The organism is Adonisia turfae CCMR0081, assembly GCF_011009555.1.
Taxonomy (GTDB): Bacteria; Cyanobacteriota; Cyanobacteriia; order Phormidesmidales; family Phormidesmidaceae; genus Leptothoe; species Leptothoe turfae.
Window position 1 is genome coordinate 573,226 of record NZ_QXHD01000004.1, and the last position, 51,381, is coordinate 624,606.

32 protein-coding genes are annotated in these 51,381 nt (G+C 47.9%); 21 read left to right on the forward strand and 11 right to left on the reverse strand.

From position 1 onward, the window contains the following. A partial coding sequence (locus tag DXZ20_RS06730; protein ID WP_250565653.1) for a hypothetical protein occupies positions 1 to 1,727 on the forward strand: 1,727 nt, incomplete at its 5' end. Between the two features lie 23 nt (positions 1,728 to 1,750). On the opposite strand, the gene DXZ20_RS06735 is transcribed toward DXZ20_RS06730, so the two are convergent. Next, positions 1,751 to 2,983, reverse strand: a complete 1,233-nt coding sequence (locus tag DXZ20_RS06735; RefSeq protein ID WP_163697192.1) for an IS256 family transposase — start codon at positions 2,981 to 2,983, stop codon at positions 1,751 to 1,753. A 20-nt stretch (positions 2,984 to 3,003) separates the two neighbouring features. Between DXZ20_RS06735 and DXZ20_RS06740 the strand changes: the two genes are divergently transcribed. After that, entirely contained in the window at positions 3,004 to 4,581 is a 1,578-nt protein-coding gene (locus DXZ20_RS06740) for a putative Ig domain-containing protein (protein ID WP_163697194.1), read from the forward strand. 537 nt (positions 4,582 to 5,118) lie between these two features. On the opposite strand, the gene DXZ20_RS06745 is transcribed toward DXZ20_RS06740, so the two are convergent. Both DXZ20_RS06745 and DXZ20_RS06750 read right to left on the reverse strand, forming a co-directional pair. Further along, the gene (locus tag DXZ20_RS06745) at positions 5,119 to 5,481 is read right to left on the reverse strand and encodes a hypothetical protein (RefSeq protein WP_163697196.1); all 363 of its coding nucleotides are present in this window, start codon (positions 5,479 to 5,481) and stop codon (positions 5,119 to 5,121) included. Further along, a complete protein-coding gene (locus DXZ20_RS06750) occupies positions 5,472 to 5,822 on the reverse strand; it encodes a DUF5674 family protein (RefSeq protein ID WP_006519075.1) in 351 nt (116 codons plus the stop codon). The genes DXZ20_RS06745 and DXZ20_RS06750 overlap by 10 nt, the downstream gene beginning before the upstream one ends. Before the next feature lie 291 nt (positions 5,823 to 6,113). On the opposite strand from DXZ20_RS06750, the gene DXZ20_RS06755 reads away from it, so the two are divergent. The 4 genes from DXZ20_RS06755 to DXZ20_RS06770 all read left to right on the forward strand — a co-directional run bounded on the left by DXZ20_RS06755 (position 6,114) and on the right by DXZ20_RS06770 (position 11,461). Beyond that, positions 6,114 to 6,527 carry a hypothetical protein gene (locus DXZ20_RS06755; RefSeq protein ID WP_163697198.1) on the forward strand — a complete coding sequence of 138 codons (414 nt, stop codon included), beginning with the start codon at positions 6,114 to 6,116 and terminating at the stop codon, positions 6,525 to 6,527. A gap of 9 nt (positions 6,528 to 6,536) precedes the next feature. Beyond that, on the forward strand, positions 6,537 to 7,265 hold the full coding sequence (locus tag DXZ20_RS06760) for a hypothetical protein (RefSeq protein ID WP_163697200.1): 729 nt from the start codon (positions 6,537 to 6,539) through the stop codon (positions 7,263 to 7,265). Between the two features lie 199 nt (positions 7,266 to 7,464). Then, the gene (locus tag DXZ20_RS06765) at positions 7,465 to 11,223 is read left to right on the forward strand and encodes a WD40 domain-containing protein (protein ID WP_163697201.1); all 3,759 of its coding nucleotides are present in this window, start codon (positions 7,465 to 7,467) and stop codon (positions 11,221 to 11,223) included. Positions 11,224 to 11,239: 16 nt separating this feature from the next. Then, positions 11,240 to 11,461, forward strand: coding sequence for a hypothetical protein (locus DXZ20_RS06770; protein WP_163697203.1), 222 nt, complete (start codon positions 11,240 to 11,242; stop codon positions 11,459 to 11,461). On the opposite strand, the gene DXZ20_RS06775 is transcribed toward DXZ20_RS06770, so the two are convergent. From DXZ20_RS06775 to DXZ20_RS06810, 8 genes are all read right to left on the reverse strand, one after another. Further along, positions 11,449 to 16,170 (reverse strand): nSTAND1 domain-containing NTPase, encoded by a 4,722-nt coding sequence (locus DXZ20_RS06775; RefSeq protein ID WP_163697206.1) that lies wholly within the window; start codon positions 16,168 to 16,170, stop codon positions 11,449 to 11,451. The two genes, DXZ20_RS06770 and DXZ20_RS06775, sit on opposite strands and share 13 nt — an antisense overlap. A gap of 399 nt (positions 16,171 to 16,569) precedes the next feature. Then, positions 16,570 to 21,003 (reverse strand): nSTAND1 domain-containing NTPase, encoded by a 4,434-nt coding sequence (locus DXZ20_RS06780; protein WP_163697208.1) that lies wholly within the window; start codon positions 21,001 to 21,003, stop codon positions 16,570 to 16,572. A 141-nt stretch (positions 21,004 to 21,144) separates the two neighbouring features. Further along, complete coding sequence (locus tag DXZ20_RS06785; RefSeq protein WP_163697210.1) at positions 21,145 to 21,465, reverse strand: hypothetical protein; 321 nt, start codon at positions 21,463 to 21,465, stop codon at positions 21,145 to 21,147. 515 nt (positions 21,466 to 21,980) lie between these two features. Continuing rightward, positions 21,981 to 25,397: a caspase family protein gene (locus tag DXZ20_RS06790; protein ID WP_163697212.1), complete on the reverse strand. Its 3,417-nt coding sequence runs from the start codon at positions 25,395 to 25,397 to the stop codon at positions 21,981 to 21,983. A gap of 38 nt (positions 25,398 to 25,435) precedes the next feature. Next, positions 25,436 to 26,035, reverse strand: a complete 600-nt coding sequence (locus DXZ20_RS06795; RefSeq protein ID WP_163697214.1) for a helix-turn-helix transcriptional regulator — start codon at positions 26,033 to 26,035, stop codon at positions 25,436 to 25,438. A gap of 767 nt (positions 26,036 to 26,802) precedes the next feature. After that, a complete protein-coding gene (locus DXZ20_RS06800) occupies positions 26,803 to 27,402 on the reverse strand; it encodes a Uma2 family endonuclease (protein WP_163697216.1) in 600 nt (199 codons plus the stop codon). Between the two features lie 65 nt (positions 27,403 to 27,467). Further along, positions 27,468 to 27,962, reverse strand: a complete 495-nt coding sequence (locus DXZ20_RS06805) for a hypothetical protein (protein ID WP_163697219.1) — start codon at positions 27,960 to 27,962, stop codon at positions 27,468 to 27,470. Positions 27,963 to 28,247: 285 nt separating this feature from the next. Then, positions 28,248 to 28,682, reverse strand: a complete 435-nt coding sequence (locus DXZ20_RS06810; protein ID WP_163697220.1) for a hypothetical protein — start codon at positions 28,680 to 28,682, stop codon at positions 28,248 to 28,250. A 436-nt stretch (positions 28,683 to 29,118) separates the two neighbouring features. Here DXZ20_RS06810 and DXZ20_RS06815 point away from each other — a divergent pair, with 436 nt between their 5' ends. Genes DXZ20_RS06815 through DXZ20_RS06885 form a run of 15 tightly spaced genes read left to right on the forward strand, consistent with a single transcriptional unit; the run spans position 29,119 to position 51,077 of the window. Next, positions 29,119 to 29,532 carry a hypothetical protein gene (locus DXZ20_RS06815; RefSeq protein WP_163697222.1) on the forward strand — a complete coding sequence of 138 codons (414 nt, stop codon included), beginning with the start codon at positions 29,119 to 29,121 and terminating at the stop codon, positions 29,530 to 29,532. Between the two features lie 3 nt (positions 29,533 to 29,535). Further along, on the forward strand, positions 29,536 to 29,886 hold the full coding sequence (locus DXZ20_RS06820) for a hypothetical protein (protein WP_163697224.1): 351 nt from the start codon (positions 29,536 to 29,538) through the stop codon (positions 29,884 to 29,886). Continuing rightward, the gene (locus tag DXZ20_RS06825) at positions 29,831 to 32,557 is read left to right on the forward strand and encodes a hypothetical protein (protein WP_163697226.1); all 2,727 of its coding nucleotides are present in this window, start codon (positions 29,831 to 29,833) and stop codon (positions 32,555 to 32,557) included. The genes DXZ20_RS06820 and DXZ20_RS06825 overlap by 56 nt, the downstream gene beginning before the upstream one ends. Before the next feature lie 16 nt (positions 32,558 to 32,573). Beyond that, positions 32,574 to 33,377 carry a hypothetical protein gene (locus tag DXZ20_RS06830; protein WP_163697228.1) on the forward strand — a complete coding sequence of 268 codons (804 nt, stop codon included), beginning with the start codon at positions 32,574 to 32,576 and terminating at the stop codon, positions 33,375 to 33,377. A 5-nt stretch (positions 33,378 to 33,382) separates the two neighbouring features. Beyond that, positions 33,383 to 34,477, forward strand: coding sequence for a hypothetical protein (locus DXZ20_RS06835; RefSeq protein ID WP_163697231.1), 1,095 nt, complete (start codon positions 33,383 to 33,385; stop codon positions 34,475 to 34,477). 8 nt (positions 34,478 to 34,485) lie between these two features. Then, positions 34,486 to 35,235: a hypothetical protein gene (locus DXZ20_RS06840; RefSeq protein WP_163697233.1), complete on the forward strand. Its 750-nt coding sequence runs from the start codon at positions 34,486 to 34,488 to the stop codon at positions 35,233 to 35,235. Then, positions 35,232 to 36,815: a TrbI/VirB10 family protein gene (locus DXZ20_RS06845; RefSeq protein ID WP_163697235.1), complete on the forward strand. Its 1,584-nt coding sequence runs from the start codon at positions 35,232 to 35,234 to the stop codon at positions 36,813 to 36,815. Before DXZ20_RS06840 ends, DXZ20_RS06845 begins: the two co-directional genes overlap by 4 nt. Before the next feature lie 13 nt (positions 36,816 to 36,828). After that, on the forward strand, positions 36,829 to 37,488 hold the full coding sequence (locus DXZ20_RS06850; protein ID WP_163697237.1) for a hypothetical protein: 660 nt from the start codon (positions 36,829 to 36,831) through the stop codon (positions 37,486 to 37,488). Between the two features lie 3 nt (positions 37,489 to 37,491). After that, the gene (locus tag DXZ20_RS06855) at positions 37,492 to 39,723 is read left to right on the forward strand and encodes a hypothetical protein (protein ID WP_163697239.1); all 2,232 of its coding nucleotides are present in this window, start codon (positions 37,492 to 37,494) and stop codon (positions 39,721 to 39,723) included. A gap of 12 nt (positions 39,724 to 39,735) precedes the next feature. Beyond that, the gene (locus tag DXZ20_RS06860; RefSeq protein ID WP_163697240.1) at positions 39,736 to 40,152 is read left to right on the forward strand and encodes a hypothetical protein; all 417 of its coding nucleotides are present in this window, start codon (positions 39,736 to 39,738) and stop codon (positions 40,150 to 40,152) included. Between the two features lie 2 nt (positions 40,153 to 40,154). Further along, positions 40,155 to 40,688 carry a hypothetical protein gene (locus DXZ20_RS06865; protein ID WP_163697242.1) on the forward strand — a complete coding sequence of 178 codons (534 nt, stop codon included), beginning with the start codon at positions 40,155 to 40,157 and terminating at the stop codon, positions 40,686 to 40,688. Beyond that, positions 40,681 to 42,372, forward strand: a complete 1,692-nt coding sequence (locus tag DXZ20_RS06870; protein ID WP_163697244.1) for a type IV secretory system conjugative DNA transfer family protein — start codon at positions 40,681 to 40,683, stop codon at positions 42,370 to 42,372. The genes DXZ20_RS06865 and DXZ20_RS06870 overlap by 8 nt, the downstream gene beginning before the upstream one ends. After that, positions 42,372 to 42,680 carry a hypothetical protein gene (locus tag DXZ20_RS06875; protein WP_163697246.1) on the forward strand — a complete coding sequence of 103 codons (309 nt, stop codon included), beginning with the start codon at positions 42,372 to 42,374 and terminating at the stop codon, positions 42,678 to 42,680. Before DXZ20_RS06870 ends, DXZ20_RS06875 begins: the two co-directional genes overlap by 1 nt. A 13-nt stretch (positions 42,681 to 42,693) precedes the next feature. Beyond that, positions 42,694 to 44,244, forward strand: coding sequence for a hypothetical protein (locus DXZ20_RS06880; protein WP_163697248.1), 1,551 nt, complete (start codon positions 42,694 to 42,696; stop codon positions 44,242 to 44,244). After that, positions 44,244 to 51,077 (forward strand): strawberry notch C-terminal domain-containing protein, encoded by a 6,834-nt coding sequence (locus DXZ20_RS06885; protein WP_163697250.1) that lies wholly within the window; start codon positions 44,244 to 44,246, stop codon positions 51,075 to 51,077. The genes DXZ20_RS06880 and DXZ20_RS06885 overlap by 1 nt, the downstream gene beginning before the upstream one ends. The last annotated feature ends 304 nt before the right edge of the window (positions 51,078 to 51,381 follow it).

Here is a 51,381-nt window from a genome sequence, read left to right on the forward strand (position 1 = left end):
AACTAATAGGAACAACTCAAACCACGGAGAGACTTGACATCGGGGCATTTGAAGATGTCAGTGTGAATACCACCCAAGCGACACAAGTTTTCAGTGATGAAGTCTCAAACCAAGATGCATTTTCCGGTTCGACTTGGAGGGTCGATGGCTTAACCGCTGCTTCCATATTTGATATTAAAGCAACTGGATTCTTCGATTTAATTAATAACTCGAATCGATTCCCAACCAATGCGGCTGGTGTACTTACCCAACCCACACCCTACTTTGGTGGAACGTCAACTGGAGAAATCGTTGCAGCTTCTGGAGCAACCCTTGGGAACGGAGTTCCCTTTGGAGCTCTATTGCTGGGTAACCGAGACATTGGCTTTGTTCCAATATTTGCACCCACATCTGAAAATGGGTTTGGTAGTTCCGAGCCCCCGACAACACTTGCTACCCAGGTAACTTGGGGAGAGCTTTTCCCAGATTTAGCCACTCCATTTACAGGAGAACTAGAATGGCGCGTAAACGATACATCTCCTGGTGATAATCCCAATGCAGCAACGATGCTGGTTGAGGTGTCTATGCCCACTGAAACTTTAGTTTTAGATGACATCTGGGTTGTTGCTGATGACGATGGCACAGGACGCGGCTTTGTTAACGAGTGTGATGAAGAAAATAATATCTATCATGCGAACTTGGTAGAACCTAGTGAAATTCGAGGCACTAAGTTCCTTGATCTAGATGCAGACGGCGATCGAAATCTAGATCAACGGCAAGAACTAATCAATCTTTCTTCCAGAGCCTTTTATAACTCAAGCCTGGGGGATCTTTATCCAGGAGATCCAAACGATCCTTTAGCTACATATTTTCCTGGTCCCAATCGTTCAACAGACGATCCAACAGCTAGTTTTTTACAAGCTCCTGATTTGAGCGACATTTCTAATTTAGGCAATTGGCTAGATAATCCAGAGGCGACTATCGAAAACAGTGAATTCTGGGCAGAAGTTCAACCTGTTCCAGATACATGGAACGTCAATGACGAGACAGCCATTATTTATGAAATTGATGCTGGTGAAAGAAGCATCACCAACTTAATAGGTGATTTTGGTGTCGATAATGGCATTCATGTCTGGCTTGATGGTAACTACTTATTTGGTGCAATGAGAGGAGGACCTGCAGCACCTGGAGAATATCAGATTGGTCCAATCGATCTATCGCCTGGCAAGCATTATCTCCAAGTTTTACGTGAGGATCACGACGGTGATACAGGATACGAAGTTAGTATCACTGGGGATGACCTTGTTGAACCTGGTTTAGAAGACTGGGTTATCTACATTGACGCGAATGACAACGGGCAACGAGATACCAACGAACTCTTTACTGCGACCAATAAGGAAGGTAATTACGCATTTACAGGCTTAGAGTCTGGCACTTACATCATTAGAGAAGAAAATCAAACGGGCTATGTTCAAACTTCTCCTAATGATTTTAAGCACGTTGTCACTGTCGTAGATGGAGATATTATTCAAGGCATTGATTTTGGCGATTTCAAGGGAGTGATTCCCAACGCTGAGCCCGAATTCATTAGCACGCCAAGCACAATTGGCGCTGTCAATCAACTCTTCCGCTATGATGCTGATGCCCAAGATGCCAATAGAGACCTGCTTACTTACGATCTCTCATTAGCTCCAGAAGGTATGGGAGTTGATCCCACCAGAGGTATCGTCATTTGGAGAGTGATCTGAATTTTGTGTAAACGCTTGTTGACTTAAAGAGAAAATCGTTCTGGAAACAGAATAGCAAAATGAGACAAGGCAGCACGCCAATTTTTAATCGGTCGATTCCATTTTTTCGCAATATTATTCATCGCCAGATACATGAGCCTGCAAACAGCGGCTTCATCTGGAAAGACCGCCTTGGTCTTAATCACCTTACGCAAGGAGCGGTTGAGGGATTCGATAGCATTGGTGGTGTAAATCACTCGACGAATCTCCATCGGGTAGTCGAATATCGGAATGACATTTTCCCAGTGACGAATCCAGATCTGACTGATGGCTGGATATGCCTCGTCCCATTTATCACTAAAGGCATCAAGGGCTACTTCTGACTCCGCCAGGGTAGCAGCTTGGTAAATGGGTTTGAGGTCTTTAGCAACGGCCTTCCGGTCTTTCCAGGGGACATATTTCATACAGTTACGCATCAGGTGAACAATGCACAGCTGTACCTGAGTTTTGGGATACACTGTTTCAATGGCGTTAGGAAACCCCTTGAGCCCATCGCAACAGGCAATCAGAATATCGGTCAATCCCCTATTTTTAAGGTCCGTGAGGACTTTCAACCAGAATTTGGCTCCTTCAGTTTCGGCCTCACCGATCCATAGACCCAGAAGTTGTTTCTCACCCTCGCGGTCAATGCCCAGGACCACGTAGACCGCACGCTTGCTTACCCGGCCTGAGACCTTGATATTTACGTACAGGGCATCGAGATAGACAATCGGGTAAAGCGCGTCGAGCGGGCGAGACTGCCAGGCTTTGACATCTTCACTGACGGTATCGATGACCTCACTAATCACTGACGCTGATATCGTCGCGCCTCCGTACAATTCTTTGAGCTGGGCACTGATGTCTCGCGTGCTCATGCCCCGAGCATACAGGGCCAGTATCTTTTCATCGAGTCCCGCTAATCGACGCTGATGTTTGGGCACCAGTATCGGTTCAAAGCTGCTGTTGCGGTCACGAGGAATGGACAGTTCCAGTTCTCCGTCCTCCGATTGCACCGTTTTCTTCGAGCTGCCGTTGCGACTATTTTTTGGCTGCTCATCGGCTGGACTCGATTCAAGATGGTGATTGAGTTCTCCCGCTAATGCTCGTTCCACTAGGCGCTTTTTGATTTGCTTTATCAAGCCAGACTCGCCCAAGATATCCTCAGGGCTAGCACAATCTTCCAGTAGTTCGTCTAGTAATTCATCAACGCGATTCGGTTCTTTTTTCTTGCGGGCCATGGGGCGATCTCCTGATGTACATGGATGATAGATCGCTTACACAAAATCCTGTACAGTCCCTCATTTGGGAACCCGCCATCGACCAAATTGGCATCCACGATGTAATACTTCGAGTCCAGGATGGCAACGGTGGCGTTGACTTGCAAGCTTTCCAGGTAACCGTCAGCAACAACAGCGCTCCAGTCATCACCTCTCACCCCCTTGGTCCCACCATCGCTAATACCCTATATCAATACGATGTGGATGCTGAAGATGCGGATGGCGATACTCTCACCTACAGTCTGCTGGCCAATCCCGATGGTACCACTATTGACGAAACCTCGGGATTGCTTAGCTGGACGCCCAACGATAACAATTTTGGCGACAACTTTATTCGTATTCAAGTGACCGATGGACAAGGCGGCATCGACACCCAGTCCTTCACCCTGCCCGTAATTGCCTCTGCTGCAGTAAACAATTCGCCAAGTATCGCCAATGCGCCACGGGAGTTCATAAGCTTGGGCAATGACTTTGCTTTCCAAATTGAAGCCACTGACCCCGATAACGATCCACTAACCTATCGCCTTACGGAAGCGCCTGAGGGCATGATCATTGACGAGAATGGACTCATAACCTGGCCAGCAACAGCTACCCAACTGGGAGACTACAGCTTCACCGTCGAAGTTGAAGACGGACGAGGACTTGGAGTTCGAGTCTCCTACGACCTCAGTGTGGTGAAGCAAACGGTCAACAATACCCCTGAAATTACCTCCACCCCAAGTTTTGTAGCCACCATCGGCGACCAGTATCTCTACGAACCCGAGGCCACTGACTCCGACAACGACCCCATTGTGTGGGCACTGGTCTCCGGCCCCGCAGGGTTAACGCTAAACGAAACCTCCAGACGGGTAAGCTGGACGCCCACTACCGATCAGTTTGGTTTCCACGAAGTAATTATCGAAGCCATTGATGCCCAGGGTGCTGCCTTCCGTCAGGGCTTTGGCATCAATGTCAACTCCACCAATACACCACCTACAATCACCTCAGCCCCACCTACCCTAGCCTTTAGCGATACGCCCTATACTTATACCATTGAGGCCAGCGACTCCAACAGCGATGCTCTGACCTATAGCCTTAATGTTGCCCCCGATAGTATGACCATTGATGAGAGCAGCGGACTGATCGAATGGACACCGACCGCTGCTCAGCTGGGTACCCAGACAGTTACGGTTAGCGTGGCTGATGGTCGTGGTGGCTTTGCCGAACAGACTTATACCATTGAGGTGGCCAGTGATGTTCCTAATCAGCCACCAAAGTTCACCTCTCTGCCCAGCTTTGAGGCAATAGTGAACCAAGCCTACTTTTATCAACTCGAAGCGACAGACCCGGAAAACCTTAACATCCGCTATGAGCTATTGGCAGGGCCAGATGGAATGCTCTTGAACGAAACCACCGGAGTGCTAACGTGGGTACCGACACCGAAGCAGGTAGGCCCCCACGTTGTGAAGGTGGCAGCTTTTGACTCACTTAATCTGGGAGCATCTCAAACCTTTAATATCAAGGTCAGTGAGAGTAATTTCCCTCCTGTATTAACAACACTTCTGATACCAAGATTCTGATTCGTGAAACCTACGCCTTGATCTGAATATGACTGACTCGAATAGGGATGTAGTGCCCTATGGGTAAAGGTAAGTAGCGACCGACGGCATGGAGCAGGGAATAACCCAGGACTGAATTGCAGCCAGGATTGCTCCAGAACAAATTGCCTTAGCTTTTTTAGCTGACCCTCAACTTTAGCTGACCCTCAACCAGTGACACAAGAGTCTTAAGCCATCCGCTCGGAATTCAAGTGTATGATAGTGGTAGAACGTCATCAAGTGCATAAAACCTTTGTTTCAAAAGGATTTCAGGTTTCTAAAAATTTACTGGCCTAAATTTGGACTATTCGGTCTGACGCCACAAATCTTCTTGATCGGCATAGGCATTTTTGCTGTGGGTAACCAAGCACCATCTTCACCATGAGTAGCAATTCCGTAGGCTAAATTTGCCGCTACAGCTTCTTCCACTCCAGCTATAAAAGTGGAATTGGGAGTATCTATAAAATTCACCTAAAACGACGAGCACAACACTATTAGTTGCGGAGAGAGTCAGCTCTGTTAAGCCGATAATGTGTGTTGCTTGAGAATACGATCGCACCACTCCTGAGAAAGTCGTGCCACCTCCTGCCGTTTTTGCTCATCCCCCCACCAATCCGAGCAATTTGATTTCCACCGACTCAGTAACCGTTGCAGGTCAGCCAACTCAACAGCCTGGTCCAGGCTAGTCTCTAAATCAATACCTGGCACTATCCACTCAATAAAAAACTGACTTTCCCTAATAAGGTGTTCAACAACTGATTCACCTGTAACGCTGTCAGCAAAAAACTGAATGCGAGTTAAATTCAACGCAAGACTTTCCAACTGAGCTGTTTGGTCAGCCTGAAGGAATCGTTTTTTGAGAATGTCCCAATTCACTCCCATTGAATTTCAACTCCTTCTAGAAAAGACCTGATAATTTTCTCTATCTTTTGACGTAACTCAAGATCTTGAATTTGCATCGAACGATTGTTTGCACTCGGGCGAATATTAATGATCGATTCAAAGCCCACAGACTGATTAGTGGGATACCAGTCCGCCCCCCAAACATTTTTCTGCTCGCTACCATCATCCAGCAAAACCAGCTCACAATCAGCGTGCAATTCCCCGCCCCCCGCTAAAACTTCACGCTCAACGTCCACCGCCATCTTAATGTAAATTCCCAGAGCCTTTAACATTTGGTCAACCTGCTCAGGGGTAGCACGGCCTCTAACGATCACAATCATGGTTCATCTATTCGTGCTTGGCATCCTCTAATCTATGTATCGTCAGTTTTAGCCCAAGTAGTATTGAGCGATACGATGACATCTCCATGGCAAAAACGCAGAGTACCATAGCCCTATCTAAATACCGTATTTCAAGGATGAGTCTGTCGTACAGCTCGTCGCTAGATCAGCATGACATCCGCAAGTTCTGTGGGAGTACGGTCAAAATGTTAAGTTGTCTAGCATAGTATCAGCATTATTAAGCATGAACGTTAAGCTATGGGCAAATGAGCGTTGCCATCGAATCAGCCCATGCCCCGCAAACCCAGCAATGATGATCCAGATAAGCCCACTAAGTCACGGGTGCGCTTTATTTTTGAGCCGGATCGTAGTTCTCCTAATGGTGTCACTTATAGCTGGCTGATTCATCGTACCTACAAAGGCAAAGAAAAGGCGGCCACTGCGGCTCGTGCCTTCTGGTTACCCTTTGCTTACAAGGATACTGGGAAGCATTCGGAGGCAGAGTTAAAAGACTTGGCCCGTCAGTCTATTATTCGGATGGAAGAGCAAATTCAGCATTTGCGGGAAACGTTTGGAATTGAACCCCCTCCAAGTGAATCTGATCAGCCTGAATTTCCGGCAATTAGCCCTATGGCAGTACCAACAGGAGAGATTTCTCTGTTGGCTCAAGATGATCTACTCAACGACTTTTCGGATGTGTTGTAGGGAGTGATCATGGCAAAGTCTCCTAACGCTGATAAAGAAACGACTTCAGAAGAGGCCCCATTGCTGCCTCGGGAGCCTGATACGGAAAAGGGACAACAGGCACGAGAACAGTATTTAGTTCTAGCAAAGGCGGCTCTACGAGTAAACTTTGAAGATTATCAAACCTTATTTCAGGCTTACGCGAGTGAGGAGCCTGAGGAGCAACAAACTGCTCAACAGTTGGATCGCACGGTTGCTCAAGTGGCGTTACAAGCGGGACATTCTCCCCGGCAGGTGATTCAGTTTGTTGCTCAGGGACCCTATGTACAGTGTGAGACGAAGGCGCAATCGCCAGAAGAGAAGAAGGCGGCTCTGCCCAAGCTACTGCACTATGCTAAGACGCAGGTGGATACGGCTCAAAAGCAGCGGTATACGGAATATGCGAATGCGGTGACTGGTAAGATTCAGAGCTACGCTGATCTGTATCGGGAGCATGTGAGTAGTGACCTGGCGGCGATTCAGTTAGACCAACAGGTGGTGGCTGCTGCATTGAGGGCTGGGGAGTCGGCAGAGGCGGTGACGCATTTGTTGTATCAGGGACCCTACGCTCAGTTTCAGCAGGGGGTTAAGGGGATGGATGCTGGGTCGTTGGATCAGTATGCGAAGGGTACTGTGGCTCAGGTGCAGTCGATTCAGTCGTTGCAGATATCCGGACATAGTGGTGGAAGGCGTAAGCGATCGCAAAACCTAGATCGTTAAAACTGGAATTAAGTGCTATCCGTGACAACCGAAAATCCTGAACGTTTTTTTAATAAGCTTTATAAGCAGCAGGCCCTTAGCAACCTCTCACACAGAGCATACCTACAAAGCATCACAATTAAGCTTACGCCTTCTTAAACCACGCTATCCTGACAAAAACTGCTTAACTCCAGCATATCTGAGTGCTCTACCGGTTACTATGCCTAGACGTAACGATGGTCCCAAGGCCTATGAGAAGGCCCGACGCCTCTTGGAGGTGATGTTGGCCTATGTTAATGATGAAATCGAGGATTGCGAACATATCCGTCCCCATATTGAAATCCACTGGAAAACGGATAAATGCTTAGTTATCAAAACTAAGACCAGATACTTGGAAGCACTAACCAGTTTAGAAAGTTCAGGGCCAGCGCTTAAGCGAAGCGATGTCAGTGAAGCTATTAATCGGCTTAAGGATCATGTTGGTATTCTGGATGACTATCGTACCGTTACCAAAGGGTCTGAACTGCGGCACTTTGCCTTAAACCTCTGGTACGGCAAATCGCAATTCATGAAAAGCGATAATCTCCAGAGAATCCATGAGGTATGGGAGGCAAACCGTTCTAAGAAATCGAAGGAAGTAGGAGGTGATATTACTCCAGTTAATTTAGTCGAGTCGGCTTCGCTAATAGAGACTGTAAAAGATAATAGACCTTGGCAAGGCGCATCCAATAAACATAGCTGGGGCGAGGCTCCTGATGTCTCAAAGTTTTATGGACGTCAAGCTGAGTTAGCAACGTTGCAGACTTGGATTGTAGATGATGGCTGTCGTTTGATTACCGTATTAGGTATGGGGGGTATGGGTAAAAGTGCCCTCTCAGTTAAGTTGGCTCAGCAATTAGAATCTGAGTTTGAAAAAATCATTTGGCGATCACTATGGAACGCACCACCTTTACAAACGCTATTACAAGATTTGTTGCTAATTCTATCAGGGCAACAAGTAGTTGATATTAATCAGAGTGTTGATGCTGGTATTGTTGCTGTCCTAAAAGAGTTACGAAACTGTCGTTGTTTAGTCATACTCGATAATTTTGAATCTTTATTGCAAGCAGAGCGTATGCAAGGATCTTATTGTCCAGGATATGAAGATTATGGTCATTTATTGCAAAGTTTGGCGGACAGTCCACATAAAAGCTGTCTACTACTAACAAGTCGAGAAAAGCCTATTGGCCTAAGTGCTAAAGAAGGGTTACAAGAACCTGTTCGAGCTTTTCAATTAACAGGACTGCAAGTTGTTACTGCAAACTCGATTTTACAAGATCAACAACTAGATACAACAATAGGTAGACAGCTTGTTGACCAATATAATGGTAATCCGTTGGCTCTTAAAATTGCGATCGCAACTATTCAATCTCTTTTTGACGGAAATGTTACTGCGTTTTTAGCAGCTGAAACCGTTGTCTTTGGTGATATCGCCGATTTGCTTGCCCAACAAATTAAGCGTCTCTCCTTTTTGGAACGACAAATTATGGAATGGTTAGCGATCTGTCGAGAACCAGTTTCTATTGCCGTATTAAGCTCTAAACTCATACCCACAGTCAAGTCTCAAGCATTACTAGATGCTCTCACTGCATTACAACGGCGCTCACTAATTGAGCGTGACTCACAAAGCCAGGGGTTCACACAGCAGCCTGTGGTTATGGAATATATGACTGAACAAATAATTGATCAATGTTGTGAACTGATTTGGGAAAATACAGTTGAACTGCCAGGACTGCTAAGTACTTTGGCTTTAATGGAGGCAGATGCAAAGGACTATATTCGACAAACTCAGCAGCGTGTTATTGTTGCACTGATTGCTCGACAGTTAAAAGACCGGTTGGGTAGTGGCAAGGTTTTGCGGACAAGATGCGAGCACATCCTCCAACAGCTCCATGAAGATTCTCGGCCAGGCTATGCAGCAGGAAATCTGATTAATCTTATGCAGGCACTGCAATTAGACCTGAGTGGCTATGACTTTTCAGGTCTTTGTGTTTGGCAGGTATATCTTTCAGACTTGGCATTACCGGAGACTAACTTTAGTAAAGCAGATCTGAGTCGTTCTGTGTTTACCCAAACCCTGGGGGGCTTTCTAGCAGTGGCCTATCATCCTGGAGGGCAACAGCTGGCTACAGCCATCAGCAATGAGGTGGTGGTTTGGGATATTGGTCAGGGTAAGCAACTGCTTGCTGGGCAAGGGCATACGGCTTGGGTGATGTGTGTGGCCTATAGTCTTGATGGCAAGCTGATTGCTACTGGTAGTCGAGATGAAACTATCCGGTTGTGGGATGCTGAGACGGGTCAGTGTATGAAGACATTACCTTGTCCGGGTAGCTGGGTACAGACTGTAGTATTTAGCCCTGATGGTCAATACCTGGTTAGTGGTGGAAGTGATGGTGCTATACGAGTGTGGGAGGTAGCAACATCTTGTTGCCAGTGGATATGGGAGGGGCATTGCGATCGCATCCTGGCCCTAAAGTTTTCTGCTGATGGCCAAACGCTGGTCAGCAGTAGTATGGATCAGGCTACACGGGTATGGGATTTTGCTAGCGGAGATTGTCTACATACTTGGGAAATTTCGATTAACTGGACTTTGGCAATGGATTTGAGTTCAGACGGCAGCACCCTTGTCACGGGTAGTGATGGTAATCTGGTCAAGCTATGGGATTTAGCCACTGGCAAGTGTCGGTTCACGTTGCCTGATTATCGGAGTTATGTTTGGTCGGTGGCATTTGCCCAAGATGGGCAGACATTTCTCACGTCTAGTGATGATAAAACGATTAAACTATGGGATTTGGCGACTGGAGATTGCTTACAAACTTGGTTGGGCCACAGTCATTTTGTCTGGTTGACTCGCTTTAGCCCGGATGGGCAATCGGTGGTGAGTGCTAGTAATGATCAGACGGTTAAGGTTTGGGATGTGACTTCTGGGCAGTGCCTGCAAACACTAATAACTTACAGCAATTGGCTACAGTCGGTCGCCTTTAGCCCGGATGGTGAGTATTTAGTCAGTGGTGGAGAGGATCAGCAGGTGCGACTCTGGCAGACTGTGACTGGTGACTGTATCCGCAGGTTATCGGGACATACCAACCAAGTATCTTCCGTAGTGTTTAGTTCAGATGGTCGTTACATTGCTAGTGGCAGCGATGATGCAACGATTCGTTTGTGGAATGCTACGTCGGGAGAGTATCTACGCACATTGCGAGGGCATACAGACGGTGTTCAGTCTGTGGTGTTTAGCTCTGTCGGTAACATTCTAGCCAGCGGCAGCTATGACAAAACTGTAAGGCTTTGGGATGTTACTTCTGGGGAATGTTTACAGATTTTAGCAGGTCATTTGCAGCGGATAAAAGCGGTGGCGTTTTCAATTGATGGGGCGATGGTTGCTAGTGGCAGTGATGACCATACGCTAAAGCTATGGGCGGTGGGCTCTGGTGCTTGTTTACATACTCTAGAAGGGCATGGGGATTGGGTTTTGGCGGTGGCATTTCATCCGCAACAGTCCTGGGTTGCTAGTGGTAGTGGTGACCATACGATTAAAATTTGGGATATAGTCACTGGGGAATGTTTGCAGACATTGGAGAAGGATAGTCAGCGGGTTAGATCTGTGGCATTTAGTTTGGACGGTCGATATCTGGCTAGCTGTGGTGATGATGCTACAGTATATCTTTGGGATGTGGAAACGGGTGAATGTCAGCGGAGTTTGACTGAGCATAGTAGTGCTGTTTGGTCGGTTGAGTTTAGTCCAGATGGGCGATATTTGGTTAGCTGTAGTGAGGATGAGACGATTCGGTTATGGGACCTGAAAACTGGGATTTGCACTAAGGTATTGAGGCCGCAAAGACCCTATGAGAATATGAATATTACTAATGTAGTGGGGTTAACTGTTGCTCAGCGTAATACATTAAAGGCGTTGGGTGCAGTGGAAAATGCTTCTAGATAATTGATGGATGAAATAGATGATGAGTGATCCGAAGGAACAGAAATCAGACGAGAAGATTACAGATGATCAGGTTACTTCTGAAACAGAGGCTGAGATTTCAGAGGCTGCGGATAATCCAGTTGCTGAAGTGAGCAATGAGGCTATAGATGAGTCTGCACCTGAAGAACCATTACAGGATGACTTTACTGATCGAAACCCAAACTGGACTGAGAAAGACCTTCCAACTCAAGATGCCTGATTGTTGTTGTCCCAAACTCTCTTTTTACAGGTTTTCCTAGCTACTAAAGCAATTTCGAGCATATCAGGTTCTTGCTCAAATACTGTTTTAGGAGTATGAAGCATGGGGTGATACCGCATTCGATCACAGGCTACTGCCAACCAACTCTGTAGAGAGCCAGGCAATAAATTTATGGTTTTATCAATACTGCCACCAAGAATATATTGACCATCAGAACTAAAGGCTATGGTCCTGATAATATCCGAGCCGTGAAAAACATTACCAACGGCTCTACCTTGTAGGTCCCATAGTCGCACAGTTTTATCTACACCACTACTGACAATATGCTGACCATTTGGGCTAAAAGCTACTTTTAATACTTGTCCCACATGTCCCCGAAAAGGATTACCAATAGGGTTACCTTGTAGGTCCCATAAGCGTAATGTTGAATCAGCACTCCCACTGATAATGTATTTTCCATTAGGACTAAAAGCAACAGAAAACACAACACTAGTATGACCTTGGAAGGGAATGCTGATGGAATTGTCCTGTAAGTCCCATAATCGTAAGGTTTTATCTCTAATCCCACTTCCACTGACAATGTATTTTCCATTAGGACTAAAAGCGACAGATTCAACAGTATCAGTATGACCTTGGAAAGGCTCACGCACGGCATTACCTTGCAAATCCCATAAGTGCACAGTTTTATCAAAACTTCCACCGACAATGTATTGCCCATCAGGGCTAAATGCTAAAGACCTAATCTTGCTAGTATGGCCTCGGAAGGGCTCACTCATAGCATTACCCTTCAAATCCCATAAGCGCACAGTTTTATCAAAACTTCCACCGACAATGTATTGCCCATCAGGGCTAAATGCCACAGAAATAATTGGAGATTCCCTGTCTTGAAAGAGTTCTCCAATAAGATTACCCTGTAAGTCCCATAGATGAGCATTTCTAGTAGCTAGAATCTGACCATCAGGGCTAAATGCCATAGGAGCTTGTGGGAGAAGAGCAGTGGCATGAGTTGGTAAATCCCATAAACGCACAGTATTGTCTCCATTGTTAGTACCATCCCCACTACCACTAACAATTTGTTGTCCATCAGGGCTAAAAGCTACAGAATAAACACCAGAGGTATGACCTTGCAATGGGTTGCCGATCAGATTTCCAGTTAAATCCCATAGCCGAATTGTTCCGTCTGTACTGCCACTAGCAATAAACTGGCCATTAGGGCTAAAAGCTATAGAGGAAACATTAAAAATATGCCCTTGGAAAGGATTACCTATGGGATCACCCTGTAAGTTCCATAATCGTATAGTGGTGTCCCCTTTATTACCTCCATTACCGCTGCCACTGGCAATAATTCGACCATAAGGGCTGAAGGCCACCGACCAAATCGCGGAAGTATGCCCTCGTAATGTACGTAGACGCTCTCCTGATGCTACATCCCACAATCGTATAGTCTTATCCCTACTGCCACTGGCAATATACTGACTATCGGGACTGAAAACTACCGAATAAACATCAGACTCATGGCCTTGAAGGGGCTTAACAACAGGATTACCCTGTAAATCCCATAGCCGTACAGTCTTATCCCTACTGCCACTAGCAATGTACTGGCTATCAGGGCTAAATGCTATAGATTCGACACGACCAGTGTGCCCTTGCAAGGGCTTGCCAATGGGATTTCCTTTCAAATCCCATAGCTGTATTCCATATGTACCACCACCACTAGCGATGTACTTACCATCAGGACTGAATGCTATGGCATAAGCACTAGATTCTGTTTGAAAGGGTTGACCAATAAGATTACCTTGCAAATCCCATAGCCGTAAAGTTTTATCCTCGCTGCCACTGACAATATATTTACCATCAGGACTAAAGGTTACGGAGTGAACTCTGTCAGTATGACCGAACAAGACATTTCTCTCCCTCATTCTTTGAACAGCGCTCAACAAACTAGACTGCGCTAAGCTCAAAACCGGTTCACCTACAGCCTCACTTTGATCAAACGTCTGAAGTGCCAGTAACATTGCTTTTGGTGCATCCAGTGTAGGTAGCCAGTTTAAGACTCTTGCAGCCTGTTCTCGTAACTGAGCCACAGTTGCTTGATACTCAGCGTCTTTCTGGCGTTGAATTGCCAAATCCTTCTGTACATCGGCAACCCTTCGCTGTTCTGCTTCAGCTTTACGTGCTTCTTCTGTTTCTCTCCTGCGAGTTTCTGCGATGATTGCATTATCTTGAGCTATTTTGGTCTGCTCATTTGCCCTCTTTTCGTTCGCCTTAGCAGTCTCTGCGTTATGCTTAGCGATCCAGGTCTGAATAAGTGCATCTGTCTGATTGATAGTAGCTTCCCAAGCATTTATATCGGATTCAGTTGCTTTAAATTCAGCATCCAATGCATTCTTATCTGCTTTAAGTCGTTCAGCATTAGCAAATAACCCCAAACTACTAACCACAGCTATAAATGTTATGACGCTGCCTAAACGGATTAATTGGTTAGTTCGTTTTGTTTGTAAACTTCGCCTAATAAACTCTGTTTCTATCCCATTCAACCATGTTTGTTCAAGCCTGAGCATAGGCTTGAACAAAGCCAGGCGAGGGTCAGCATTCCACAATGTCCCTTTTCTCTCCGACCATGCCTTGGCAGCGGGTGCAACCTGTCGCTGCAAAAATAAATTATTTTGTGCCTCATTTTTCCATCGCAATAGCTGGCTCCATCCCTGTACCAAAGCATCATGGGCTGGTTCCACATAGGGTTCTCCACCTGGGTCTTGTCCCTCCACTACCAGTCTTGCTGCCGTTAACCGTCGAATGACTTCCCCAATGCGATCATTCTCCGCTTCGCTGGAATACACTAACTCGGATCGCGACACTCGCCTCCGCGCCAACTCTCCTCCTTCAATCGCCACCATTCGCAACATCACTCGCTTCATGGTGTGCTCATAGGCTGGGTCTTGTTGCATCAAAGCCTCATATTCTTGGGTTGCCCGTTGGGTTAACGAGCCCGCCACCCCTCCCAAGGCTTCATAGTCAGCCTGGGTCATGGCCCGATTGCCATCCTCCCGCTGTAAATATCTCAAATACAGCTCACTCAAGGTAAATGACAGCAGTGGCAACGCCCCTGGCATCTGCACCACTTCGTTGATCAGTTGCTCCACTAAGCCATAGGGTTCAAACACCATCACCCGTTCAGCCGCAGGAGCTTCGATAGCTTGGCGCAGCTCGTCCTGGGTCATGGGCTTCACCAAAAAGCGGCTCTGCATCCATATCTCCTTTAGAGGCGATTGCACAAACTGTGGTTCAAAGTCAGACCGTAATGTCAGCACTATTCGTCCTCGGTCTTTCGCCAGCCTGATCGCTTTTTTGATCAATTCTAAAAATTGTTGCCGCTCGTGTTCATTACGGCACTGGGTCACCAATTCCTCAAATTGATCAATCACCAGTAATAGATACTTATGGGGATGACGTTTGCCCCAGTCCAACACTTGTCGGGTTAATGCCTTTGGTTCTTGAGCCAGCTCCACCGCCAATGCATCGATATTTTCTGTGTCAGTGATTTGGTCAGGGTTCAATGCCAAAATGGCACGAGCCAAAGATCTTAATGGGGAATCCCCTGGCCTTACTGGTGACAGAATCTGCCAGTCTATATCATCAGACTCTCGCAAAGCGGGGATCAGTCCTGCCTTTACCAGGCTAGACTTGCCTGTGCCTGACGGACCAAGCACCACAGTCAAAGGATGCTCGCAGACAAATACTTGCAGATCTGTAATTAGCTGGTTACGACCAAAAAATAAATGGGCTTGATCTTCGTCAAAGGCGGCTAACCCTCGATAGGGATTATTTGCCGTATTCAGCTCAGGTGCAGGGGGCAGATTGAGTTCATGCCCTGGCACCAGGAAAATATATTCCCCTTTGTCGTGCTTGCGCAGAGGCCATAGCCCTGGGGTTTGCTGCTGATGCTCAATATCAAACTGCAGCTCGACACGATCCCTCAAATATAGATATAGCTCAGTAGCAGTAATCACCCCATCCCCATGGGGCTCACTATTACTAGCGATAGGAAAACAATCTGCAGCACCACCCAGAGCCTCAAAAAGGGCTTCTGCAAACGGGGAATGATGAGAGCTATGCCCCTGCCCGCGGTGGTCTTCTAAATTACTCTGTGAGACATCATGGGCAAGCTGATCATAAGCCGCAGAGGTAATCACCTGCCAGGCCGGATCTTGAACAAAACGATCAAAACGCTCTTTGTAGATAATCTCTGGATGAGTACTCACATCCCGCGTACTTGACCAGCGAAAAGCTCCTGAGAAGCAGCAGTCCAGAATAATAAGAGAATGACGACAAGATAAAGCTGTCAATGACTGATGCAAATCGTGCATAGGCAGGAATGATTCATGCTGCCCCAGCCTGGCATCCTGAGGGATCAAATATCCCGCCGGACCATCATCTCCATCCATCGCCAGACCATGACCCGCAAAGTAAAACAGCAGCCGGTCATTTTCTGTAATAGTTTTCGACAGTTCTTTGAGTAGATGTAGTATGGCTTCTTTGGTTGCCGCTTTATCCACCAAGAGGTCGACAGCATATCCATGCTCATACTTCAGCTGCTGAGCTAAAACGCGAGCATCATGGGTGGCAGTTTTAAGTTGGGAAATGCCATTGGCGTAATGATTAATACCAATGATGACTGCCAGGCTACGGGAAAACGCTGCTATTGGCATAGAAGACACCTGCCCAAAAAATCATGGGTGTTAATGATTTCAACTTTTCTAAGTACGTTTCCGGAAAGTCCGCTGATGATCCCATGAAATGAATAAAAGTTTACAGACTCGTACCTACTTTCAAGTTGATAAGGTCAATATAACTAAAGCAACTTCCCCTAGGTGACACCCTGACCCAGAAGGCTATAAAGCCTATCCAAGATAGGTTTTATGGTTTATTACAACATCTAACTATGGGGTATTTTCAACTTCTTGAGAAGAACGATCAGACTCTGTAGTATCTCCACATCTCCAACTAAAAAAGAATCCAAAGAAGGTCAAATTGCTAACATTCCTTGGATTATTCAAAGTTATACAGAGTTATCTTCAGGTTACGCCTTACAGTATCTCTTATAGCCTTTAACGACAATCTACGAGGTCCATCTGCTTTAGTTTTTCATCACTATCTAACGTAAACTGTTCAAGTTTATTACAAGCATCTTCTAATAAACCCTCAAGTTGTAAGTCTTTTGTCTCAAAGGCTTCGTCTGGGACTCTCCAAAGCTTGACAGTGGCATCGGCACTTGCTGAAACAAGTTTTTTACCATCTTTACTGAACTGGACACTAAAAACTTCTCCAACAAGATGGCCAGACAAAATGTCAACTAAAGCACCATCACGAGATCGCCACAGCCTAATAGTTCCATCGGCACTGCTTGACACAAGCTTTTGGCCTTTGGGACTGAAACTGACACTACCAACACCAGAATCATGACCTTTAAGCGTATTTAATAATGTCCCATCGGCAGTTCTCCATAGTTTGATATTTCCATCAGCAGTATCACCACTACTAGATGCAATCATTTGCCCATCAGGGCTAAAGCTTACACTATGAACATCGTTGTCTTCGCGAAAAGTTTTAACAAGTTTTCCATTACCAACATTCCAAAGCTTAACAGTATCGTCTAAGCTTGCTGATACTAAGCTTTTACTATCTGGGCTAAAATCCACATCCATAACTATATCCTGATGCCCAGTCAAAGTATTGATCAAGTCTCCATCAATAATATTCCAAAGATTAATGGTTGCATCATCGCTTGCAGAAGCCAATATTTTCCCATTTGGACTAAAGCGAAGGCTATTGACATCACTTTTATGTTTTTCAAGATTTTTAATTAATGTTCCATTATGGACATTCCAAAGTCTAATTGTTTTGTCTACACTAGCAGATGCTAAAGTCTTACCATCTGGGCTAAATCGGACATGAGTCACGTCCGATGCATGTCCAGTGAGAGTATTGATAAGTGAACCATCATTTGCGTCCCACAGCTTTATCGTTCCATCGCGACTGGCTGAAGCAACAATTTGGTTATCTGGGCTGAAAGTTGCGCTGTAAACTCCTGCTTCGTGACCGACTAGGGTTAAAAAATCACCATCATTACTTTTCCAAAGTCTAATGCTTCCGTCGTCACCTAAAGAAACAAGTGTTTGGCCATCCGAATTGAAATCAAGACTAAAAACACCTTTACTATGCCCTAGGGTATTTACTAAAGATGATTTAAATCCAGACTGACCATTCATTCTCCATAAGCTAATAGTATTATCCCAGCTAGCTGAGGCTAGAATCTTACCGTCTGGACTAAAGCTAATATCCCAAACACCAGCACTATGCCCTAGCAAAGTGTCAAAGTTTTCGCCACTTTTGATATCCCAAAGTTGAATAGTTTTATCGGCACTAGCTGAGGCCAAGGTTTGACCATCAGGGCTAAAACTGACAGCAGTCACCCAGTCTTCATGTCCTTCAAGAGTCTTAGTTACAGTATTTTCTGTTATATCCCAGAGTTTTACAGTGTTGTCTAGACTAGCTGAAGCTATTATTTGATTGTTGGGGCTAAAGCTCACACTATGAACATCGTTTTGATGACCTTCAAAGGTACTAATTAATGAGTAATTACTTGTATTCCAAAGCTTAACAGTATCATCAAAACTCCCAGACACTAGCATCTGTCCATCAGAACTAAAACTTATACTGACCACTGGTTCTGAATGAGCTTCAATTACATGGCTGAGAGAGCCATCATTTGTCTTCCAGAGTTTTATAGTGCCGTCATCATATCCTGAAGCAAACATCTGCCCATCCGGGCTAAACTTTACATAATTAACCCTGAGTTCAGAATCTTCAATTATTCTGATGACAGTTCCATTAATTGACCAAAGTGTAATGGTGCCATCATTATTACCTGAGACAAATATTTGACCATCTGGACTAAAGCTAACACTATTAGCAGGAACCTCAGGTAATATTCGATTTTGTTCCTGCATTGTAAATGTAATATCTTGTAATTGTTTAATAGTCTTTTTCTTAAGGTCTGACTGTACACGAGTTTTTAATAAATATTGGCCTGCTTGAATACTGCTGGCTAATGCTCCGTAATACTCATGAGACAGAAATTGATTCTGAGATGCTGAGTTAGAGGCTTCAATAATAGCAATTTGCTCTCTATGTCTAGCAGATTCTGAGCGCAACCATAAGAATAAAGCACTAGCCAAACCGGTTGCTAAGGTACCAATGATGAATCCAATGACTTGATTTCGTTTTTTGCGTTCCTTATTGGCTAAGAGCAAGCTTTCTTTAATAAAACTTCTTTCTGCTTTATTGATGTCTACATTTGACTGTGTTATCCAGTATTTTGCCTCTTCTAGTACACTACCTCTTAGAAGACTACTAATATCTTTCGCATTATTTTGCCACTCAAAGCGTCTGGCTTGCAGTCTCTGTCGCCAAAGTAAAAAGGCTGACTTCTCGATGTCGCTTCGAGATTGCTTTGCCCAAGCATGCAGCTTATCCCATCCTCGGATCAATGCATCATGCGCAGGTTCAATATAGGCATCCCCATCTAATTCTTGTCCCTCAACAATTAGACGCGCAGTTGTTAGTTGTTGAATAACAGCTGCCACTCGATTATTTTCTTCTGCTTCCTCATAAATCAACTCAGAACGCAAAACTCTCCTACGAACAAGTTCTCCTCCCTCAATGGCAACCATTCGCAGCATTACATTGGGCATTGTTTGCTCATAATCTGAATTTTGTTTTAGAAGACATTCATATTCTTGAGCCGCCCGCTGGGTTAATGCTCCAGCTACACCACCAATTGATTCATAGTCATCTTGAGTTAAGGCTCGATTGTCGTCATAACGTTGCAGATATTTCAAATATAGTTCACTTAACGTAAATGATAGTAAAGGTAGTGCTCCCGGCATTTGTACAACTTCATTGATCAGTTGGTCTACTAAGCTGGGAGGTTCAAAGTAAAGCACACGTTCTTGTGCCGGTCCTTCAATAGCCTGCCGCAACTCATCTTGAGTCATTGGAGTCATTAGAAAACGAGACTTCATCCAGACCGATTTAAGTGGTGAGTTTAAAAACTGAGGTTCGAAATCATTACGTAGGGTAATAACCACACGCCCACGATTACGTTCTATTGTTAAAGCGAATCGAATTAACGTAAGAAATTTCTCTCTTTCTTGATTGCTTTGGCAGAGAGTGATCAATTCTTCGAACTGGTCAATTACTAATAATAGTCTCTTGTTAGGATTCCGTTTTCCCCAGGCAGCTACAATATTTACTAACTTTTTAGGACATTGAGCTAACGTTTCACTTAATGTTTCTATACTAGTTACAACCGCATCTGCTTCAATAGTTAAATCTAAAACAGCTCTAGCCAATGCTCTTAAAGGAGAATTCCCAGGACGAACAGGTGGTAATACTTTCCAATCTTCATCAATATTTTCTCGTAGCTTAGGGATCAATCCAGCTTTTACTAAGCTGGATTTACCGGTTCCTGAAGCACCTAAGACAACCGTTAGCGGATTTTCTAATACAAATATTTCAAGTTTCTCAACTAGCTGCTGCCGTCCAAAAAATAAATAATTATGTTCTTCTTCAAAAGATTGTAAACCCCGATAGGGATTGTTATCTAGGTTAAGCTCTGGTGCATGAGTCAGATTTAACTGATGCCCTGGAACCAAAAAAATATATTCTCCACGGCCATGCTTCTTCAGAGGCCACAACCCTGGTGTTTGTCGTTTTACCTGATTCTTCTCAGTAGTAAGTTCTACACGATCTCGTAAGTAAAGATAAAGTTCTGTAGCTGTGATGACTCCATCTCCAGGCAGTTTACCATTCTGACCAGCAGGAAAGATATCAGCTTTTCCTTGCAAAGCTTCTAAAAAAGCCTCAGCAAACGGCGAATGTTGTCGTTGTTCATTGCTAAGATCTCGATTATTATTCAAGACATCTAGGGCAGCTTGATCATAACCAGCAGATGTTAAAACCTGCCAGGCTGGATCTTGAATAAAACGGTCATACCTTTCTTGATAAAGAATTTCTGGGTAAGACAAAATGTTTCGCAGGCTTGACCAGCGAAAAGCACCTGAAAAACAACAGTCGAGAATAGTGAGTAAATGACGACAGGGCAAAGCCGCCAAGGCATCATGCAGTAATTGCATTGGCAAGTATGTCTCGTGTAGACCTTGCTTAGCATCCTGTGGAATAAGATATCCAGCAGGGCCATCATCACTATTGACAGCAACACCATGACCAGCAAAGTAAAAGAGAACCCGGTCATCCGAACTTATCTCACTGGGCAATATTTCCTTGAGTAGACAAATCAATTTGTTTAGACTGGCCGCTTGATCAAGCAGTAGTCTTATCTCATACCCGTGATTCAACTTGAGATGCTGAGCCACCATCTCAGCATCGTTGACTGCTGTCTGTAAAGTAGATATGTTATTGGCGTATTGATTAATACCAATAATTACAGCCAAATTACGGGTAAAACTCTGGACTGCCATAATACTGAAGAAAAATGCTAAACACTCTTTGACGTGGATGATTTAGACCAAATCGAGAGTTTCCTTCTCGATTTGGTCCAATTGACACACTAGAGAATTGAAGGGACGCAGGATTTTAACTAGCTATTTCAAACACACTAGTTACTGAGAAATACCCTGAATACCCTCATTTAGGTGCTGGTTGTTATATGGATCTTCCTCAATTGGCAATGGTCTAGGGCCAACCGTAGGTCGAATGCCGGGACGGTCATTCGTACCAGGTCGAATTTGAAGCGTATTGTCTTGAATCTGTGGGTTCATAGAATCCTCATAAATTACAGAACCATTAATTCCAGTTGGCACTTCAATTGATGAAGGTGATTCTATTGTTGTTGAATTATTTAACTCTTCACTGGCAAGAACTTCATTACAACTCAACAGCAACGCTGGAATAATTGTTGTTGCTAGCACGATTTTTTTCATGGCAATGCTCCTTGAATTACGATACTTTGCACGAGCGAAAAACATATTTAGAACACTGATTAATGAGCTGAGGCAACTACATCAATTGCATTTGAATCGTTGCCTATAAACAATCTATGAGAGAAGTATTAGAGTGTAGTATTACTCAGGACGATAATCTGATTGGCACACAATTTTTCCCGATTAAAGTCATATACACGTCTATTCTGGTTAATACCCTTGAAATAACACAGCTAAAGATTCATCTTACTCACCTCCTAGCGAAATACTCGATGTAAGCAGCAGAAAATTAATCTCAGCTATTCTAAGCATAGCTAGAGCAACTACCCTCAAGCTAATTAAACTTCAATAGGCTATAACTTAATATTCCCAGCACTTTCAAGTTCAGGGTGGTTGCCGAAGTTGAGGGTTTCCCTAAACTTTCCACCACTGCTTATTCAGCAAATGCATTGACTTATTCTCCATGCTACAAATTAAACTTTCTTAAGCTCAATTTTTCTGATACTTAGACATTTCTAAGAGTTGATTCGATTTAGCAACTCAACTAAGCCCTTTTGCCCACTGTCTGATTGAAAGTAAGTGAAATGGTCACAAGGTACTTCAACACACACTACAGAGGAAGAAAATGCTTGGTTAATATGTTTCAAGCTGTGAGCGCTTGCGAAAAGATCGTTTGGTTGTCCGAGGAATGTGAGATCTGCTGCCCCACCAATCAATTTATTAACCAAACGCTGTAAAGTGCTTACTTGGCCTTGAGTTGCTGATTGTACTGCTGGTTTAACTGAAGCAGTACCTACCATAAGCGAGTAAGGAACCTCAGGATTAGTACTTGCCTCAAGGGATTTCAACAATTCAGAACCTGGTTGTATCTGATCTAAAGTCACATCAAATACCTCAATAGCCGCAACTAAACTACCAATAGCTCTAATGGGCCATGCCACTGGCATCAGCATATTTAACCCGATACCTAATGCTGTTGTAGCCCATGCTTGTATTGTTACCCAAGGTGTTCCGCCATTTGGCGTACCAACTAGTACTAAATGGCTGACAATTGTGTTGCCATTTTCCCGCTCAATCAGCCAACGGCCAATTAAACCACCCAGTTCATAGCCCACTACATCGAGTTTCTTTTGGTGATTTTCCCCTAATCCAACCCAATTGAGGCATTGCTTAAGCTGCCGTGTTGTTTCTTCTACAGAGGTATTAAAGCTTTCGTAGTCAAATCCTAAGACCAAATCATACTGCGCCCGAATAAACTTGGCTGCCGATTTACCAGCCTGCAAACCAGCAATCAGATTAGACGTATCTCCCAATAAGCCATGGATCACTAGTAATATCTGTTTGGCTTCAGCTACTTGAGCTTGAATCACTGACTGTTCTTTTTCATATACCACTTCATTGTTGGGGCGTAGATAGACAGCGGCTAGCTGAGGATAGTCAAATTCCAGCCCCAACTTGTTACTGAGAATTTTCTGGAAAAAGATCCGAATCGAACCACCTAAGCTACGTTCTCCCTGTCCGATGGGGGTAGGCAGCCTTTCAATCAAAATCTCCATACCATCTGGTCTACGGGACGAATGTCCTAAGGGAATAAAAAATTCACCGTCATACGCAACTGGTAGAATATGCTCTCCAGACTCCAATGGTAATTTGACCGTCAATTGTAAAGGCGTTTCAGGAGTCACGGTATGAATTGTCTCAGGAACAATTTGGTTTAACTCCAAAACACTTAATCCAGGATCACTACCTCGACTACGGGTAAAGTACACCCGTTCGCTATCATCACTATCCTGGTTAAAGATGGCCGGTAGTGTCGGCTGTTCCAAGTCGCGAGTAATCTGAGGTAAAGACGTCAACTGAGCCTTTGCCTGCAGAGATGGATGAGGATGAATGGCAACATCAGCGCCTATCTCCAAGGGAATTCCAGTGTTCGGAATCGATTTTTTGTCTGAAGGCCGTACTACAGTGAGCGTCGTTTGGCTAGTAATCCAATCATCAAAAGACTCCTCTTCTGGCTTTGTACTAACGGCACGTGTTTGCACACGCTGCATAAGACGATTGAGTAAGCCACGTTGAGAGGCTAAATTGCGAGTTGTTTCCCTTACCCGAGATGCATCTAAGTCACCCTGTTCTAATAAGCGAGGATCAAAAGCAGCCGTGCTGACAATTAACTTAAGGATGTCGCGTGTTTCAGTAACTCCCTGTCGCCAAAGTTCTTTAGGAACTGAGGCATATAGAGCCTGCCCCCCCAGTGCCCAAGCTTCTTCACCGGGCCTTAGACACACACTACCAGCTTCAAAAAAGGCTGCGCTAATAGCATACTGTTCGGTTAGGTCCAGGACAGCACAGTAAAGTACCTGTTCACTCGTATTAGTTAGCTTTAGTTTAAATTTGGGTTGTTGCCATCGGCCATTTTGGTATTTATAGGCAAGCACCACCTGTGATGTCTGAACTTCTTTTTCATTTTCATAGATTTGCAATTGGATTGCATCTGCTGGAATTTGGCTGGTGGCTGGGCTACTCAGTTTTGATACAGTAATCCACCGAGCTATATGCTCTAGTCGCTGAACTACCTGATCCGCTACGGTACGATTAAATCCAGTGAGTTCTCTAACAAGAGGATGGGTACTAGCAGGTTCTGTAATCCAATATTGATTATTCTTTGCCAGAACTTGAAGCTGGGCTTCGGAAGCGTCTAATGCTGCCCTAACATACAGCGATGACTGGCCAGCGTTTGCCTCTGACAAAGCAGCCTGTAGTAATGCTATGCCTATTTCATCCCCTACAAGTCTGATATCTAGAGGAACCAGGGGTAAATGAGTAATTACCGCCTTAAATACTTTATTAGTTTGCGTAGCATCGATTCCTTCAATACTGAGAAAACTAAGTTGTGGTAAAACCTGAGTGACCTGGGCTACACCAATGGCTTCAGCAGGTTGAGATAACTTATGATCAGGACTATCAAAACGAAACAAAGCCAGGCAAACTGTTTCACTGTTCTCAGGTGCAGGAATACCATGAACTTCACCAGCATCCATAATCCAACCGTAGGTTGAGTGATGAGAAACCGTTAAGAAAGTCCGCTTGTGGCTAACAGAATTAGCTAGGAAAATACGATCTAAATCCTCGGAGTGTGTTGCTTCCAGTTGAGGGGACTGCTCAGGTACCTGACCTCGAATTAAAGCATCAGTGCGCTTAAAAACCTCTCGGTAGGTGAGTGATGAGTTAGCGTGCTGTAACGTTTCCAATAGAAAATACGAAAAGGCTCCACGCTTTTTAGAGGTATATTCTTTGGCAGTCTCAAAATCCCGACAGGCTGATAACAATATGTGCCTTCCTTGAAAAGGAAAACTTGTTTTGGATCTTTCTAGGTCTTGACTTTGGGTTAAAGGAATTAGTTCCTGTGGGGAATATAAGTAGCTATCTAGTGCCCGTGGACGCTGGTCGGGCTCAATACGACGGACATTAAGAGGACGACTACCTGAACCAGAATGGCAACAATCTAAGATGATTGTAATCTGGGGATCATTGTAGGCAACTTCTGAGATTAGTTTTCCCAACTCTTTATCTGTAAGATCTCGGGCTCCGTCAAGACGGCTATCCCAACAAACTAGCGTCTCATTCATGCGATCGGGTTCTATAGTCCAAAAAGCTTCATGAGTGACTTCTTGAGCTCCATGACCACTAAAAGCAAATAATACAATGTCGTTCTGAGTTGCCTGGACTAGATGCTGACGAAAGGCCTGAATAAGCGATTCTCGGGTGGCCTCTTGATCCTTAAGGGTGAGTAAATGTAGTTCAGTACCTTCTTGAGCTGCTTTGTCCTCAAGATAAGTGGCCATTGCCTCTACATCCTGGACTGCACCGCTCAAACGAGGGATTGGAGCAGGATAGTCGTTAATCCCTACCAATAATGCATAGAGGCTAGCCATAATTTTTTACTGGTTACTCGACATTTTTCTAATCAGTTTTAAGCACACAGCTGTACAACTTCTCGTTTCGCAAAAATGCTTTTGAGGTGCCTTTTTACAGTGTTGTGACTGATATATAGCCTTTGAGCGATTTGCTCATATCTATACCCCTTACTCCGTAAGAGCCAAACCTCAGTTTCACGTTGAGTGAGTTGGTAATGCTTGGCTTCAAATAATGCGGTTTGGTGTGTTACACGGCTTTGATCCTCCAAATTTATGAGTAGTAAAGGTTCTGAAAATGTTTTTGTAGATATCCAAGATACTCGGATTCTTATACTGGGGAATAGTGATGTTTGACAAATAAAATCACTGATATGGGTTAGGTCTTCAGTGCGGTAGCATACGTTCATAAAAGTCTGGCATACTTCCCATATTACAGATGCAATTTCCTTCGATTGTGGCTCCAAAGTCATAAGTTGACTGTTAATCCAATGGGCATACGGATTGCTATAGAAACAATTACCTTCACAGGTTGTCACTAATATGCCTTGGGCAATATTTCCCAAAATATCTGCTACGTGAATTTCAGATGGGTTGTTTGCTCCTCCTTGAGCGAGATTTGTAGGTGCAGAGTGAAGAGATAAGGGTTCAGTTACCATGCTTAACCTCCTAATCAAAGCTTTTGATTGCAAGAACCCTTACAACCTAATTAGATAAACGTCCCCTAACCAACGCTGCTACTAAGATTGCTAAAAGATTTATTCTATATATGTTTCAGACCTTATCCCCCAACTATAACCTCATAGTTTCCCCAAACTTTTAATCAACTGTCTAGCAAACTGTTTAAGTTCTCATAACGTCTACACATTAGTTCCACTATAAGGAAAGCATTGAAAACTTTAAATTACCCTAAAGGGTACTTATCTTTAAGTCCATGAAGGAGCTAGACAGTCTTATGCCAGTGGTCGTATTGTCGCTACTGACAACTCGATAATTTGCTAAAGAAAAATAGCACCGTGATAGTAGAATCTAAAGGGCTTACAAAAATTTACTTAAAGATAAACTCTCTACTATTAGTAAAAGCCCTTCTAAACTAATTAGAAGAAATTTTCTTACTCAAATCTGCTGTTGAAGCTTTTTAAAGCTTCAACAGCAGATTTGAGCTGTTTCCCTACCCATGACTTGATAGTCACCTCGAACTTTTATCTTTTATCTTTTATCTTGCTATACGATAGGCATCTTATCCTCTTACACGAGAAAAGCTCCAACCTGTTAGTAATGTAATCTCAGTATTAACTATAGCGATATCATTGCAAATGAGTGTTCTTCTGTTACCTGTTATTTTGTCGTTCAATCTTCGCCATTCTTACGTTTCAGGTTAGTGATATTTTCACTGCTCACCCCAATGTACGGTTCAAACTTTGATTTATTCCTCTGATGCTAGGATTTGGTCAACAGTCAGTGCAAATTCTGGAAATGTTATACAAGGAACAACTTTTCCCTGCAAATACTCAGTCTTCTGATAAATCCCATCTGTGAGCTTAAGAACAATAATTTTTGGTCCCTTGCCCCGTAAACAATATTTAGCTGGAATTTGTCCTCGATAATCGACAATCCAATATTCCTCAACCTTTAGAGCCTCATACTCTTCTTGTTTATCAACCAAATCCGTACTCCAGTTTCCAGAAGCAATCTCCACAACAAATTTAGGAACAGTCCGAATTCCTGGTTTACGATCTTCTCGTCGAGTAGGGGACCGATCAATCACCGCCACATCAGGCCGTCGCCCTCGCACATTATCAATCATCAGCGCATTACGCTTACGCACCGAGTAGCTCAGCTTATTTCGCCGATACTGGAGTTCAAACATAAACGACAAGAACTCAAGAATTTCCTCATGCCAATCATCCGGTTCAGGCATTAGCAGTAACCTACCACCGACTAACTCATACTCATGGAGTTCGTTGCCATCTTCAAAATCAACAAACTCCATAAACGATAAGGGACGCGTAATGGCTTGGGTCATAGCAATCAAAGCCTCTAGCAATAGCCATGCGATAGCCCTATCTTAGCCTTTAGAGCCAGCAGAAATCATCTACCCAGATCGGTCAAGCCAGACGGTAGATCGCGGGTTACGTCACAGTAGTAGCCGTCTTCATAACCCTGCCCAACCCGATAGAGTATGGCTTCCCTATCAGCCTCAAGTACAACCCTCAATCGCTCCCAGGTTTCAGGCTGATACTGCCCCCGTTGGTCAGCCCGCCAGATCACTGTCCGATTCAAAATTTGCCTGACTTCAGCCAGCAGTGGCCAGCCACATTCCGGCTCAATCACATCACTTTCCCACACCTCAGACATTAGCTGTGCGGCGTCCGATGCTAAGCCTTGTGGCTGTGGTGCTTGAGGTAATCCAATGGCTGTCGTCATTTTCAGGTCAGACCACCATGCCCACCATTCGGTACGGTGGGTTAGTGCTACATCAGACGCATATAAGATCTTCTCAGCAGGTGTTCCATCCAACACTGCCAGTCGTAACGCATCAGCCCAAGTAAGCGCGACATACCGTCGCGTCCGATACCGCTCCATAAGCACTCCAATCCCCTATCCAGCGATTGGAGTGCTCCATCTACACGGGCAAACGCCTATGGCTGGCCGAAATCGAGACCCATGAATCAGATAAGCACTGACCATTTCAACGTGACTCTTCAGGACAATCAGCTAACAAAAACGTCCGTAACCTAGTCCCCCGATTCCGTCAAAATGCTTGTCTAATATCAATCGTAGCTGACAAACAAACTGTTACGGCTATTTCTTACTGCTTGCCGAAAGACCCATATCCGGATTTATCCTTATTTGAAGGTTAATAAATAACTAGGTCAAACCACTGCTGGCATCAATTTCCGCTTCCATCCGTGCAATGGAGCGCTCATAAACCCTGAGCCCCAGTAAAACCAACCGCACTAGCATCTGGTCCGGGTTCCGCTGACTGGCGGCTGCTAACTCCTCAATCCGTTCCGTTGGAATGTGTTCATTAAAGAGCAGCAGATTTGCTTCCAACTCATGCACCAGTCCGCGCCGATTCTGCTGAGCATTTTCCCGAAGCTGCTGCCCCATAGGCGATGTCAGCACTAGCTCCAGCAATTCCACCAAAAACGGAGACCGCTTCTTATTCCCCTCCGCCTCACACTGAGCATTGATCTCAGCCAGTAGCTCAGTACTCATGTAGAACGTCGGTCGGCACCCTGCCTCTTGAGCGTCATCATCGCTCGCTTTTGCACGTTTCCCAGACGAGGCAGACTCTACCATCAGATATTTGTTTCCAAAGATTTACCTTTATCCTACCCCTTAGGACTTTGAGAGCATCATTACCCATATCAGCTTTATAGAAGCACTAAGGTCTTTACAAAGAACCATAAAGCCGATATAGATTTCCTTAATCCCTAAAACGTAGTACTTTACCTGTCTAGATTCCTACAATATCTGAACCTGAACAACTGCAGGTGATTGGGAGCAATCATCACACATTGCTTCGTAACCTTTGATAAACAATCCTTAAGTAAAGCCAAAGAATAGGTTCTATTCTGTAGACTTCGATCAGTATTACTAAGTAGTACTTTTTATGATTTAGTGCTACTCACCCATGTCCTGAAGTGATCACTTGTCATCTCACGGACACACCACCACACCGTGTCAAGGTTCTATCTACCGACTTCCAGGCAATTCCATTTACAGGAGTCGGACCATGATTCAACGTTCATTACGATTCAATGTCCCAGCCTTAGGGCATTTTCCATTCGCTCATTTGAATGCTCGCTTTAGTCGCCTGAGTCGCTGGCGCATGATGGGCATTCTCGGCGGTATTCTGTTGTTCGCATTTATCATTTTCCAGGCCAATCCCGCCTTTGCTCAACTATTTGGCACCGCAGAAGATCAGGCCCAAACCATCTTTGGTCAATACATTGACCAGGGCATCATTGATTTCCTATTCGGCATGTTGCGCATTGTCGTCTGGATTTCGGCAGTGGGCTTTGTCTTCTTCGCCATCTACCAGGCCCAGCGGGGAGAACAATGGCAACCCCTCCTCCAAAATGCCTTCATTATTATCGCTGCGGTGGTTGTGGTCGAAGGCTTAAGTCAATTGTTCTTTGGCGTATAGCCCATGGTCGAGGACTCTAACCTGTTCTGTCCCATTAACCAAAGTATTGGACAGACTCCCAGCCTCGGCCCCATTCCCTCCAATCTCCTTGCCCCCAGTGGTGCCATACTTGTTGGCTCCTATGTGCTGATCCAGGTGGTTCTGCAGCTCGGCTTTAGCCTCTTTCTTTTGGCCAGCGCCTGGGGCATGAGTACCTGGTGGATAGTAGTGGGCGAGAAGACCTGGAAATTCACCCATACGTTCGTGCCGGTTCCCGACTGGAATCGGGGACATGTGGTCTATCAACCGCACTTACACCATGAGCACAACCAAACAACGCATCGGGGCTCAACGCTACCGATTCAAACCCTTTGAAGATGAATCTCACCTGGAGTGTATCTGTCGCCTCCAGGTGAGAGACCGGGATGTGGGAGCCTATCTGCTGAACTATCGCAATCAGCTCAGTTTTGTCTTTGGCTTTCAAGCAGTAGGTATTCACACCCTGCTAGCAGACGGCCAAGCAGAGACTGTTTTGGCGCGTTTAGAATCGGGGCTTCAAGGCTTTCGACCGGGAGATCGGCTACGGATTCATTTACGATCAATCGGTATCGATCACCAACGACAGCAAGAACTCTCAGATCGCATAGAGTCCACCTCAACGTTGGAATCTCAGTTTCTATTGCTGGCTCAACAGCGGGCAACTCGTGACCGTACAGCCACAGGACAACGGCAACCCAAACATCTTTACCTGTTTGCCACCTATGTTTTAGAACCGGGCAAAGAAGCCCGCTCAGATCGACTGGAGCAGGCCCTTGCCTGGATTATCAGTCGGTACGACACCTTTAAAGGGCTTAAGCAAGAAAAAGAATCTCAGCACTATCAGCAACTATTGAATCAAGCCTTTACCGATGGGTATCTCCATTGGAAACAACAGCTTAATAGTCGCATGGGCTTACAGGCTTCACCCATGGATGCCGATGCTCTCTGGAGCTATCTCTGGACTCAGTTCAACCAGTCTGCTGCTCCGCCTGTCCCCCAGTGCCTCACCCTGAGCGATCAGACGGGGCAATTATCCCTTCAAGAAACCGTCACCGTTCCCCTCCATGCCAGTTCTGTCTTGATTCGGGGAGAACATGGCCATCCCACTCACCCAAAAGCAGATCGGCAGTGGGTGCGCGTCAAAGGTAAATGTATCGGTGCTGTTGTCCTGGAATCGAAACCCGCAGGTTTTACCTCCCCTGAGCATCAGCTCTACTACCTGTGGCAGGCACTCTCTCAATTTGCCGATTACGACTGTGTTTGCGAGCTAGCGGCAGCCGACCGGACCATGACCCGCATGAGTCTCCAGCGACTTACCCGACAGAATATGACCGCCACGTTCCGAGCCAATTTACTCAAAGATGTGGATGTGGCCTCCCAAATGCGGCTGAAGCAGGGGGTGGCTGCCCAAGAAAAAATCTACGAAGGAGCCTTACCCATCTGGGTCAGTGTCGTCGTCTTTCTCCATCGCAATAACCCCACTGAACTGAGTGAAGCTAGCCAGCAGTTGACCAATGCCTTCCACCAGGGAGATTTCATTCGAGAAACTGAAGTCGCCTGGCAGCTGTGGCTCAGGTCGCTTCCCATTGTCTCTGGCTGGTTACTGGAAGATGGTCGTAGACAGCTCTATCTTACCCATGAAGCCCCCGGACTGATGCCCGTGGCCTTTCCTCGTGCGGTAGATAGTCGAGGGATTGAACTGATCACCCATCAGGGTCGGATGCCCATTCAAATCGACTTTGCTCAAAAGCATCGTGGCATCCTGATCTTTGGTGAAACCCGCAGTGGTAAATCAGTTCTGGCCGCTGAAATCTTTGTCTGGGCCATTGCCTGTGGCATGAACGTGATTTCCCTGGACTATCCCAAACCGGATGGCACCACCACCTATACCGACCTGGTGAAGTTCTTTGGTGACCAGGGAGCCTACTTTGATATCGGCTCTGAATCCAACAACCTGTTTCAAATTCCAGATCTGCGCCACCTGGATGAAAAACAACACCAGGAACGGTTAGACGACTACAAAGAATTTCTCGTCAAAGCTCTGGACACCATGGTGATGGGGACCGAAACCGAGAATCAGCTCGGCAAACGAGTCCATACATTGCTATGGCAGGGGCTGGCAGAGTTCTTTACCGATAACGCTATTCTCAGCCGGTATGATGCCGCTTTTGACGACGGCTTTGGCAGTAACGCCTGGCAACAAATGCCCACCCTGGCTGACTTTGTTGAAACCATCGCCGGTCTGAAACTGGAGGTAAATTCTCCCTTAATCCAGGAAGCTTTAGCCACCATTTTGTTGGAATTGCGGGGTTGGTTATCCAGTCGGGTGGGTCGAGCCATTTCGAAACCCTCCACTATCCGTACCGATGCTCAGCTCACCGTCTTTGCCCTACGCAATGTGGGCGACAACATTGAAGCGGCTGTACTGGCCCTATCGGCTCAGTCCATGGCTTTTCGACGAGCCCTGGAAGTGTCTGACTCACTACTGGCCATTGATGAAAGTCCGATTCTGTTCAAGTACAACGGCATCGCCCAGATTATTGGCCAGGTCTGCGCCAATGGAGCCAAGTCCGGCATTCGTCCCCTGATCATCGGCCAGGACCCGGACACCATTGCCAATTCAGTTGCCGGGTCTCAAATTCTCCAAAACCTCAATACCCGCTTTATCGGGGCCATCCAGCCCAACGCCCTACCTTCCTACGAAACCCTGTTTGGCTACTCACCCCAGGTGCTGATGCCCAATACCGATGAAGCGTTTCGTATTGATCCAGTGCAAATCTGTTCTCACTGGCTAGTCGATGCGGATGCTCGACTCACACCCTGCTCTCACTATCCTTCTCCTGAACTACTCGCCGCTGTTGCCAACAACCAAAAAGAACAAAGGGCTCGACAGCGAGTACTGGCCCAACATGACAACAAGTTCGCAGGCTATGCGGCCTTTGCTCAAGCCTATGTCCAAACCGTGCGAGCAGGCCAGTCCATGGATCAAATTTCTCCCAATCCTTAACCCCTAGGAGGTTCCCATGACACCCAAAAAACGACGCTGGCGATGGTTACTGATTGGCACTGGCACCCTGGTGCCGGTAATTACCATTGGCACCGCTGCCGCATCCTTGTTGCCCGGTGGATTACCCGATGGCTGGCATCAAGGTGTATTGGATACCTATCTCAATCCGTTGGAACAACTTGTCGGCCAATGGCAGCGAGCAGATCCCATCCGAGAAACCATTATGGAAACTGCCTTGGGTGTGTTGTGGGAAGATCTCAAAGGCAGTACCCAAACAGAGATTCCAGATCCCTACAAAGTACGTACGGCTGAGGGTGTGACGGGAGCTGGAGTACTCACCACCAGTCCTGTCGTTCAACAGCGTGATCTGGGCAATCTGGTAGACCAGGAAATGGCCAGATCGTTAGCGGCTCCGGTTATCGGCGAAGAAGGTAACACCTGGCTAGAAGAATCGGCCCAGCGTACAACAGATCTGGTCAATCAGAGCATACAACAAACAGAAGAAGTGGTCTCACTGGCAGACAGTGCTCAGGGCATGAGCGTCACCCAGGATGTGATGAAACAAAGTGCCCAGATTGATGCCGAAATTGCCAAGCTGCTGACTCAACAAACTCAGCTGACGGCTGATAATCACACCACACTGTTACAGCTCCAACAGCTGCAGGGCATTGTGGCCCAACTTGCTGCTGACACCAGTGAGGGTATTGACGAATCCAATCGACGGGAGCGACTGGAACGTCAGGTATCCATCTCCGGTTCTGCCCAGTCACCTATCTATCTGCCTGGTGTGCTGGGCACCCAGACTTCATCAGAGGAGTAATGCCCATGACTGCCCATGTCCTGGCCCAGGTAACCGGGGGCCTTAGCATTATCGAAGATAGTATCCAGCAGCTTGAGGCCGTTCAGCAAGCATGGGATGATCGCTGGCAAGAGATTTTTACTCAGTCCAATGGTCTCTATCTCGGCATCAACCAGTTTGCAGCAATCATTCTGGTGGGCACCTTTATCTTCTTTGCCGTAGGCTGGGTTAAGGATGCCATGGAGCGAGGCATTTTTCCGGCACTCCCCCATGTGCTCTGGATGCTGCTGATCGCAGTGCTGTTGTTTGATAATGGCTCCCTGCTTGGGTCAGTCACTCTGGGATTGCGAGATGTGATCAATGCCCAAACTCAGGTAGTGCTATCGGTGCAGATTGGCGAAGTCTCCATGGTGGAGGCCCTCAACGATGTGATTGTTTCCCAGCAAGCCAAAGCATTGATTCAACGAGAATATGCCGACTGTGATGCTAAGGAAGGGCAGGCCCAGATTGATTGCTTTTTAGATGCCGGTGAACGGGCACAGCAAACCCTGGAGCAGGAGTATCGCCGTAACGGATTTTGGAGTGCCGGACTCCAGCGACTGTCCCAGCGGTTGCGACAAATTGGTGAGCAGATTCAACAGGACTACCAGGATGGCTCACCACCTGCTGGAGGAGATCCGTTGGGTGATTTTCTAGTTCATAGCCTGGTGCAAACCGGCAGTCATGCTCTAGCTGAACACATTCTCAAGGGTTGGCAGTGGGCCTTTGCCAACATTCTAGAGCTGGCCATGTTGTTGACAGGGCTGATGGGACCGATTGCCGTAGCAGGCTCAGCCGTTCCTCTACAAGGCCGACCGTTGTGGGCCTGGTTAACCGGTTTCTTCAGTTTGGGTATGGCCAAATTCTCCTACAGCGTCATTGTCGGTCTTGCTGCCACCGTTGTTGTTACCGCTGAGGTTCAGACCCAGAGTGATTTTGGTTTTCTTCTACTCATCAGTGTACTGGCTCCGGTATTGGCTCTATCCATTGCTGGGGGAGCCGGAATGGCCGTCTTTCGCGGCATCTCCGGTGGTGTTACCCGCATTATCGCCATTGGTTCATCGACTCTGCCGTTACCCTAAACCGCACCATGCAATTTAGCGATCTCACCCGTCGTGGGCGACTCCCTAGACTGGATTCCACCGATATTCTGCCACTGGCCTTTGCCGGACTGTCAGCAGGTGTTGTCGTTCTGACAATTGCGCTGCTCTGGCTGGCTGTTTCCTTTTCCAAACTGGCCAATAAACCATCTCCCACCCTGGTGCAGCAGGTGGATGGCCGTGCCTTTACCGTGAGACCTGCCGATGTTCACTATCGTGAACCGGAAGTCATTCGTCGGGTGGTATCTGACTGGGCGGTGATGACCTTTACCTGGGGTTCCATACCGGGTAAAGAAACGGAGACACTTGAAGAAGAAGGCATCAAAGTTAAAAGCACAGACAGGGTCACCGAATCTGCCTGGGAAGCCGGGTTTCTGTTGTCTAGTGACTTTCGTGATGTCTTTCTGGCTCAGCTGGCCACCGAGATTATTCCAGATGCCGTCTTTGATGGTCAGGTTTCAGCGGTGATTATCCCTCAAGAAGTCTCACTACCTCAGGTCGTGAATGAGGGCCTATGGCAGGTGGACCTGATTGCCACACGCATTGTCTTTGATGACACCAATCCATCTGGTACCACGATTCCGTTTAATCGACGGTTCTATGTGCGGGCGATTGAGCCGCCTAGAAAACCCCTAATCAAAAATGCATCGGACTATCAACAGGTGGTGTATCGCCTGCTGGAAAGCGGCTTACAGATCGATGAAATTCGACCCATTCATGGAGAGGAGATCAGCCAATGAGTGATGAACCGACCCTGGAGAGTTTACGGGAGATGACCGGGGCACCCAACCTGGAAGAACCCCTGGTAAGTGAAACTGCCTTTGATGCGGTGGAGATGAAATCAGAACGACCGGCCTGGAAGATGCCGGGGCCAAAACTGATGGCCGTAGCTCTAGCTCTGGTGCCCGTCTTTGGTGTAGCTGGGTATTTTCTGGTGGCACCAAAGACCGATAAAACTGATGTAGAAGCTTCTAAAGCCTCAACGGATACGGAGGTAGCTAATGAGATACCCAGTATCACTGAGGTAGCCTTAGAAGAATCTCGTAACGAGGTTGCTCGGTTGAAATCCAATATGGCCTTGAGTGATCAGGCGTATGTTCAACAACAATCTCAGGAAGCTGTTAAACCGAAGTCTTCATCTACACCGACAACGACACCCACGCCCGCACCACCCCAGGTAACCACTAAGCCTCCTGCAAGTTCCGCTCCCGTTGTTAGTGCCAGTCCACGACCAGCTCCGGTTATTGATTATCGACCTACCCCGAGACCTACACCTGCGGTGACAGCGGCTGCTTTACCTCGTTTCTCAGACACAGATCCCACCGAACGTTGGCAAACACTGGCTCGCCTGGGTAGCTACGGCACAGTTCCACCGATTGAACCCACAGAGCAAACAGAAACTATCGATGGAGGCAATGCAATCGACACCATTCCTGTGGCCGAGATTTCTCCTCACTCGGTAATGGCTACCGTGCCAACACAATCATCCCCTGATCCTGAAGAACCAGAGCCAGAAATCATTCCAGAAGAACCGGCACCGTTAGAACTATCCGAACCTATTCTGGTGGCAAACACACAATCATCTATTCCTGAAACGTTGCCACTCGAAAATACTCTCCAGACCCAGGTTTCTCCTGAGATTTTGAGCGATGCCGAAGCTCGCATTCTTGAAGAACCACTCCAGCCACCATCGCTGATGTCAGGCACCTATGCCGCTGGAGAATTGACTACTCCAGTTGTTCTCAATGAGTCTGAACAATCCGGTCGTTACGTGGTGCGTCTGAATGAGCCTCTGATGGATAACCGAGGACGACCTGCCATTCCCAGTGAAAGCGATCTCACGGTTGAAGTGGAACCTGTGGGGGATGATCGGCTGGTGGAAATATCAGCGGTATCTGCTACCTGGCAAGAGGGCAACAATCAACAAGAAATTCTTCTACCTGATGCCGTTGTCCAGATTCGGGGTGCCGATGGTCATCCACTGATTGCACAAGGGTATAGAGATCCGGGTGGTGAGATTGCAGCCCTTGATGCCAGTGAAGTGGCGTTAGGCGCTGTTCGCAGAGCATCAGAACTCTACACTCGGCCTAATACCCGTGTTCAAACCAATGACAACAGCACTGTTGTGACAGAAGAGAATCCAGACCCCAATGTCTTAGCGGGTGCTTTGGAAGGCGGCACGGATGTGTTGCTAGACATTCTTTCTGAACGAAATCAACAGGCCAGGGATGCTATCGCCCAACGGCCTCAGGTGTTGTACCTGGAGGAGAACACTCCTGTGCAGGTGTTTGTAAATGCCTCAATGCAGTTGCCCATGTAGCGGGAGGTGGATAATGCGGCATTTGATAAAGCTATCGATGGCTCTATTGCTCTGGGGACTGGCCCGACCTGCCATGGCCCAGACTCGTGCGGTTGAAATGCCTGAATCGAGAGCCATTAATGTGGAATTACATCGGGGTCATGGGGTGACTCTGAATTTTCGTCCTCTGGATACCACCATTCAGCGAGCCTGGTTAGATGATCTTTCAAAAGTCACCGTAGATTTTGATGATCCCAGATGTGGTGTGGTGGGAACTTCAGAAGGCTGTGCCGCAACTGTAATCCATCTGCGACGGATTCATCCCATTGAGTTTCCCGATTTACCGGCCACAGCTACAACAACTCTCACAGTCCTCACCAACACTGATATCTATACGTTTCAGCTGAGTTTCCCGGATGGTGGAGTGCCTGACTATTCCGTTCTGGCTCTGCAACAGGAACAGCCTCCTGAGCTATCGGATAATCCCACACTCACCGCAGTCACACAAATTGAACAGGGGCTACAGGTGGCGCAAATCCGTCGCCTGATCTCACCCAGCGATCCCCTATGGTCACGGATTCAGACTTGTTTGCAGCTGATGCGAGATGGTGTCGCCATAGCGGATGCGGCTCAACGAGCAGGCGTCTCACCAGATTTGCTCGCTCGGCTGATGGAATTTGGGACAAGGAGGTAGACAATGCTAACTCCAATCTTGATAACAGTACGAAATTTTCTGATCATAGTTGTCGTTACTCTAGCCGTATGGCTACTGTCGGGTGCGATCAGCACCGCTCAGGATTATGGAATTCCCACAGTGGGTGTCACCTGGGAGAACCAATATGGTCAGATCCCTGATTGGTCACAGCTGACATTTCGTACACTGCCACCCATTCTCTCCGATGGTGCGTTTGATGCTCCGTCAGAAATGAATGATGCCCTCAACTATGACCTTTCTCGGGTATGGCAGGCAGGGCAGACTGCTGACACCTATCTGAAGCTAGGAGACTTTCAAACCAGCCTTTATCTCCAGCTATTTAATCTCTATTCGGTTGCCCAACTCACCCAGTTAGATCTTGAGCAAGTAGCCCTGGGAGCCCTGGAGATGGTTGCATGGCAAAGCCTGGATGATCTGGTAACCGCAATTCCAGGACTGGGCAATTTTGAGCTTGGTGCGGTTCCACCGATTCAGGAACTGATTGCAAGTCGTTGGCCAGGAACACCGGGATTTAACCCTCAGGCCAATGACACGATTGCAGAACTACTGGGTGAGTATCCAGCACTGGGACAGTTAAACCTGGGTGACCTGGGCGATCAGCTAAACAGTTTTGCGATCACCGATATTCCGGGTCTCGACACTGTCCCCCTGCAGAACTTCACCGACTGGGGCAATAGCACTCTGGGTGGAGTTCCGGGTTTAGCTGATGTCCCCTTTGACCAGATGCCCAACCCCATTGGGTCAGTGGGACTCCTGGGTCAGGTGGATGTAGCTTATGGACCTGCAGAACAATCACGACAGAATACAATTTCAGGCAGCTACCAGGCGGGCTTTAACGTGGCCTGTGAGACTGACTGCGCCCATGTGGAACTGACGGCCAGTCCTGCAGTGCACGGTAAGCAATGGATTTCGGGTAAATACCAGGAAGTGCGCGGGGGTGAAGGTATTCTGGGCCAGGTCAATGGCGGCAAAGAACCGACCGGCAGGCATCCCTTTGGCAAGGTGGCCAAGGTTGTTGTCTGGGATGTGGATGAATCAACAGGAACCGTCAGTACAGCGTTGTTTTTCCGCATCTGTAAGCGAGGTATCCCGGACCTGGGTTGTACACCTTACTTTATCGGGCCGGTTCCTTTCCTCAGCTATAGCGAAACCACGATGATGCTGGTGGGCCTGTTAGACGGTCAAGGTGGCAGTAGTTCATCTGCGTCTTTACCCACTGAAGTTTTAGATCAGGCAAGGCAATTCGGCATTCCCACAGAGGCATTGCCGGGATTTACCAGCGATGGCTTTGGTCTGTGTGGCGATGGTCCCGGCGGGGTGGATTATTCGGCTCTAGCCGCTGCATTCTCCAGTATTGAAGGCCATTACGATTCTGTGGGTGCCTATGTCTGTGATGGCGATGGCAACTGTGGTCGTGGGTTAGGTCGCTATCAGTACATGAGCTACCGCAGCGATGTGCGATCAATCATCCGACAACAGTCTGGTGGAGCAGCATTTCTAGCAAAAGTCGATTCGGGTAGTGCGATCAGCAACGCTGAGATTGATCGGTTCTTTCCATCCACCAGTCAGGATGGCATTTTCAAACAAGATCAGAATCGCAATATTGCCCAGGCTCAACAAGAAGGCTTTTCCGGTGGTCGTCTGATTGAACGGGTAGGCCAGATTCACTTTGGCGGACCAGGAGCCAAGATTGATGGGGGATCCTCCGATGTCCACGGACGGCTGACGCTCAAAAGCTATGGTGAAACGCTACGCCAGAGCTATGAGACTGCGCTGGTATCAGGGGGCGGCAAACGCTGTGCTAAGCAAACAGGTGGGGATTTAAACCAGCACATCTTCCAATCTATGGGAGAGATGGGTCGGTTTGATAGTTCGTCTGGTCCCGATGGTGGCAATCTGGCCTGTGCATGGGCAGTGAACCGAGTGCTGGCGAATGCTGGTATTCAGCCGGTGGGTGCCAATACCAACTATGTGCCCTCTGTTGAAGCAGATTTACGAGCAGGCCGAGGCACCCAGATTAGCCAGTCCCAGGCAGCTCCCGGTGACATTGTGATTGCTTCTACAGCAGGCCATATCGGCATTTGTATGAACCAGGGTTGTACCCAGGTGAGATCTAATTCCTCCAGTCGTGCCCGGTTTACCTGGGATTCGGACATTAACTTTGCCGGTGTCTACGGGGCTGGTCAAAGTCGTATCTATCGTTTGAAAAATTAGGAGAGTTTCATCATGAGCTTAAAACACTATCGTCTATGGACTATTCTCGTTTTCACTATTCTGCTGGTGGTGATCAGCAGTCCAACCGTGAACGGGATCACCCCTCCAAACCAGCCAATTCAAATTGCTCAGGCCATTGAAGATCCCGCAGAACAGGTCAATCAAACGACTCTGGATTATCTTCTAGCCGATGTCACTGAACCGACCCAACAACCCTCAGTTACTCGCACAACCATCGTTGAAACCTATGCTCTGACTACCTGGCAATGGGGAGAGACCGGTGGTCAAACAGTATTGGAACTTACTGACGAAACCTGGCAGGTGCTTGTGTCAGGGGGCGGTGCTGTAGATGCTGCCACATTAGTTAGCTTTGGCGTACCAGCTGATATTGCTGAACAGTTGATGGCCCAGGATGCTGCGGGAGACTAGCCATGGGGTATCGGAGATGGTTAATGCTAGGTGGTCTTTCAACAGCTCTAGCTGTTGGGGTGTATGCCAAAACATCGTCAACTGCTCAGACGTCCTGGCAACTGGCGGGGGAGATTGCGCCACCTGAGCTATTGAAACAAATTGGTGAGGAACATTTGTCTTCACTTGAGCCAGTTAATCTCAGTCAGATGCGGGTGTTGAAAGTTCATCAGTCCAGGCAGTCGGCACCCCTATATCTGGTGGATACTCGTTTAGCTGATAGCGATCAGCAACCCCTCTGTGGGCAAGCAGGCTGTGCGTTTCTTGGCTACATCCCAGGACAAAATGAGTACCAGACTGTGTTCAACACCTATCTGGACCCTCATCTGCCACCCGATACCGACCTGTTATCCGTGACTGATACCTTGCAATCAGGTTTGCCCACGCTAACCCTGCATCAGCTCGAAGGGCAACAACTCCGGCGATTTACCGTTGCCTTTGATGGCACCCACTATGCCGTTGTTACGGTAGACAATCTGTCTCTTACCTATGAGTAATGTTCTCCTACAGACTCAATCTCTAGATTTAAGAGCGTTACTAAAACCGCTCATGGAGTCGGGTATGGGATTTTTGCTACTGGGTCTAGGGATCTTATGGGCAGGTATGAGTTTGCTGGGAGGAACAGCGTCAAAAGGCCAACTCTCAACGGGACGCTTTGGCGGACGGCAGGAACGGCAGAAGGCTAAGGCGACTGCTCGACAACAGCGTAAGCAAGGTAAGACCGCCAAAGTATCTCTTAAAGCAGGAGACCTGGAGATTCCCCAGGCTCAACAAAGCATTGTGGTAGCCGGTGCGCCGGATTCGGGTAAAACCTTTAGCATCATTGATCCCGCGATTTGTTCTGCCATTGAGCAGGGCTTTCCTATTCTGGTTTATGACTTTAAGGGCTCTCAGGTGGCAACCCATGCGGCCTGGGCAGCCAGTCAGGGCTATGAGGTTTCTATCTTTGCACCGGGTCAGCCTTATACCGGCATCTGTAACCCATTGGATTTTTTAGCCGATGCGACTGATTCGCTGATGGCGGCTCAACTGGCTAATGTGATTCAGCGTAATACCCAACGGGACAGCGGCTACCGAGAAAATGACTTTTTCAATTCGGCAGGTACCAACCTGGTAGAAGCGGTGATGCTGCTGGCCAAGCTGACACCCTATCAGGATTTGCTGATGGCGAGCAAGATTTTAAATCTTGCAGATTTACCCAAACGGGTTCGAGCGGCGGGTGAAAAGTCCTGGGTGCCGTCCTGGACCCTGGATAGCTTTAGCCAGCTGTTAGCGTCCGATGGGGCAGAAAAGCAAATATCCGGAATTGTCGCAACGGCTCAACGTACCTTCAAGACATTTACCGGAAAACAGCTGGTGTCTAGCTTCTGCGGTAAAACAACCATTCCGTTAGATCTCACGGGTAAACAGATTCTTTTTCTTCAAGCAGATATTCAAAAACGGGATGCGGTAAATCCCCTGATAGCTGCTGTGTTACACCTGATCGTCACCCGCAATTTTGCGACACCTCGTAAGAAGCCTTTGGTGATTGCCCTCGATGAGTTACCCACACTCTATCTACCTGATTTACCCAAGTGGATTAATGAGTTTCGCTCCAATGGGTTTGTGGCTCTGCTGGGCTACCAGAACTTTGCTCAGCTGCAACACATTTATGGTCGTGAGCTATCCCGTGCCATCTTTGCGGCCTGTGGGACCAAGATCTTTTTTAATCCCAAAGACCGGGAAACAGCTCAAGAATTTTCAGGCTATTTAGGGGATAAAGAGGTGAAATACACCACCCGGTCCCGTAGCTATGGTCAGCATACGAGCCGTAGTCGGTCAGAGCAGTTACAGCGAGTGCCGCTGCTCACACCCGACCAGATTTTGAAACTGGACCAGGGAGAATGTGTCTTTATCAATCCGGCCTATCGCAGTGGCAAAGAAGCCTCAATTCCACTACGGCTGAAAGTGAAGCTGAGCCCGAAACATATCAAACGCCAGCATCGGAGTGAATTGCTCTGGCAACAAAGTGTACGGGGCCGACTGATTGCACGGGCTGCTCAGCAGGACGACATGGCCAATTTGAGTGAAGCCAATGAAGTTAGGCAAACCATTGCTGAGACGTTTTTCCCGTTGCCAACAAACGTGGATATCCCTTACGAGGGTGACCTAACTGAAGATGAATTTAGCGAGGTGTTGTAATGACAACCAAACCATTACTTGAAACTATTTCAACCCAGGCTCAGGAGCTACTGACAGAGATGCCTGAAATTTTAGAGGCTGTGACGGCAGCTCAACAGCGACCACCGTTGCCGTTAGGCTATGTCCCTAGCGTGATCGAGGTGTTGTTTGAAGATGTGCTTTATCTCAAGTCGGTGGATGGGGTGTTGCTGATGGCCCGAGATTGTTTAGCCGACTATCAGCCCCGATTTGTGGAATATCGCTTTGACGAGGAGATGGCGTTATTTCAAGTGGGCCGAGACGTGTTAGTCAACCGGATTGCATCGTAAGGAGAGAAGTATCATGCCATTTACGATTCGTACAGAAGACGCCCTGGCGATGCAGGAGGATGAGGCTCAACTGCTGATGGCCATTGGCCAGGTCACCCAGCGACTCTATGCCACGCTACACCGTCAGGTTCAACAACCTGCTGTTCCTGTTGAAGACAGCCTGCGCATCCAGATGGGACGTCGGGTGGTGTATGGCACTCTAGCCGATGGCACCCAACGGCGGGAACTGACGCCCAATACGCTGAAAGTGATTGTGGATGCTCTCCAGCGACCGGTCACACCGGATAGCGATCCAGCAGATTATGAGGGAAAGGTTCCCAATATTGTGATTCGAGATCAGGGACAGGTTCTGTTTCGAGAGGAACGAGATGGAACGATCACAGTTAATCAGATTCAGCTCACACTTCAACAGGCATCGTCTGAGCCTGAGCCGATAGCTGAACCAGTTGTAGAGGAAGCATTACCGGCATCCACCCCCATCACATCAGACCTGGCGAGTGATGTGGCTATAGCAGCTCAACAATTGCTAAATCCTCTGGGCCAGGAAATACCCACCTATCAGGCGGTTGCAGTTGGTCAATACACTATCCAACAACAGGGCGATCTGCTCTTAGTATCCCGAGAGGATGATGTCATTCTGTCGGCACGACAAGGCAGCATCCTGGATGAGCAGGTTACTCAGGCTGACTGGCAAACGTTTCACGACATCACTGAACGGATGCGGATAGCGCAGTTGGGAGAAATGCCTGAACCTGTTACAGCAGAGCAAACACCAACTGAGGACAGTCCACCTGCACTGGCTGTTTTAGATCGAGAGATTGCTAAAATTCCCCATGAGCAAACTCGTCAAACCCTACAAGCAACTGCGACAGACTGGAAACAGCAAGTTAAGACTCAGGTAAAACGGGGTGCTTTATGGCTCGCACGACAACCTCAGGTATTGCGAGACCAGCGGCTGGCCTATGCCGTTTTGGACCTGTTCCATCGTAGCTATGAGCGTACAGGAGAACATCATTACCGACTGGGCAATTATCGGCTTTCATTTAAGGGCACCAATCTTTATACCTTGCGAGATCAGCAGGGTGTGTTGATGCAGTTTCAGGCATTTCGTCAACTGGGGCTGTGCCATCGCATCAAACTGCTAGAAGTGAATGACCGGCTGAGTGACTTTCAACGACAGGACCTGATCTCACTCAAACAAGATCAGCGGGTGATGCCTCAAGGGGCTCTGGATGTTGAAGCCAACTACACGGCAAAGACAGATCGGGTGGAACGAACGGTGCGTGTCTTTTTGCGCAATATTGCTCGTGCCCATTGCTGGGATAAAGACGGTGGCCAGTTCAAGCTGGAAATGGGAGCCGGTAATCTGTTGCGAATTACGGATAAACGTCAGGGTCGGGGTGTGGTCTTTCAACGACAGGCCGGGGAAGTGTTCTCCAAACTGGGGCCAAAGGACTTTGCCCATTTTGATCGGCTGGCTCAACGGATGCGGTCGGTACAGATGCAGTCTTCAATATCGGCCATTAAACCTGTGGCCTCACAACAACAACTGGAGATGGGCTGATGCAGACATCTCTAGCAGCAGCATTTACCAACCATTTTCAAAGTGGTCAGGGCTTTGCCACGATTGTGGCCGCGCGACAATTTGCTGCAGAGATTTTAGGTGAACCGGTGCGGCCAGGAACAGCATTGGCGAAACAGGTAGATGAAGCCATTGAAGTGGGGGTGGTGCGGTCTGCACGGCAATTGATTGCTCAGGCTGAGACTACGCATCAAGCGTATGACCTTCTGGTAGACCTACTCCAACGACAACCGAAGTTGGGGGTAAAGTCATCCACATCTGTTCTTCAGCAGGCGTATAGTACCCCGGTACCCATTGCCTATTTTGCTAGTATGCTCGCCGGGATTACGCCAGAGACCACGGTGTATGAACCCACTGCAGGCCATGGAGCTTTGTTATTGGGTGCTACACCCGCTCAGGTGATCGCTAACGAGATTAATCCAGATCGCTATGGTGAGCTGGCGACTCGTGGTTACCGGCAGCTCACCCAGGAAGATGCACTGGTTTACCGTCCAGCAGAACAGGTAGATGTCGTCATCTGTAACCCTCCCTTTGGCACCGTTGTAGACGACAATCGCCGTACCCGACGATTTCGGATGTACGACACCTGGACCAGCCAGATTGATCAGGTGATCTCACTCAATGCTCTGCAAGCTATGAAACCCGATGGCCGAGCGGTTTTGATTCTGGGCGGTAAGTTGGGACGTGACACAGACCAGCGATCTGAGCGCTATAACAGTCGTGAGAGTCGGGCCTTTTATCATCTGCTCTATCAGCACTATCGCGTTACCCAACACCTATCGCTCCACGGTGACCTCTACCGCAAACAAGGCGCAGCCTTTCCCATCGATGTGATTGTGATTAACGGCACGGGTACTGCCGAGCGGCCATTACCGGCGGCTGATGTACCCACCATCTACTCGTCATTTGATGATCTTAAGGAGTGTTTGCCCAATGACCCAATCCACCATGATGTCTCCCTGGACCTATCCGTTTATGACTCAGCGCTATCCCAGCTTTCAAACGCTGTGGAAACCCCAATGGCTGCCGTCCCTGTTTATCGTGCGGCTGCCCCAGGAGATTCACACACTGGACGAGAAAACCTATCTAGCGCTGATGCAAACGCGACTGGACCGGATGATTCAACAATCGGCACAGGCGACGTCGCTCAAAGAGACTCAGGCGATGTTGGCCAACAGTCTGGACCAACTGGATTCAGCTCAGATAGTGCCGCTACTGGAGGACAACGACCTGGACACCTGGCGACAGCAGTGGAGCGAGACCCTGATTCTCAACACCTGGCGATTCCAGGAACAGCTAAGACATTACGGCGTGGCCTTCCCCGTGACGGACCTGATCTTGCCCAATCATCTCGAATTTCTCGACTGGCAAGCCCTGCACGACGATACTCTCCTGGAGGACTGGCTGGTCACCCTGACACCCTAATCCCAGGTCCCACCATGGATGCCCAACTGAGACAGGTGCCCTATCTTCCTAAAAGCCAGGGCACTTCAACCCAAACCCTGATTCCCTTTAATATGGCCAGTGCAGCCCAGGTAGCTCTGGAGCGCTTTGAAAAACACTACGGCAATATTGATGACTATCTGGCAGCGCGGTTGGGCTATGGGTCTCGTTTAGAGCTGTATCAATATCTGAGTGCAGAACAAATTGATGCAGCGGCCCTGGCCATTAGCCATATTGAACAGGGGGCTGGCTTTATCACCGGAGACCAGACGGGCATTGGTAAGGGGAGAATTTGCGCCAGCATTATTCGCTATGCCCAGCAGCAGGGGAAAATTGCGGTCTTTGTCACCAAGGATAAGCCCCTCTATGCCGACATGATGCGGGATGTGACGGATATTGGGATGCGGGGCTTTCGGCCCTTTATTACTGATAGTAGTACCGAGATTCCTCTGGCCAATGGTGGCAGTCTCAAGACCAGCAGTGCCGCTCAGCAAAAACAACAGATGGGCGACATGATGCGTCGGGGGACGGTGCATCCCTATAGCGCCGTATTTACCACCTACAGTCAGCTGCAAACGGTGGGTAAAAAAGAACCGCTGCGACGACAGTTTTTGCGGACGATGATGCCCAATGCCATTTTGATTTTGGATGAGGCGCACCAGGCAGGGGGCAGTCAACAGCGCTGGCAGGCCAATGGTCCGCCGGATCGGGCGACACTTGTACGAGAACTCATTGATAACTCCGCTGGGGTGTTTTATTCATCGGCCACCTATGCCAAACGGCCTGATGTGATGGACCTCTATGCCAGACGCACCGATCTGCGGCTGGGGGTGAGCAGTATTACGGCGCTGGAAAACATTCTGACGCGAGGTGGAGTGCCACTGCAGCAGATTGTGGCCAGTAAGTTTGTGGCCTCGGGTCAGATGCTGCGGCGAGAGCGCTCCTATGAGGGAATTACGTTTCAGGCACAGACGGTGCCAGTGGACCGAGAAGTAGCCGATCAGTTCTCAGCAGCGATGCGGGCAATTAAGGATTTTGACCGGGCCAAGCAGAAGGCGATTAAAGAACTGAGTAAGGAACTTAAAGCAGCAGCTAAGGCTCTGAGTGAGGATGGAGCCATTGGCGATGTGGGGGCAAAGAGCACCAACTTTACCTCACTGATGCACAACTGCATTGAGCAGGGATTATTGGCCCAGAAGGCAGAAGCGACGGTGCAGGCAGCGATGCAAGCCCTAGAGCGAGGAGAGAAGCCCGTGATTGCGGTGGCCAATACCATGGGCAGCTTTATTCAAGCCTATGCGGATGCCCATGATCTTAACGACCGTGACCCGATTAATCTGTCCTTTGCTGATTTATTGGAACGCTATCTAGAACGGTCTCGGGATGTGATCACCCGTGACTATCGCGGTGAGATGACGCGCCATCGGCTGAGTGATGACCAGCTGGGGATGAATGGAGTGATGGCCTATGAGGAGGCTCTAGAAACGATTCGAGAGGGAGACTTTAGTTCGATTCCCATTAGCCCTATTGACTATATTGAACAACAGCTAGAGCGGGCGGGCTATCAGGTAGCGGAGGTGACCGGGCGTAAAGCCGGGATTCACTATGACGCGGATGGGACGACGGCCTATAAGGTGAGGCCAGACCAGGAATCAACGGCAAAGGCGAAGATTGATGCGGTGGCTCGCTTTAATGCCGGGGATGCAGATGTGATTCTATTGAACTGTTCTGGGTCTACAGGAATTTCTCTCCATGCGTCGGAGAAATTTGCGGACCAGCGCCCCCGGCATATGATTGTGGCCCAGGCGGAGCGGGACATTAATGTATTTATGCAGATGCTAGGGCGAGTCCATCGTACCGGCCAGGTGGAGCTGCCACGATACACGCTGTTGATGGGGGATATTCCAGCCGAGAAACGCCCCGGAGCCATTCTGTGTCGGAAGATGGCGAGCTTGAATGCCAATACTACCGCTGCAAGAGAAACGGATATCTCTTTGAGTAATGTGGTGGATTTTATGAATCTCTATGGTGAGCAGGTGGTGACCGACCTGCTTAATGATGATTCTGAGCTGAATGCCAAGCTGGATTTTCCTACCGCTCAGGCCAGTGGGGATGCATCTGAGATTGCCCTAGTGAAAAAGGTAACGGGACGGATTCCGCTGTTGCCAGTGGCAGAACAAGAAGCGGTCTACAGTCTGATTGAGTCGGAATATCAGGACCTGGTGGAGCAATCACGGTCCATGGGGGAGAACATTTTAGAGGCAGACCAGCTTGACCTGGATGCGAGGCCATTGGCACGGATGGAGGTGATTGCCGATGAGAGTGAGACCCAGAGTGAATTTACGGGACCTGTGTATCTGGAGGTGGTGGATGCAAAGAGTGAAATGAAACCGCTGACTCAGATCCAGGTGATTAATGCGGTGCGTGAATCGTTGGGCTTAGAAACAGTTGAACAAGTTGAAGACCATGACCCGGAAGAGCTGGAAGCAAAGGCAGAGCAACAGGTTTCAGACACTATCAATGCCCTGACGCAGGAGACAGAAACCTACCGAGCCACGATGGTGCAGAGAAAGCGGGAGCCGGACGCCATCACCAAGTTTAATGACCGGCTGGATAATCAGGTATTGCAGGTGACTGGGATACTACAGGACTTTACACCGGGGGCTACGGTACAGATTCTCACGGCTGGGCAACGGCTAACATTTTATGGAGTAGTGGCCAGCATTGAACAAAAACATCGCTCAGGCAGTCCTGCCGCACCCAACAATTGGAAGCTGCGGATATTTGTGGCGGATGCTATGCGACAACTGACGGTGCCCCTTTCCAAGGTGAATAGTCATCGAGAGGGAGCCTTGAGAATCAGCCTTGAGGAAAAAGACTTTTTTGGTACCGATATCTATGAACTCTTTGATACCCGACAAACAGCTGGGCGGGTGAATCGGCAAATCTTTACGGGGAATCTGATTCGGGCCTTTGAGAAATACCCTGGTGGCAAGCTGGTGAACTATACCGACTACCAGGGCGATGTACGCCAGGGGCTGATGATGGCTAAGGGGTTTGACATTACCGAGGCCCTGAAGAAAGAGCCGGTGGTGTTTAAGCAGCCCCATCAGGTGAAGGCGTTTCTCACAGACCTGACTCAGCGAGAAGGGGTGGTGAAGACGTTGGATGAGTTGTTGCTGATAAAGGCTCAGCGGAATGGCAATGGCTTTGTAGTGCAGGCTCCTAAATCAAAGGAATCGGGAGGGAAGTATTTTCTGGATGAGGGATTGATTGAGGCGGCAGGGTCGGACTTTTATTCGGTGAGTAATCGGATGGAAGTAGTGGTGCCGTCGGAGCGGTTGGAGTCAACGCTGATGGTGTTGATGGTGGAGCGGGGGTATGCGCTAGCAGCCTTTGAGCACCAGGAGATTGCACGTGAGTATTTGGGCATTACGTTGCCAGAACTGAAAACGGTGGAGACGGAACCAGTGCCGCCAGTAAGTGTTCCGCCAAGAGTGGTGCAGCCCAAGCCGATTCAGCCCATTCTGAAAAAGAAGGCGGTTAACCCAGAACCGGTGCCTGTGAATCAGAAGTCTGAGGCGTCTAAGAAGACGATGCCCATGGGGTATCTGGAAAAGCGAGTGATTCGGTTTCTCAAGGAGGCAGGCATTTACCAGGCGGTATTAGAGAGTGACGACTTTCATTTCAAGATTGAGAATGAGCCGTATATTCCCCTTGTGGTAGAACGTCATGGAGAGGAACTGTATCTAACGCATTATTTGAGCCAGAACGGGGACACCTTTATCGATACGGAAATGGTGTTCGTGTTTCAAGAAGAGCGTCTGGAATTTAAGGAGACGGCAGTACAGAATCCATTGCAAGGAGGAGAGCTACGGGCAACGGACCGCAGTTTTGGCCAGGTATTCTCTAAGAACATTCTGGCCCAGGGATTTGCAGAGGCGGCAAAAGCGCAGTGGCAGGTTCAAGAAAGAGATAATCAAAGCCCTGAGGTGGTGACTGTTGTTGAGGTAGGAGAACAACAGACTGAAACAACGGGTGAGGTGAATCTGTTTGATGTGGAGCAGTTCTCGACGACAGCAGGTCAACCCCATAGTGAAGCAACAGGGCCAGATCCTACCTGGGATGTGTCAGCAAAGACACCTAAGGAGACGCCATCTGTTGAGAAGCCTCTAACGCCTGTTAAGCAGGTGATCAATCATCCGATATCGAAACCGTCGTTGCAGGAGATTGCAGATGAGGTGAGGAATCTGGATTTGGAGGTGATAGCGGCCAATCTGGGGTTGGAGCAGGACCGCTATGACAAGCACAAGTGGCGGGATGGGGACCACATTATTAGCATTAGCCAGACGCTGTTTATGGATTGGCTGGCGGATAAAGGGGGCGGTGGGGCCATTGACCTGGTGATGCATGTGCAGGGGGTGGAGTTTCGCTCAGCGGTGGAGTGGCTGTCTGGGCAGGACCTGTCGGCAGTGCCGGTGATTGCGCCAGTGCGGCAGACGGAAGCTGAGGCAGACCCTAAGCAGTTGGAGATGCCTGAACCCAATGAGCATCGCTGGGCAGGAGTGAAGGAGTATCTGGTGAATCGGCGCAAGCTACCAGAGGCGTTGGTTGACCGGGTGCATGAGAAGGGGCTGGTGTATGCGGATGACCATCAAAATGCGGTATTTGTGCGCCATGGTTTGCAGGATGGTGGCTGGCAGCGGGGTGAGGTGACGGGGGCCAGTCTGCGGGGTACCTGGGGAGAGCACAATAGCTATCATCGGCTGGTGCCAGGGTCGGTGCGGGAGTTGGGCTGGTTTCGGATTGGCACGGGGCAAGGGCCAGTACAGCGGGTGTTGCTGACGGAGTCGCCCATTGATGCGATGTCGTTGGCGGTGCTGGATAAGGAACGGCGGCAGCAGGCGGGGGTGACGGTGTATCTGTCTACAGATGGGACGGGTGGGGTGCCGGTGGAGGCGCTAAAGGCGGTTTTGCAGCGGAATGGACTGGTGGTGGCGGCGTTTGATGCGGATAAGGCTGGGGAGATGATGGCCTGGCGGGTGGCGGCGCAGGTGCCGGGAGTGAGGCGCTTGCAGCCTGCCTATGGGAAGGATTGGAATGAGCGGTTGGTGAATCATGGTCAGCCGGAGCAGGTGCAACAGACTGAACTTGATAGGGGGCAGCTACAACCTCTGTGGCAATGGCATCAGACGGCCTGGAAGCTGGGGCGATCTGAGAAGTATCTGACGCGGATTGCTGAGGTCGCTACGGATGTATTAAAGGGTAGGGCTTTGTCTGAGAAGGCTCAGGTGGCTATGCACAAGGATTTAGCTATGGGGCAGAAGCAGGCTAAACGGCAGGCAGGTAATCAGACGGCGCAAATGTTGTGAGGGGTTGGTTGGGTGAGATCGCATAAGCGCTGGTAGTCCCATTTCCATCCCTCTAAAAATCAAGACATACAATATGAGCATCCCTTGGTGACACACCATAAAAATTAACATCTGCTTGAGGAAAGTAGGACAGGTGAGAGGGACTATACAACCTTTGGTAATTCGAATATATCTACCGGTTTATCACGCAGTATTTGAACTTGATAGACAATTTTTTCACACGACTTGGAAGGTTACGAGCAGAGAAAAATAACTGGTGAGATGGGGGTTAGCTCGGCATCAGGACCTCCATAATGAGATCAAC

Excerpts from the sequence above, each read along its gene's own strand:
- DXZ20_RS06855 (WP_163697239.1), top strand. The coding sequence starts at position 37,492 with ATGCTAACTCCAATCTTGATAACAGTACGAAATTTTCTGATCATAGTT.
- DXZ20_RS06825 (WP_163697226.1), top strand. The coding sequence starts at position 29,831 with ATGAGCACAACCAAACAACGCATCGGGGCTCAACGCTACCGATTCAAA.
- DXZ20_RS06845 (WP_163697235.1), top strand. The coding sequence starts at position 35,232 with ATGAGTGATGAACCGACCCTGGAGAGTTTACGGGAGATGACCGGGGCA.
- DXZ20_RS06785 (WP_163697210.1), bottom strand. The coding sequence starts at position 21,465 with ATGAAAAAAATCGTGCTAGCAACAACAATTATTCCAGCGTTGCTGTTG.
- DXZ20_RS06875 (WP_163697246.1), top strand. The coding sequence starts at position 42,372 with ATGACAACCAAACCATTACTTGAAACTATTTCAACCCAGGCTCAGGAG.
- DXZ20_RS06865 (WP_163697242.1), top strand. The coding sequence starts at position 40,155 with ATGGGGTATCGGAGATGGTTAATGCTAGGTGGTCTTTCAACAGCTCTA.
- DXZ20_RS06830 (WP_163697228.1), top strand. The coding sequence starts at position 32,574 with ATGACACCCAAAAAACGACGCTGGCGATGGTTACTGATTGGCACTGGC.
- DXZ20_RS06775 (WP_163697206.1), bottom strand. The coding sequence starts at position 16,170 with ATGCCAATAGCAGCGTTTTCCCGTAGCCTGGCAGTCATCATTGGTATT.
- DXZ20_RS06760 (WP_163697200.1), top strand. The coding sequence starts at position 6,537 with ATGGCAAAGTCTCCTAACGCTGATAAAGAAACGACTTCAGAAGAGGCC.
- DXZ20_RS06790 (WP_163697212.1), bottom strand. The coding sequence starts at position 25,397 with ATGGCTAGCCTCTATGCATTATTGGTAGGGATTAACGACTATCCTGCT.
- DXZ20_RS06740 (WP_163697194.1), top strand. The coding sequence starts at position 3,004 with ATGGATGATAGATCGCTTACACAAAATCCTGTACAGTCCCTCATTTGG.
- DXZ20_RS06735 (WP_163697192.1), bottom strand. The coding sequence starts at position 2,983 with ATGGCCCGCAAGAAAAAAGAACCGAATCGCGTTGATGAATTACTAGAC.
- DXZ20_RS06820 (WP_163697224.1), top strand. The coding sequence starts at position 29,536 with ATGGTCGAGGACTCTAACCTGTTCTGTCCCATTAACCAAAGTATTGGA.
- DXZ20_RS06810 (WP_163697220.1), bottom strand. The coding sequence starts at position 28,682 with ATGGTAGAGTCTGCCTCGTCTGGGAAACGTGCAAAAGCGAGCGATGAT.
- DXZ20_RS06765 (WP_163697201.1), top strand. The coding sequence starts at position 7,465 with ATGCCTAGACGTAACGATGGTCCCAAGGCCTATGAGAAGGCCCGACGC.
- DXZ20_RS06795 (WP_163697214.1), bottom strand. The coding sequence starts at position 26,035 with ATGGTAACTGAACCCTTATCTCTTCACTCTGCACCTACAAATCTCGCT.
- DXZ20_RS06745 (WP_163697196.1), bottom strand. The coding sequence starts at position 5,481 with ATGGGAGTGAATTGGGACATTCTCAAAAAACGATTCCTTCAGGCTGAC.
- DXZ20_RS06780 (WP_163697208.1), bottom strand. The coding sequence starts at position 21,003 with ATGGCAGTCCAGAGTTTTACCCGTAATTTGGCTGTAATTATTGGTATT.
- DXZ20_RS06770 (WP_163697203.1), top strand. The coding sequence starts at position 11,240 with ATGATGAGTGATCCGAAGGAACAGAAATCAGACGAGAAGATTACAGAT.
- DXZ20_RS06870 (WP_163697244.1), top strand. The coding sequence starts at position 40,681 with ATGAGTAATGTTCTCCTACAGACTCAATCTCTAGATTTAAGAGCGTTA.
- DXZ20_RS06815 (WP_163697222.1), top strand. The coding sequence starts at position 29,119 with ATGATTCAACGTTCATTACGATTCAATGTCCCAGCCTTAGGGCATTTT.
- DXZ20_RS06805 (WP_163697219.1), bottom strand. The coding sequence starts at position 27,962 with ATGGAGCGGTATCGGACGCGACGGTATGTCGCGCTTACTTGGGCTGAT.
- DXZ20_RS06885 (WP_163697250.1), top strand. The coding sequence starts at position 44,244 with ATGCAGACATCTCTAGCAGCAGCATTTACCAACCATTTTCAAAGTGGT.
- DXZ20_RS06880 (WP_163697248.1), top strand. The coding sequence starts at position 42,694 with ATGCCATTTACGATTCGTACAGAAGACGCCCTGGCGATGCAGGAGGAT.
- DXZ20_RS06835 (WP_163697231.1), top strand. The coding sequence starts at position 33,383 with ATGACTGCCCATGTCCTGGCCCAGGTAACCGGGGGCCTTAGCATTATC.
- DXZ20_RS06860 (WP_163697240.1), top strand. The coding sequence starts at position 39,736 with ATGAGCTTAAAACACTATCGTCTATGGACTATTCTCGTTTTCACTATT.
- DXZ20_RS06750 (WP_006519075.1), bottom strand. The coding sequence starts at position 5,822 with ATGATTGTGATCGTTAGAGGCCGTGCTACCCCTGAGCAGGTTGACCAA.
- DXZ20_RS06850 (WP_163697237.1), top strand. The coding sequence starts at position 36,829 with ATGCGGCATTTGATAAAGCTATCGATGGCTCTATTGCTCTGGGGACTG.
- DXZ20_RS06755 (WP_163697198.1), top strand. The coding sequence starts at position 6,114 with ATGCCCCGCAAACCCAGCAATGATGATCCAGATAAGCCCACTAAGTCA.
- DXZ20_RS06800 (WP_163697216.1), bottom strand. The coding sequence starts at position 27,402 with ATGACCCAAGCCATTACGCGTCCCTTATCGTTTATGGAGTTTGTTGAT.
- DXZ20_RS06840 (WP_163697233.1), top strand. The coding sequence starts at position 34,486 with ATGCAATTTAGCGATCTCACCCGTCGTGGGCGACTCCCTAGACTGGAT.